This is a genomic window from Janthinobacterium leeuwenhoeki (genome assembly GCF_051380795.1).
GTDB lineage: Bacteria > Pseudomonadota > Gammaproteobacteria > Burkholderiales > Burkholderiaceae_D > Janthinobacterium.
The window spans coordinates 1-56092 of sequence record NZ_JBNYXT010000027.1; the positions used below are offsets into that span (position 1 = coordinate 1).

The 56092-nt window shown below is 63.5% G+C and carries 53 protein-coding genes; 27 read left to right on the forward strand and 26 right to left on the reverse strand.

Translation table 11 applies throughout. The annotated features are described in order from the left end of the window. Positions 1-222 precede the first annotated feature (222 nt). The gene (locus tag ACQ4WS_RS18795) at positions 223-1377 is read left to right on the forward strand and encodes a patatin-like phospholipase family protein (RefSeq protein WP_436478653.1); all 1155 of its coding nucleotides are present in this window, start codon (positions 223-225) and stop codon (positions 1375-1377) included. 159 nt (positions 1378-1536) lie between these two features. Here the strand turns inward: ACQ4WS_RS18795 and ACQ4WS_RS18800 are convergent, their stop codons facing one another. From ACQ4WS_RS18800 to ACQ4WS_RS18810, 3 genes are all read right to left on the reverse strand, one after another. Next, positions 1537-1839 (reverse strand): hypothetical protein, encoded by a 303-nt coding sequence (locus ACQ4WS_RS18800; protein ID WP_436478597.1) that lies wholly within the window; start codon positions 1837-1839, stop codon positions 1537-1539. Between the two features lie 44 nt (positions 1840-1883). Beyond that, positions 1884-2036 (reverse strand): DUF3309 family protein, encoded by a 153-nt coding sequence (locus tag ACQ4WS_RS18805; protein ID WP_092800820.1) that lies wholly within the window; start codon positions 2034-2036, stop codon positions 1884-1886. 67 nt (positions 2037-2103) lie between these two features. Then, the gene (locus tag ACQ4WS_RS18810) at positions 2104-2550 is read right to left on the reverse strand and encodes an outer membrane lipoprotein (RefSeq protein WP_436478598.1); all 447 of its coding nucleotides are present in this window, start codon (positions 2548-2550) and stop codon (positions 2104-2106) included. Positions 2551-2819: 269 nt separating this feature from the next. Here ACQ4WS_RS18810 and ACQ4WS_RS18815 point away from each other — a divergent pair, with 269 nt between their 5' ends. The 3 genes from ACQ4WS_RS18815 to ACQ4WS_RS18825 all read left to right on the forward strand — a co-directional run bounded on the left by ACQ4WS_RS18815 (position 2820) and on the right by ACQ4WS_RS18825 (position 5040). Then, on the forward strand, positions 2820-3374 hold the full coding sequence (locus ACQ4WS_RS18815) for a hypothetical protein (protein WP_436478599.1): 555 nt from the start codon (positions 2820-2822) through the stop codon (positions 3372-3374). An 82-nt stretch (positions 3375-3456) separates the two neighbouring features. Further along, on the forward strand, positions 3457-3768 hold the full coding sequence (locus ACQ4WS_RS18820) for a BON domain-containing protein (protein WP_034786324.1): 312 nt from the start codon (positions 3457-3459) through the stop codon (positions 3766-3768). A 72-nt stretch (positions 3769-3840) separates the two neighbouring features. Beyond that, a complete protein-coding gene (locus ACQ4WS_RS18825) occupies positions 3841-5040 on the forward strand; it encodes an AI-2E family transporter (RefSeq protein ID WP_436478600.1) in 1200 nt (399 codons plus the stop codon). 55 nt (positions 5041-5095) lie between these two features. Here ACQ4WS_RS18825 and ACQ4WS_RS18830 read toward each other — a convergent pair whose 3' ends face one another. From ACQ4WS_RS18830 to ACQ4WS_RS18840, 3 genes are all read right to left on the reverse strand, one after another. Continuing rightward, a complete protein-coding gene (locus ACQ4WS_RS18830; RefSeq protein WP_436478601.1) occupies positions 5096-6043 on the reverse strand; it encodes a YihY/virulence factor BrkB family protein in 948 nt (315 codons plus the stop codon). Positions 6044-6113: 70 nt separating this feature from the next. Continuing rightward, complete coding sequence (locus tag ACQ4WS_RS18835) at positions 6114-7139, reverse strand: OmpA family protein (protein WP_436478602.1); 1026 nt, start codon at positions 7137-7139, stop codon at positions 6114-6116. Positions 7140-7328: 189 nt separating this feature from the next. Beyond that, complete coding sequence (locus ACQ4WS_RS18840) at positions 7329-7589, reverse strand: hypothetical protein (RefSeq protein WP_436478603.1); 261 nt, start codon at positions 7587-7589, stop codon at positions 7329-7331. A 20-nt stretch (positions 7590-7609) separates the two neighbouring features. Here ACQ4WS_RS18840 and ACQ4WS_RS18845 point away from each other — a divergent pair, with 20 nt between their 5' ends. The 3 genes from ACQ4WS_RS18845 to ACQ4WS_RS18855 all read left to right on the forward strand — a co-directional run bounded on the left by ACQ4WS_RS18845 (position 7610) and on the right by ACQ4WS_RS18855 (position 16319). Continuing rightward, positions 7610-13363 carry an alpha-2-macroglobulin family protein gene (locus ACQ4WS_RS18845; protein ID WP_436478604.1) on the forward strand — a complete coding sequence of 1918 codons (5754 nt, stop codon included), beginning with the start codon at positions 7610-7612 and terminating at the stop codon, positions 13361-13363. Positions 13364-13380: 17 nt separating this feature from the next. After that, positions 13381-15465, forward strand: coding sequence for a penicillin-binding protein 1C (gene pbpC / locus ACQ4WS_RS18850; protein ID WP_436478654.1), 2085 nt, complete (start codon positions 13381-13383; stop codon positions 15463-15465). A gap of 341 nt (positions 15466-15806) precedes the next feature. Beyond that, positions 15807-16319 (forward strand): hypothetical protein, encoded by a 513-nt coding sequence (locus ACQ4WS_RS18855; RefSeq protein WP_436478605.1) that lies wholly within the window; start codon positions 15807-15809, stop codon positions 16317-16319. Between the two features lie 18 nt (positions 16320-16337). Here ACQ4WS_RS18855 and ACQ4WS_RS18860 read toward each other — a convergent pair whose 3' ends face one another. The 9 genes from ACQ4WS_RS18860 to ACQ4WS_RS18900 form a co-directional block, all read right to left on the reverse strand. Then, positions 16338-16571: a hypothetical protein gene (locus ACQ4WS_RS18860; protein ID WP_436478606.1), complete on the reverse strand. Its 234-nt coding sequence runs from the start codon at positions 16569-16571 to the stop codon at positions 16338-16340. Positions 16572-16627: 56 nt separating this feature from the next. Next, entirely contained in the window at positions 16628-17302 is a 675-nt protein-coding gene (locus tag ACQ4WS_RS18865; protein WP_436478607.1) for a hypothetical protein, read from the reverse strand. A 76-nt stretch (positions 17303-17378) separates the two neighbouring features. Beyond that, entirely contained in the window at positions 17379-17687 is a 309-nt protein-coding gene (locus ACQ4WS_RS18870) for a hypothetical protein (protein WP_436478608.1), read from the reverse strand. 105 nt (positions 17688-17792) lie between these two features. Beyond that, positions 17793-19139: a sigma-54-dependent transcriptional regulator gene (locus ACQ4WS_RS18875; RefSeq protein WP_436478609.1), complete on the reverse strand. Its 1347-nt coding sequence runs from the start codon at positions 19137-19139 to the stop codon at positions 17793-17795. Beyond that, a complete protein-coding gene (locus ACQ4WS_RS18880; RefSeq protein ID WP_436478610.1) occupies positions 19126-21042 on the reverse strand; it encodes a sensor histidine kinase in 1917 nt (638 codons plus the stop codon). Before ACQ4WS_RS18880 ends, ACQ4WS_RS18875 begins: the two co-directional genes overlap by 14 nt. A gap of 122 nt (positions 21043-21164) precedes the next feature. After that, a complete protein-coding gene (locus ACQ4WS_RS18885; protein WP_035826298.1) occupies positions 21165-21956 on the reverse strand; it encodes an ABC transporter ATP-binding protein in 792 nt (263 codons plus the stop codon). 11 nt (positions 21957-21967) lie between these two features. Continuing rightward, positions 21968-22777, reverse strand: a complete 810-nt coding sequence (locus ACQ4WS_RS18890; protein ID WP_436478611.1) for an ABC transporter permease — start codon at positions 22775-22777, stop codon at positions 21968-21970. Positions 22778-22819: 42 nt separating this feature from the next. After that, positions 22820-23809 carry an ABC transporter substrate-binding protein gene (locus ACQ4WS_RS18895; RefSeq protein ID WP_436478612.1) on the reverse strand — a complete coding sequence of 330 codons (990 nt, stop codon included), beginning with the start codon at positions 23807-23809 and terminating at the stop codon, positions 22820-22822. 394 nt (positions 23810-24203) lie between these two features. Next, positions 24204-24440 (reverse strand): hypothetical protein, encoded by a 237-nt coding sequence (locus tag ACQ4WS_RS18900; RefSeq protein WP_436478613.1) that lies wholly within the window; start codon positions 24438-24440, stop codon positions 24204-24206. Between the two features lie 487 nt (positions 24441-24927). Here ACQ4WS_RS18900 and ACQ4WS_RS18905 point away from each other — a divergent pair, with 487 nt between their 5' ends. Together ACQ4WS_RS18905 and ACQ4WS_RS18910 are read left to right on the forward strand one after the other, a co-directional pair. Beyond that, the gene (locus ACQ4WS_RS18905) at positions 24928-25428 is read left to right on the forward strand and encodes a winged helix-turn-helix domain-containing protein (protein ID WP_010396453.1); all 501 of its coding nucleotides are present in this window, start codon (positions 24928-24930) and stop codon (positions 25426-25428) included. Between the two features lie 272 nt (positions 25429-25700). Further along, positions 25701-26573, forward strand: coding sequence for a M90 family metallopeptidase (locus tag ACQ4WS_RS18910; protein ID WP_436478614.1), 873 nt, complete (start codon positions 25701-25703; stop codon positions 26571-26573). Positions 26574-26582: 9 nt separating this feature from the next. On the opposite strand, the gene ACQ4WS_RS18915 is transcribed toward ACQ4WS_RS18910, so the two are convergent. Both ACQ4WS_RS18915 and ACQ4WS_RS18920 read right to left on the reverse strand, forming a co-directional pair. After that, positions 26583-27272 carry a LytR/AlgR family response regulator transcription factor gene (locus tag ACQ4WS_RS18915; protein ID WP_436478615.1) on the reverse strand — a complete coding sequence of 230 codons (690 nt, stop codon included), beginning with the start codon at positions 27270-27272 and terminating at the stop codon, positions 26583-26585. Then, on the reverse strand, positions 27269-28927 hold the full coding sequence (locus ACQ4WS_RS18920; protein WP_436478616.1) for a histidine kinase: 1659 nt from the start codon (positions 28925-28927) through the stop codon (positions 27269-27271). The genes ACQ4WS_RS18915 and ACQ4WS_RS18920 overlap by 4 nt, the downstream gene beginning before the upstream one ends. A gap of 153 nt (positions 28928-29080) precedes the next feature. On the opposite strand from ACQ4WS_RS18920, the gene ACQ4WS_RS18925 reads away from it, so the two are divergent. From ACQ4WS_RS18925 to ACQ4WS_RS18935, 3 genes are all read left to right on the forward strand, one after another. Then, entirely contained in the window at positions 29081-31183 is a 2103-nt protein-coding gene (locus ACQ4WS_RS18925; RefSeq protein ID WP_436478617.1) for a serine hydrolase domain-containing protein, read from the forward strand. Positions 31184-31352: 169 nt separating this feature from the next. After that, positions 31353-31919: a hypothetical protein gene (locus ACQ4WS_RS18930; RefSeq protein WP_436478618.1), complete on the forward strand. Its 567-nt coding sequence runs from the start codon at positions 31353-31355 to the stop codon at positions 31917-31919. 196 nt (positions 31920-32115) lie between these two features. Continuing rightward, entirely contained in the window at positions 32116-32475 is a 360-nt protein-coding gene (locus ACQ4WS_RS18935) for a hypothetical protein (RefSeq protein ID WP_436478619.1), read from the forward strand. Positions 32476-32495: 20 nt separating this feature from the next. Here ACQ4WS_RS18935 and ACQ4WS_RS18940 read toward each other — a convergent pair whose 3' ends face one another. Then, entirely contained in the window at positions 32496-33362 is an 867-nt protein-coding gene (locus ACQ4WS_RS18940; protein ID WP_436478620.1) for a universal stress protein, read from the reverse strand. A gap of 169 nt (positions 33363-33531) precedes the next feature. On the opposite strand from ACQ4WS_RS18940, the gene phbB reads away from it, so the two are divergent. After that, on the forward strand, positions 33532-34278 hold the full coding sequence (phbB, locus tag ACQ4WS_RS18945; protein WP_436478621.1) for an acetoacetyl-CoA reductase: 747 nt from the start codon (positions 33532-33534) through the stop codon (positions 34276-34278). Positions 34279-34438: 160 nt separating this feature from the next. On the opposite strand, the gene ACQ4WS_RS18950 is transcribed toward phbB, so the two are convergent. The 6 genes from ACQ4WS_RS18950 to ACQ4WS_RS18975 all read right to left on the reverse strand — a co-directional run bounded on the left by ACQ4WS_RS18950 (position 34439) and on the right by ACQ4WS_RS18975 (position 39051). Beyond that, on the reverse strand, positions 34439-34810 hold the full coding sequence (locus tag ACQ4WS_RS18950; RefSeq protein ID WP_436478622.1) for a TraR/DksA family transcriptional regulator: 372 nt from the start codon (positions 34808-34810) through the stop codon (positions 34439-34441). 109 nt (positions 34811-34919) lie between these two features. Then, positions 34920-35339, reverse strand: coding sequence for a VOC family protein (locus ACQ4WS_RS18955; protein ID WP_436478623.1), 420 nt, complete (start codon positions 35337-35339; stop codon positions 34920-34922). A gap of 83 nt (positions 35340-35422) precedes the next feature. After that, positions 35423-35890 carry a hypothetical protein gene (locus ACQ4WS_RS18960; RefSeq protein WP_436478624.1) on the reverse strand — a complete coding sequence of 156 codons (468 nt, stop codon included), beginning with the start codon at positions 35888-35890 and terminating at the stop codon, positions 35423-35425. Further along, a complete protein-coding gene (locus ACQ4WS_RS18965; RefSeq protein ID WP_436478625.1) occupies positions 35875-36666 on the reverse strand; it encodes a hypothetical protein in 792 nt (263 codons plus the stop codon). The genes ACQ4WS_RS18960 and ACQ4WS_RS18965 overlap by 16 nt, the downstream gene beginning before the upstream one ends. An 88-nt stretch (positions 36667-36754) precedes the next feature. Next, complete coding sequence (gene otnI, locus ACQ4WS_RS18970) at positions 36755-37546, reverse strand: 2-oxo-tetronate isomerase (protein ID WP_436478626.1); 792 nt, start codon at positions 37544-37546, stop codon at positions 36755-36757. A gap of 134 nt (positions 37547-37680) precedes the next feature. Further along, the gene (locus tag ACQ4WS_RS18975) at positions 37681-39051 is read right to left on the reverse strand and encodes a DEAD/DEAH box helicase (protein ID WP_436478627.1); all 1371 of its coding nucleotides are present in this window, start codon (positions 39049-39051) and stop codon (positions 37681-37683) included. Between the two features lie 289 nt (positions 39052-39340). Here ACQ4WS_RS18975 and ACQ4WS_RS18980 point away from each other — a divergent pair, with 289 nt between their 5' ends. The 4 genes from ACQ4WS_RS18980 to ACQ4WS_RS18995 all read left to right on the forward strand — a co-directional run bounded on the left by ACQ4WS_RS18980 (position 39341) and on the right by ACQ4WS_RS18995 (position 45214). Beyond that, positions 39341-41062 (forward strand): methyl-accepting chemotaxis protein, encoded by a 1722-nt coding sequence (locus ACQ4WS_RS18980; protein ID WP_436478628.1) that lies wholly within the window; start codon positions 39341-39343, stop codon positions 41060-41062. Positions 41063-41162: 100 nt separating this feature from the next. Beyond that, the gene (locus ACQ4WS_RS18985) at positions 41163-41540 is read left to right on the forward strand and encodes a BlaI/MecI/CopY family transcriptional regulator (protein WP_230541739.1); all 378 of its coding nucleotides are present in this window, start codon (positions 41163-41165) and stop codon (positions 41538-41540) included. A 3-nt stretch (positions 41541-41543) separates the two neighbouring features. Beyond that, positions 41544-42983: a M56 family metallopeptidase gene (locus ACQ4WS_RS18990; RefSeq protein ID WP_436478629.1), complete on the forward strand. Its 1440-nt coding sequence runs from the start codon at positions 41544-41546 to the stop codon at positions 42981-42983. A gap of 86 nt (positions 42984-43069) precedes the next feature. Further along, positions 43070-45214 carry a TonB-dependent receptor plug domain-containing protein gene (locus ACQ4WS_RS18995; protein ID WP_436478630.1) on the forward strand — a complete coding sequence of 715 codons (2145 nt, stop codon included), beginning with the start codon at positions 43070-43072 and terminating at the stop codon, positions 45212-45214. A 4-nt stretch (positions 45215-45218) separates the two neighbouring features. Here ACQ4WS_RS18995 and ACQ4WS_RS19000 read toward each other — a convergent pair whose 3' ends face one another. Further along, positions 45219-45473: a hypothetical protein gene (locus ACQ4WS_RS19000; RefSeq protein WP_436478631.1), complete on the reverse strand. Its 255-nt coding sequence runs from the start codon at positions 45471-45473 to the stop codon at positions 45219-45221. 217 nt (positions 45474-45690) lie between these two features. Between ACQ4WS_RS19000 and ACQ4WS_RS19005 the strand changes: the two genes are divergently transcribed. The 4 genes from ACQ4WS_RS19005 (at position 45691) to ACQ4WS_RS19020 (ending at position 48626) form a co-directional block, all read left to right on the forward strand. Continuing rightward, positions 45691-46344 carry a hydrolase gene (locus tag ACQ4WS_RS19005; RefSeq protein WP_436478632.1) on the forward strand — a complete coding sequence of 218 codons (654 nt, stop codon included), beginning with the start codon at positions 45691-45693 and terminating at the stop codon, positions 46342-46344. A gap of 69 nt (positions 46345-46413) precedes the next feature. Next, entirely contained in the window at positions 46414-48270 is a 1857-nt protein-coding gene (locus tag ACQ4WS_RS19010) for an amidohydrolase (protein WP_436478633.1), read from the forward strand. A gap of 6 nt (positions 48271-48276) precedes the next feature. Next, positions 48277-48471, forward strand: a complete 195-nt coding sequence (locus ACQ4WS_RS19015; protein ID WP_436478634.1) for a DUF1427 family protein — start codon at positions 48277-48279, stop codon at positions 48469-48471. Next, entirely contained in the window at positions 48468-48626 is a 159-nt protein-coding gene (locus ACQ4WS_RS19020) for a XapX domain-containing protein (RefSeq protein ID WP_436478635.1), read from the forward strand. The genes ACQ4WS_RS19015 and ACQ4WS_RS19020 overlap by 4 nt, the downstream gene beginning before the upstream one ends. A 64-nt stretch (positions 48627-48690) precedes the next feature. Here ACQ4WS_RS19020 and ACQ4WS_RS19025 read toward each other — a convergent pair whose 3' ends face one another. Further along, entirely contained in the window at positions 48691-49473 is a 783-nt protein-coding gene (locus ACQ4WS_RS19025) for an inositol monophosphatase family protein (RefSeq protein WP_035826389.1), read from the reverse strand. A gap of 195 nt (positions 49474-49668) precedes the next feature. Between ACQ4WS_RS19025 and ACQ4WS_RS19030 the strand changes: the two genes are divergently transcribed. From ACQ4WS_RS19030 to ACQ4WS_RS19055, 6 genes are all read left to right on the forward strand, one after another. Then, a complete protein-coding gene (locus ACQ4WS_RS19030) occupies positions 49669-50433 on the forward strand; it encodes an RNA methyltransferase (RefSeq protein ID WP_436478636.1) in 765 nt (254 codons plus the stop codon). Further along, positions 50430-51332 carry a LysR substrate-binding domain-containing protein gene (locus ACQ4WS_RS19035; protein WP_436478637.1) on the forward strand — a complete coding sequence of 301 codons (903 nt, stop codon included), beginning with the start codon at positions 50430-50432 and terminating at the stop codon, positions 51330-51332. The genes ACQ4WS_RS19030 and ACQ4WS_RS19035 overlap by 4 nt, the downstream gene beginning before the upstream one ends. A gap of 90 nt (positions 51333-51422) precedes the next feature. Next, the gene (locus tag ACQ4WS_RS19040; protein ID WP_436478638.1) at positions 51423-52616 is read left to right on the forward strand and encodes an MFS transporter; all 1194 of its coding nucleotides are present in this window, start codon (positions 51423-51425) and stop codon (positions 52614-52616) included. 77 nt (positions 52617-52693) lie between these two features. Next, positions 52694-53218 (forward strand): hypothetical protein, encoded by a 525-nt coding sequence (locus ACQ4WS_RS19045; RefSeq protein ID WP_436478639.1) that lies wholly within the window; start codon positions 52694-52696, stop codon positions 53216-53218. Between the two features lie 7 nt (positions 53219-53225). Further along, entirely contained in the window at positions 53226-54860 is a 1635-nt protein-coding gene (locus tag ACQ4WS_RS19050) for a GMC family oxidoreductase (RefSeq protein WP_436478640.1), read from the forward strand. Then, positions 54857-55816 (forward strand): esterase/lipase family protein, encoded by a 960-nt coding sequence (locus ACQ4WS_RS19055; RefSeq protein WP_436478641.1) that lies wholly within the window; start codon positions 54857-54859, stop codon positions 55814-55816. Before ACQ4WS_RS19050 ends, ACQ4WS_RS19055 begins: the two co-directional genes overlap by 4 nt. Positions 55817-56092 lie beyond the last annotated feature (276 nt).

Consider the following 56092-nt stretch of genomic DNA (forward strand, 5'->3'; position numbering starts at 1 on the left):
AGCTGATCCATTCGGCTGGCTGCATGATCTGCTCCCTCTGTGGTGAGTATGCAGAGTCAGACAGCACAGCCAAGGGAAGATTCCGGCATTTCCCCTACTTACTGAGGACAGAGCCTTTTTTTGCCCGTACCCTGCGTGCGGCACGTGCCGGCGCAAGCGCGGACACAATCCCTTACAATGATACCCGCCGCATTCCGCGCGGCGGACAGAGGGGCCATCTTGATGACGAATTCGACGACACCGATCAATCAGTTAAATCCTTCGGGCCTGCGCATCGTGCTGGTGCTGCAAGGCGGTGGCGCACTGGGCGCCTATCAGGCCGGCGTCTACCACGCGCTGCACGAACATGGCCTGGCGCCCGACTGGGTAGTGGGCACCTCGATCGGCGCCATCAATGCCGCCATTCTGGCGGGCAACAAGCACGAAGACAGGCTCGTGCGTCTGAAACAATTCTGGCAGCGCGTGGCGCACCGCGACAGCATCGACATGAACCTGGTATCGGACCAGCAGCGCCGCTCGAACATCTGGCTGGCCACGCTCGATACGCTGCTGCGCGGCGTACCCGGCTTCTTCAAGCCGCGCGCCTTCAGCCTGTTTCCCGCCGGAATCGCCGTCAAGCCGGAAGAGGCCAGTTTTTATGACACCAGCGAGCTGGTCAGCACCCTCGAGGAGCTGGTCGATTTCGATTACCTGAACCAGCCTGGCGGCATGCGCCTGACGGTCAACGCCCTGCGCGTCAAATGCGGCAGCCTCACCAGTTTCGACAGCCAGCAGCAGCCCCTGACGGCGGAGCATATCCGCGCCAGCGGCGCCTTGCCGCCCGGCTTTGCCGGCGTACGCGTCGATGGCGATTTATATTGGGATGGCGGCCTGTACTCGAACACGCCGCTGGAAACCGTGCTCGACGATACGCCCCACGTCGATACCCTGGTCTTCATGGTGGACTTGTGGAGCTCGGAAGGGCCGGAACCTACCACCCTCGATGAAGTGCAGACGCGGCAAAAAGACGTGACATTCGCGTCGCGCTCGAAGCGGCATATCGCCGATTATGTCAATACGCATACCTTGCAGCGCAAATTGCGCGAACTGTATGCCGGTCTGCCCGACACACAGCACAACCGCCAGCAGACGGACGAGTTGGTAGCGCTCGGTTGCGACAGCACCATGCACATCGTGCGCCTGCCGTATGCGGGACGCGACTGGCACATGGCGGCCAAGGACATCAATTTTTCCAGGGGCTCCATCGAGTGGCGCTGGGAACAGGGCTACCAGGATGGCTTGCGCGCGATCAAGGCGGCCGGCTGGCTGGCCTTTGTCACGGAAGACACGCCGCTCGTGGTGCACGAGCTACCGCCCTACGAACGCGACGCCGCTTAGTGACGCCTGTCAAAACCTGCTGCGCGTCGGTACAGGCGGCCTGCGATGCTCACCGTACTACAAGTACGGTTGCGCTTCTTGGCCGCCTCTCCCTTCCGCTCGCGACGGTTTTGTCAGGCGTTGCAAGAGTAAAGAGTATGAGTGCGGCGCATCACCGCATCACTGCGGATGGGCCGCTTTGCGCAGTTTTTCCGCGTTTGCCATGTCTAGCCGGTAAGTGTCTTGCGCGTCCTTCATGCAGGTGGCGCGCGCGGCGGACGGTTCCGACCGGCAGGCTTTTTTGGCCTCGGCCAGGGCGGCGGCGATTTCCTTGCGCAGGGTGCGCAGCTGGGCTTGCGCCGTGCTGTCTTCCTGGTACCAGCGTTGCGGGTCGCCCGGCTGCGGCGTGGCCGTCTGGGCCAGTGCCAGTGGCGCCAGGCTGCAGGCGAACAGGGTGGCCAGGAGTGTGTTCTGGAGAGTCATGATATTTCCTCTTTGAAATAAAAAAGGCGCCGCGGCGCCTTTTTTTACAACCTGCCTGTCAGTAATAGCAGGATCAGTATCACGACGACCAGGCCGGCGACGCCGCTGGGGCCGTAACCCCAGTTGCGGCTATGCGGCCAGGTAGGCAGGACGCCGACCAGGGCCAGGATCAAGATAATCAGAATGATGGTGCCCATGGCAACTCCTTGTTATCGTACGATGCATGCGGGATGGCGGATGCCTGCTGGCAAGCTCCGCCGAAAATTAATAGCGGTAGACGCGGCCGTCAACGACGCGCACGCGGTTGCCCGGGCGCAAATCATTCGCGTTGTCCTGCACCACGGTGCGGTACTCGCCGTTGTCGAGGCGCACGCTGATCTGGTAGGCCTGCGCCTGCTGTTTGCGGCCTTCCACCTGGTTGCCCACGACGCCGCCGGCAACGGCGCCCGCCACGGTGGCGGCCGTGCGTCCGCCGCCCGAGCCGATGGTGTTGCCCAGCAGGGCGCCGGCGATACCGCCGACCACGGCGCCGGCGCCGCTGGTTTGTCCGCCACCCTGGACGATCTGGATGGAGTCGACGGTGCCGTACATGGCCGATTCAGGCTGGTTGGCCGGGTAATACTGTTGTGACTGGGAAGGGCCTGTGGCGCAACCGCTCAGTACGGCGGTGGCGGCGAGCATCAGTGCAGCCAAGGTGGCGTTGGTTTTCATTTTATTCTCCTGACGAGGTGAGGGTGTAGTGCCATCTTAGTCATGCCCCTGACCCCGGTCTGTACGCTGCCGCACGTACTTATTTGCGGTCGAAAATGGTATTGTTGGCTGGGGCGAGACAGCAAAACGTTGTTATTTCTCCCAATCGGCCTTCCACTTTCAAAATAAATTACTTGTGTACGGCAGCGTACAGAAGAGCGGCGACTATCCACGTAAAACGGTAGTCATGCCAAGCAGACATGCTTGTCACCACCAGGGAGAAATACAATATGAACAAGAATAAGCTTTTCACCGCCATCGTCGTCAGCCTGGCATGCGCCGCCTGGGGCGGTCAGGCAGTTGCCGCCACGCCGGAAGCGAAAGCAGCTTACAAGGCGGCTAATGAACAGGCGGGCCTGAATTACAAGCTGGCGCATGCCGAGTGCGAAAAAATTACGGGCAACCCGAAGGATGTCTGCGTCGCCGAAGCGAAGGCCGTGCGCACCTACGATGAAGCAGTTGCTCAGGCGCAATACACGAATACCCTGCGTGCCTACACCAAGGCGCGCATCAAGATTGCCGATGCCAACTACGACGTCGACCTGGCGCGCTGCGATGCGTTGACGGGCAACGACAAGGATGTTTGCGTCAAGCTGGCCAAGTCCACCAAGGTGGCGGCACTGGCCGACGCCAAGGCCGACAAGAAAGTCATCGAAGCACGCAGCGATGCGCGTGAAGCAAAAAGAAAAGCCGAGTACAAGGTCGCGACAGAAAAATGCGATGCATTAGCCGGCGCAGCCAAGGATGACTGTATCAAGGCTGCAAAAACCCAGTTCGGTTACTGAGCTCCATCCGGCGCGCAGTCACCACACTGGTATAAGAAGCTCATTGTGAGCACATTGATTGACCACTCCTAAGGAAAAAACCATGAAATTCACTAAATCTATCGCTACTGGCCTTTTCGTCGCTTCCCTGTTCGCCGTCGCAGGTTGCGCTTCGACCCCAACCAAGGAAGGCACGGGCGAGTACATCGACGACGCGGCCATCACCACCAAAGTGAAAGCCAGCATCTTCAATGAGCCGACCCTGAAATCGACGGAAATCAACGTTGAAACCTTCAAGGGCGTGGTTCAGCTGAGCGGCTTCGTTGCCCAGCCAGCCGATGCCGCCAAAGCGGGCGAAATTACCCGTGGCGTCAAGGGCGTGAAGTCGGTGAAAAACGACATCCGCGTCAAGTAATGGCCTGACCTGCCGCAGCGGCCAGCCCCACGGCTGGCCCTGCGGCCCTCCACCGACCGTCGCGGGAATCGCATGCATATCCAGCCTACAGATATCCCGCCCGAGCCGGTGGCGGCTGTCTCCACCGAGCCTGCCGGGCCACCTCCGGGTGCGCCAGTGGAGCACCCGGACGCATCCTTGCGTTTGCCGCTGCATGTCAATGCGCGCGGCTTGGCGCTGGGCATTATCGCCACCGTCAGCTTCATCTTTGCGCTGCAATGGGCGCAGAAATTCCTCATTCCCGTCCTTTTTGGCATTTTCATTGCCTATACCCTCAATCCCGTCGTCGCCTGGCTGGAAAAGTTGCGCCTGCCGCGCGCCATCGGCACCAGCGTGGTGACGGCCCTGATCCTGTTCGGCTCCGTCGTCGTGATCGAGCGCGTGCAGGGCGAATTCGAAGCCATCGTTGAAGAGTTGCCGGCCGCCACCCATAAACTGTCGCGCCTGATCGCCGAGAATACGGGTGGCAAGAACAGCACCTTCCAGAAGATGCAGGCCGTGGCCAGTGCCATCGAGCAAGTGGCCGCTGGCGCCGAGGCGCGCCGCAACATCCGCCGCGCCGCCGCCGCGCCGGATGCGCCGAATTTCAAGATCATGGACTGGGTCTGGGCCGGCTCGCTGGGCCTGGTGGGTTTCCTCAGCCAGGCCGCCATGGTCATCTTCCTGGTGTTTTTCCTGCTGCTGTCGGGCAATACCTTCAAGCGCAAGCTCGTCAAGCTGACGGGCCCCTCGTTGAGCCGCAAGAAGGTCACCGTGCACATCCTGGAAGACATCAATACCTCGATCCAGAACTATATGTTCATGCTGCTTGTCACGAATGGCTTGCTGGCGCTGCTGATGTGGATCGCCCTGAGCGTGATCGGCCTGGAAAACGCGGGTGCCTGGGCCATCGTAGCCGGCTTGCTGCATATCATGCCGTATTTCGGTCCCTTGCTGATCACCATCGCCACGGGGCTGGTCGCCTTTTTGCAGTTCGAATCGCTGGAAATGGTCGTGCTGGTGACGGGCACGTCGATGGCCATCGCCACCCTGGTCGGCACCTTTGTCACCACCTGGATGACGGGCCGCATTGCCCGCATGAATCCTACGGCCGTGTTCGTCAGCCTGCTGTTCTGGGGCTGGTTGTGGGGCGTCTGGGGCTTGCTGCTGGGCGTGCCCATCATCGTCATCGTGAAAGTGGTGGCTGAGCGCGTGCAAGGCATGGAAGCGGTGGCCGAGCTGCTGGGCGAATAGCTTGCGGCAACGCAAACGGCGCCCGCGGGCGCCATTTTGCCATCTTGCAGCCGGTTCAGGATTGGTGGCGTTTGAGTATCTTTATTTGCACATCGCCATCATCGTTCTTCGGCATATTCTTCATGCTGCCCAGTTGCAGCGCGAACTGGCGCGTGAATTCGGCCCCCAGGAAGAAGATTTGCGCCGAGTAATACACCCACAGCAGCAGGGCCACCAGCGAACCGGCCGCGCCATAGCTGCTGGCCACGCCGCTATTGCCGATATACACGCCAATTGCATATTTTCCCAGTGAAAACATGAAGGCCGTACCGATGGCGCCGATCAGCACGTCGTGCCAGGACAGGCGCACGCGCGGCAGCATTTTATAGATGACGGCAAACAGGCTGGCGATGACGGCAAAGCCGATCAGGTTCGACAGGATGGTAAACAGCACGGCCGTGTCCTTCCACACGCCTTCCCAGAAGTTGGCGAGGATGGCCATGGCGGCATTGACCACCAGCGACACCATCAGCAGGAAGGCCAGCACCAGCACCAGGCCGAAGGACAGCAAGCGCGTGCGCAGCATGTCCCAGGCACCCGCTTCCTTCAGCGGCGGCACTTGCCAGATCTCATCGAGACTGGCTTTCAGTTCGGCAAATACGCTGGTGGCGCCAAACAGCAACAGGGCGCTGGCGAGGAGGGTGGCGATGCGCCCCTGATCATGGTTCTTCGCGCCGGCCAGCACCAGCTGGATGGCTTCGGCGCCTTGCGTGCCCAGCAAACCCTGCAATTGACCCATCAGTTCGCCGCGCGCGGCGGCCGGGCCATAGAAAAAGCCGGCGATGGCGATCACCAGCACGAGGATGGGGGCGATGGAAAACAGGGTGTAATAGGCGAGGGCGGCGCCCTTGCTCGAGGCGCGGTGTTCCAGCCATTCGGTGACGGAACAGACGATGACACTGCGCATCTGCTTGCCGAACGGTGCCAGGCCGGCCAGTTTGGGATAGCGGGTAGAAAAATTCATGGTGGCTTTCAATGCAAAAAAGGGGCGCGAGCCCCTTTTTTTATTCACAAGTGGCGTACCACTGTTTGGCTTATTGCACGCGGCGTTCGATGGTGATCTGTTCCACTTCAACGCGGCGGTTTGGTTCCAGGCACTTGATCAGGTCGGCACGCTTCTTGTTATCGCAGGTGACGACAGGACTGGTGGAACCCTTGCCTTCGGCCGACAGGCGGTTGGCGGCGACACCGTGGGCGACCAGGTATTCCTTGACTGCATCAGCGCGCTGCTGCGACAGTTTCAGGTTGTACTTGGCCGTACCGATACGGTCGGCATAACCACTGACGACGACGTTGTTGACGTCCGGCGCTGCGTTCAGCACGCGGGCGATTTCGTCGAGCTTGGTCTGTGTCGGGCCCAGCTTGGCGCTATCGAACGCGAACAGTTCCGTAGCCGCCATCGTCACTTTTTCAAAGCGTGCTGGCGGTGGTGGCGGAGGTGGCGGCACGACCACGACGACTTCTTCACGCACTGGCGGCGGCGGTGGCGGCGGCGCTGCCGGTGTCGGTGGTTTGTCGAATGCGTAGTTCAGGCCCACATTGACATACCAGTTGCTGGACTTGCTTTGATCAAACGTATTGCCGCGCAGGAAGCCATGCACATTGCGCACGTCGACCTGGGTCGACCATTGATCGCTGAGTTTGCTTTGGAACCCCAGGCCGAGGTTGACATACGGCGAGCTCTTGCTGCGTTCGCCCAGGGGACCCGTATCCTTGTCGCGCTGCATGCCTGCGCCAACCAGCACGAAGGGGCTGAACGACGGGCCGCGGTTAAACATGTACAGGCCATCTACGCCCAGCGTGTTTTGCTGGTAGCGGCGGCCACCATCCTTGGAGCGGGCGTAGGTGGTGCCCAGCTGGATATCCCAGTCCGGCGAAACTGGCTTACCAAAACGCAAGCCAGCGCCATAGCCGGTTTTATCGGTGGAAAAATCCGAGTCTGGCTTCATAGCATTGATGCTAGGTTGAATATACCAGGAGGGATTGATTTCCTGGGCCTGTGCGCCGAGGGCGGAGCACAGTACTGCGGCGGCGACGGCGATTTTTTTTAGATTATTCACAAGTAACTCCCAACGTTGATAAGAGATTTTCTCTACTGCATCAATGCGACAACTGCCAGACATGCTATTGCTAGAGATAGACAACCATTCCAGGTGCGCTTTCTTGCGATAAATGCACTGCTGTTGGACTAAGAATACGATTCCAGGTTCGAGAGGTCGGTGCGTTAGCGCACAAAGCATTGTTGTATATCAATGGTGTTGCAGATTCACGACAAATACTGCGGTGTTGAAAAAAACTAATTCGCTTCCTTGAATTTTTGCAATCACGGCCACTTCCTGGCGCCGCAACGGCAGGCAATCGTACGACTTATTACTGGCATGCCACTGTATATTAGCAACAATGATGAGCTTGATAACTACTATTACATTAATGTTGTATTCCTGCCGCGTTCTGTTGCCTTGCCGGGCTTCTCCCGGGCAACTATCGTGCGCCGCAGCCAGCTCCGCCACTTTTCATCAAGGAGTCACCCGTGCCTGACCACCCCCGTGCTGTTTCTTCCCCGCTGTCTGGCAAACTGGCCCCGCTGGGCCTGCTGACTGTGCTGCTGTCGCTGGGCATGGCTATGCCGGCCTTGGCCGATAGCGGCGTGTCCCTGTTTTCACCGAGCGGCACGGTCAAGGCCGTGCGCCAGGTGCGGGCCCAGTTCGCCACGCCGATGGTGCCGTTCGGCGACATGGGCTTGCCCGCGCCGTTCGCCATCGATTGCGGCAAGGCCGAGCCTGGCGTCGTGGCGGGCGCGGGGCGCTGGGCTGACGAGCGCAACTGGAACTACGATTTCGAGCGCGACTTGCCGGCCGGCGTGGCCTGCAGCTTTACCTTGAAAGCGGGGCTGAAGGACCAGGCAGGCAAACCCTTGCAAGCAACGGCGTCCTACCGCTTCTCCACGGGCGGGCCGGCCATCGTCGAGGCCGTGCCATATGACGGCCAGCCGTATATCGATGAAAACCAGATATTCGTGCTGGGCCTCGACGCCGCGCCGAACGCAGCCAGCGTGGCCGCCAACGCGTATTGCCGCGCCGACGGCATCAATGAAAAAATTCCCGTGCGGCAGCTTGTGGGTAAGGAGCTGGAGCAGGTATTGACCTTGCGCAAGAGCTTTCTCGACCGCTACCTGAGCGTGTATTTCAAGAAGCGGGGCACGCTGTGGAAAGTGGGCATGCCCGTCGCCAGCAAGGGCGCGCCGCCGCTGCCTGTCACCGTGCTGCAATGCAAGCGCAGCTTCCCCGCCAACGCCAAGGTGTCGCTGGTGTGGGGCGAGGGCATCGCCAGCACCAGCGGCATCGCCACGGACAAGGCGCAAACGCTGCAGTTCAAGACGCGCCCCGATTTCACGGCCAAGTTCAGCTGTGAGCGCAGCAATCCGAAGGAACAGTGCATCCCGTTCCTGCCCATGCGCGTGCAGTTTTCCGCGCCTGTGAGTGCGGCGCAGGTGCGCGCCATGAGCCTGAAGGGCGACGGCAAGACGTATGCGCCGACGATTTCAAAAGAGGAAGAAAAGGCGGAATTTCTGTATGGCGCCACGTTCAACGGCCCCTTCCCCGTGCAAGCCAGTTTCGTGCTGAATCTGCCGCCGAAGCTGACGGATGACGCGGGCCGCGCCTTGCTCAACCGCGCGCGCTTCCCCATGACGGTGCGCACGGGCGAACAGCCGCCGCTGCTGAAGTTCCCGGCGCCGTTCGGCATCATCGAAGCCAAGGGCGACGGCTTGCTGCCCGTGACGGTGCGCAATATCGAGCCTGTGCTGTCCGGCAAGGAAGTGGCCCAGCCATCCGCTGCCGCCACGGGCGCCACCTTGCGCGTGCCCGACAATGATGACAAGTTTATCATCGAGTGGATGCAGCGCCTGGCCGGCAATGGCAACGGGGGCGAATACTGGCAGCCGTACGCGCAATATGCGGACAATATGAGCAAATCCGTGCTGGCCGGCGCGGCTGGCACGCGGCCCATCAGCATGCCCCGTCCGGATGGCAAGAAAACTTTTGAAGTGATCGGCATTCCTTTGCTGAAACCGGGCTTCTATGTGGTCGAGCTGGCCAGCCCCATCCTCGGCAAAGTGCTGCTGGGCAAACCGACCACGGCGTATATTCGCACCGCCGCGCTGGTGACCAACCTGGCGGCCCACTTCAAGCATGGCGCGCAATCGTCGCTCGTGTGGGTGACGTCGCTGGACAAGGGCGCGCCTGTTGCGAAAGCGCAAGTGGCCGTGCGCGACTGCGCCGGCAAGCTGCTGTGGCAAGGCGCCACGGGCGCCGATGGCGTGGCGCACATCCCCGGCGAGCTGGCCAATTCCAGCTGCAAGAACAATGGCCGTTACTATATTAGTGCGCGCAGCGGCGGCGACATGACGTTCACCCTGTCGGACTGGGTGGGCGGCATCGAAGCCTGGCGCTTCAACTTGCCCACGGACGACACGCGCGCCGACAACACCCTGCTGGCCACGGTATTCGACCGCACCTTGCTGCGCGCCGGCGAAACTGTGCACATGAAGCATTTCATTCGCCAGCACACGGGTGAGGGCATGCGCCTGGTCGACAAGAACAACGGCCCCGGCAGCGCCACCTCCATCGTCATCACGCACCAGGGCAGCGACCAGAACTACCAGCTGCCCCTGCGCTGGTCCGCCAGCGGCACGGCGGAAAGCGACTGGCTCATTCCCGCCGACGCCAAGCAGGGCGAATACAGCGTGACGATGGCGGGCCGTCCGTCCGGCAGTTTCCGCGTCGAAGCGTTCCGCGTGCCGAGCATGAAAGCCGTGCTGCAGGGCCCGAAAGCGCCCGCCGTGCAGGCGAAACAGCTGGCCCTGGATGCGCAAATCACGTATCTGGCCGGCGGCGCCGCCACCAACGCGCCCGTCAAGCTGCGCACGGTGCTGCAGGACAAGAGCGTGAGCTTTGCCGACTATCCTGACTATAGCTTCAGCAATGGCGACGTGAAGGAAGGCCTCGTCAAGCAGGGCACTGGTTACGACGACGATGAAGGCGAGTGGCAGGACGAAGGCCATGGCGGACGCGCCGGCCCCGGCGCGACGGCAGCGCGCACGCAAAGCTTGACCTTGGACAAGGCGGGCGGCGCGCGCATCGTCATCGACCAGCTGCCGCAGCTGTCCACGCCGCGCGACCTGGTGGCGGAAATGGCTTTCCAGGATGCGAATGGCGAGACGGCATCGGTGGCCACGCGCGTGCCGCTGTGGCCATCGAATGTCGTGATCGGCATCAAGCCTGACGCCTGGGCCTTGAGCAAGGAAGCCTTCAAGTTTACGGTCGCCGTGCTGGGCACCAATGGCAAGCCCGTGGCGCATGCCCCGGTCGCCGTCGACTTCTTCCAGCGCAATAGCTATTCGCATCGCCGGCGTTTGATCGGTGGCTTCTATGCGTATGAAAACAGCAGCGAAGTCGTCAAGCTGGGTCCGGCCTGCACTGGCAAGACGGACAACAAAGGCTTGCTGGTCTGCGACGTGAAGGCGCCCGCCAGCGGCAACTTGATTCTGCGCGCCCGCACGCAAGATAGTGCGGGCAATGCGGCTGTCGCCAACCGCGAAACCTGGGTGGCCGGCAGCGGCGAGTGGTGGTTCAACGCCAGCGACAATGACCGTATCGACGTCTTGCCTGAAAAGAAACGCTATGAACCGGGCCAGGAAGCGAGCTTGCAGGTGCGCATGCCGTTCCGCTCGGGTACGGCGCTGATCACGGTCGAGCGCGAAGGCATCCTCGACACCTATGTGCGCCAGCTCAATGGCCGGGAACCAGTGGTCAATATCCCGGTCAAACCGAACTATGCGCCGAATGTGTATGTGTCCGTGTTTGTCGTGCGGGGCAGGGTCGATGGCGTGCAGCCGACGGCCCTGGTCGACCTGGGCAAGCCGGCTTACAAGATGGGCATCGCGCCCCTGAACGTGGGGTGGCAGGCGCATGAGCTGAACGTCATGGTGGTGTCCGACAAGGAGGTGTACAAGACGCGCGACAAGGCGGAGGTGTCCGTGCGCGTGCGCCGCGCCGATGGCAAGCCCTTGCCGGCTGGCGCCGAAGTGGCGCTGGCGGCCGTCGATACGGGGCTGTTGGAACTGATGCCCAACGATAGCTGGAAGCTGTTAGATACCATGATGGCGCAGCGCAGCCTGCAGGTGGAAACGGCGACGGCGCAGATGCAGGTGATCGGCAAGCGCCACTTTGGCCGCAAGGCATTCCCGGCCGGCGGTGGTGGCGGCAAGGGCGCCAGCCGCGAACTGTTCGACACCCTGCTGTTCTGGAAGGGCAGCGTCAAGCTCGACGCCAAGGGCGAAGCGACCGTGCAAGTGCCGCTGAACGATTCGCTGACGGCATTTCGCATCGTCGCCATCGCCAGCGCCGGTAAGGAATTGTTTGGCACGGGCAGCACGGATATCCGCAGCTCGCAAGACTTGATCCTGATGTCGGGCTTGCCAACCCTGGTGCGCGAAGGCGACCAGTTGCGCGCAGGATTCACCGTGCGTAACACCTCGGCCGCCTCCTTGAGCGTGGACCTCAATGCCAGCGCAGCCGGCAAGGCCTTGCCGCGCCAAAGCTTGACCTTGGCGGCGGGCGAAGCGCGCGAAGCGGGCTGGGATTACCAGGTACCGCTGGGTGCGGCAAGCATCGTGTGGGATATCAGCGCGAAGGCGGGCAGCCATAGCGATAAGCTCAAGATCACGCAAAAGGTAGGCCAGGCCACGCCCGTGCGCACATATCAAGCCACCTTGCAGCAGATCGACAAGCCCATCAATATGGCCGTGCAAATGCCGGCCGGCGCCTTGCCGGGCCGGGGCGGCGTCCAGACCAGCTTTGCAGCCAAACTCGGCGGCGAGCTGCCCGGCGTGCGCGAGTACATGGCCGCCTACCCCTACACCTGCTTCGAGCAAAACACGTCGAAAGCCATCGCCCTGCAAGACCAGGAGGCTTGGAACAAGCTGGCCGCCAGCTTGCCCGCCTACCTGGACAGCGACGGCATGCTGAAATATTTCCCCATCATGGAGCAAGGCAGCGACAGCCTGACGGCGTATGTGTTGTCGGCCACCCGGGAAGCGGGCTATGCGATTCCCGAGCAGACGAAAAACCGCATGGAAGCAGCCTTGACGGCCTTCGTGCAGGGCAAGATCGTGCGCCGTTCCGCGCTGGACACGAGCGACCTGGCCGTGCGCAAGCTGGCCGCGCTGGAAGCGCTGTCGCGTTCGAACAAGGTGCCGCCCGATGCGCTGGAGAGCATCAGCATCAGCCCGAACCTGTGGCCCACTTCCGCCGTCATCGACTGGAGCTTGTTGCTGCAACGCACGCCAAGCCTGGCGCGCCGCGATGCGCTGCTGGCGGAGGCGCAGCAGATTCTGCGTTCGCGCCTGAACTTCCAGGGCACGACCATGGGCTTTTCCACCGAGCGCAAGGATAACTGGTGGTGGCTGATGGTGTCCGGCGACGTCAATGCCAACCGGCTGCTGCTGGCCGTGATGGACAATCCGGCGTGGAAGGATGACATCGGCCGCCTGGTGCGCGGCAGCATGGGCCGCCAGAAGAAGGGCCGCTGGGATACCACGGTGGCCAACGCCTGGGGCACCCTGGCCATCAATAAGTTCTCGGCCAAGTTCGAGTCCACCCCCGTGACGGGCGCCAGCGCCGTCAAGCTGGGCGGCGATACGCAAGCGCTCGTGTGGAATGGCGCGGCGAAAGTGGGCCCCGTGTTGCAAGCGTGGCCGAAGGGCACGGATACCCTGGGCTTGGCGCACAGTGGCACCGGTCAACCTTGGGCCACCGTGCAAAGCCTGGCGGCCATCCCGCTCAAGGCGCCTCTGTCCAGCGGTTACACGATCAAGAAAACCATTACGCCCGTGGAACAGAAAACGACAGGCCAGTGGTCGCGTGGCGATGTCTACCGCGTGCGCCTGGACTTGTCCGCGCAGGCGGACATGAGCTGGGTGGTGGTCGACGACCCGATTCCCGCCAGCGCCACGGTGCTGGGCAATGGCCTGGGCCGCGATTCGCAGCTGCTGACGGCGGGCGAAAAATCTACGGGCTGGGTCTGGCCCACCTTCGAGGAGCGGGCCTTCGACGCCTTCCGCGCCTACTATGCCTTCGTGCCGAAGGGTAGCTGGAGTGTGGAATACACGGTGCGCCTGAACAATGCCGGGGATTTCAGCCTGCCGGCCACGCGCATCGAAGCCATGTATTCGCCCGAGATGTTTGGCGAGTCGCCGAACGCGAATGTGAAGGTGGGGCAGTGAAAGGGTTTGTTTTACTGATGGGCGGCCTGCTGGCCGGCCCAGTCTTCGCTGAAGCGATATTGACGCCGGCCCAGGTGCAGGCCGCCTACCGCAGTTCGGAAGCGCAATTGCTGGACCGCAGCGGCGCACCGCTGCAATCGTTGCGCGTGGACATGAAAGTGCGGCGTTTGCCGTGGGTGCCGCTGGCCGACATCTCCCCCGCCGTGCAGCAGGCCGTGCTGCTGGCGGAAGACCAGCGCTTCATGCGCCATGGCGGCGTGGATGTATCCGCGCTGGCCACGGCCGCCTGGGACAATCTGTTTTCCAAGAAAGCCCGGGGCGCCTCGACCATCACCATGCAGCTGGCGGGCCAGCTGGACGCGGACTTGCAGGCGTCCTCGGGTGGACGCAGCCTGCGCCAGAAATGGGACCAGATGCGCGCCGCCCAAGCCATCGAGGACAGCTGGAGCAAGGCGCAGATTTTCGAAGCCTATTTGAACCTGGTGTCGTTCCGCGGCGAGCTGCAAGGCATCGCCTCCGCCTCGTACAGCCTGTTCGGCAAGGCGCCGTCCGGCCTGAACCAGACGGATGCCATCATCCTGGCCAGCCTGGTGCGCTCGCCGAACGCGCCGCCGGCCACCGTCACGCGCCGCGCCTGCGCGCTGGCGAAGGAGTGGCGCATGGACAGCAGCTGCCAGTTGATCGGCCAGCGCGTGCAGACGGCCTTGCAGCGCAACGCGCTGGTCGCGGAGCTGGCTCCGGCGCCGCAAGTGGCGCAGCAACTGCTGAAACAACCGGGCGCGCAGGTGGCCAGCACGCTCGACGGCCCCTTGCAGCGTTTTGCGCAGGAAAATCTGCGCCAGCAGCTGGCGTCCTTGCGCGAGCGCAATGTCAACGATGGCGCCATCATTGTGCTCGACAACCGCAGCGGAGAAGTCCTTGCTTATGTCGGCAACGCGGGCGGCAGCCACGTCGATGGCGTGGCGGCCTTGCGCCAGGCCGGTTCCACTCTGAAACCATTTTTATATGAACTGGCCATCGAGCGCCGGCTGATGACGGCCGCCTCCGTCATGGACGACTCGCCGCTCGACGTCGCCACGGCGTCGGGCATGTATGCGCCACAAAACTACGACCGCAATTTCAAGGGTTACGTCAGCGCCCGCACCAGCCTGGCCAGTTCCCTCAACATTCCCGCCGTGCGCACGGTGTTGCTGACGGGACAGGACGGCTTTTATAACCGTCTGAAGGAAGTGGGCCTGTCCAGCCTGACGGAAGCGGCCGAATATTACGGCCCTTCGCTGGCGCTGGGCTCGTCGGAAGTGACCCTGCTGGAACTGGCCAACGCCTACCGCGCGCTGGCCAATGGCGGGCTGTACAGCACGGCCAGCTTGCAGCCGGGGCAGGCGGGCAAGGACAGGCGCCGCGTGATGGAAGCGGGCGCCGCCTTCATCGTCGGCGATATCCTGGCAGACCGCGCCGCGCGCAGCATGACCTTTGGCTTGCGCAACGAGCTGGGAACGAATTTCTGGAGCGCCGTCAAGACGGGCACCAGCAAGGACATGCGCGACAACTGGTGCATGGGTTACTCGGCGCGCTACACGGTGGGCGTGTGGGTAGGCAATTTCGACGGCAAGCCCATGTGGGACGTCTCGGGCGTGACGGGCGCCGCGCCCGTGTGGCGCGACGTGATGGATTATCTGCACAAGAACGTGCCCAGCCACGCGCCGAAAGCGCCGCCCGGCGTGCTGCAGCAGATGGTGGCGTACCAGCCCGCGCTGGAAGCGCCGCGCCGCGAATGGTTCATCGCTGGAACGGAAAGCCCCGTCATCGCTGTGCTAGGCGACACAGTGAAGCCAGCCGCCATCGTGTATCCGGCCGAGGACAGCATCCTCGCCATCGATCCCGACATCCCGCCAGCCCTGCAGCGCGTCTTCTTCCAGGCCCAGGGCAGCCATGCCTTGCGCTGGGTACTCGACGGCAAGGATATGGGCGCGGCTCTTGACAGCATCAGCTGGCGCCCCGTGCCGGGCAAGCACGCACTGGCTCTTGTCGACGACCTTGGCAAAACGGTGGCGCAGGTGGCGTTCCAGGTGCGGGGGAATGCGCTGGCGCAGAGGCATTAGTTCTGACGGTATTGCGGCTGCCATTCGCCTGTCCTGCTGTTTGAATCATAGCCGTTGACTCATTGATCAGAAAAGTGTGGTGCTGTGCCTGTCATGGATGCTGTCTCTGTTGGAATAGTGTGTGGAATATCACAGTGGAAATATCGGCAAAAATGTGTAGATGAAAAGCTCCAAAAAAAGCGGGAAAAAATAGATACATTTCAATAGGGGGGGGAGTATATTCTTGCTGTCTTCTGCTGTAAGATCGCTAGCGGCTGGTGTATGGCAAAAGAGGATGTGGAACAACCTAGCCTTATTTTTATGTTGAAAATAAATTTCAGAAATATTTTGCGGTAATTAAGATGCGGAACTTCTATTTTCTTGTTATTTTTTTGGGGTTTGGAATAATGCTGCCACCAGGGCAGGCTACAGAGAGAGTAGTAGCTGCTGAGGAAAAAACTGTCAATGTCAGAGCATTGGATTTTAGCTTTATGAAAGAGCCACCTAATCGGAAGATAAAAAACAGGGTGGATCTTTCTGCAATCAAGACTGCCGAAGATTTGGCTGTGGTGAAAGATGCTATTAATCCTGTGATGGACTTTTTCCAGGTTTATAGCCAAGTTCGAGCAACCCCATCATCATTTTCCGCGCTTGCTTCCAGTAACGGGATCAAGCAGATGCGATTTCCTCCGAAAATAGATCACCTAAATTATTACATATCGAAAAAAATATGGAATTGGGTGGTGCACGATCCCCAGACTATTTTCTTGACCGGGGATTTTCGGGGCATGCCGCCCGACACCGGCGTTCATCGCGATACTTTTGTATTTGTGAAAAGGGATGGCGTATGGCTGTTTGATCGCCATGATCTCTAGCTGCGGCGGGGGACGGCCCTATGGTTGGGCCAGTTTTTTGACTGCCAGGCCAGGCGCCAGCCATAGCAGCAATATCCAGAGTAGAAAAGAAAGGCTACGCTGCAGCGGCACGCAGCACAGGCTGAAAATAGTGATCCAGGCCAAAGAAAACGTGCGTGGTACTTGCGCGCAATCGAGCAGCCACAGCGTGGTGCCCATGGCGAGAAACATGACTGGCATGGCAAACCACCATTTGCGTTCGATCGGCGACATGATTTCCTGATAAGAGAAGTATGTGTCCCCGATTCTAACGTAAAAGTTGTCAAAAATTACGGCGCGCTGATGATTTTCGTCAATGCGATACGGTACGCCGGCTGCACATCGCCATCCTTGTCCAGCTTGTCCGTCATGATCACGCCGTAGCCTTGCGCGTACCACACGTATTCGCCGCCTTTGCTTTTTCCACCGACGTCACGCAGTTCGAACTTGCAGGCGTCGGGGAAGCGGCGCCCGCCCAGTTCCAGGCGTTCCCAGCCCAGGAAGGTGATGGAGAAATCGCGTTTGTCGGTGCGCGTGGAGGTGGTGATCTTGTCGGACAGGCCGGCCAGCGGGTAGTGGGTGCTCGTTCGCGTGTCCGTGAACTGCACGCGCACTTCCTGGCCGGGGCGCATCTTGGCGGGGATGGCGGACTGTGGCGTGTAGACGTTCTTGCTGCGCACGCTGCCGTCTTCGTTGTAATGGACCGCGCCTGTCAGGAATACCTGGCCGTCGCGAATGTCCTGGTAGGACGTGGCCAGCAGCACGCCGCCGTCGAGGATCAGCTGCGTGCCCTTGAGTTTCTTGCCCTCGAAGCTATCCTCGACATTGACTTGCGCGTCGCCATTGTTCTTGCTGAACTTGATGCCCGTCGTCAGTTCCATGCACTCGCCCACCGTGGGCGCCGCCTGTACACTCGCGGTGGCCAGTACGCCTGCCGCTACCATCGTTTGCCATGCTGCTTTCATTGTTTTCCTGGCTATTTTGCAAAGGCGAGATGATAGCGTGCCTGGAAGCAACGTGGCGCAGCGCTGGAAGTGGGACTTAGCGGGCCGGTGCTACCGGTGTCGCTGGCGGCGAGATGGCCGGTCCGCTGGCGGCCGGGGTGTCCGGCGTGGCGACGGGCTTGCCGCGCCGCGTGCGCTTGTCCGTGCGCGTTTTGCCGGGCTTGGCGTCGTGCACCAGCTTGCCTTTGTTGTCGAGCTTGTCGGACTGGTCCGATTTCTGACCCGGATCATTCGGATTGTTGGTGTGGTTGCCCGTCTGGTTGACATTTGTCGTCGACTGGGCTTGCACCCAGGCGCCGCCCACGGTCATCAGGGTGGCGGCCAGCAAGAGAGCGGCGGTTTTCATGGCAGTGTCCTGTGCAGAAATGAGTAAGAGCTTGCATTCTCACACAGGAGTCCGCCGGCACGGGTAGGACGCCGCCTCATGGCTGTGTCGGCCATTTGCTTCAGATCAACGGAATTGTTCCGTCGAGATATCGAAGCGCTTGAGCTTGTCGTACAGGGTTTTCTTCGGGATGTTCAGCGCGGCGGCCGCGTCGATGACGTTGCCATTGTGGCGGCGCAAGGCTTCCTCAATGATGGAAATCTCGAAGGTGTCCACCTGCTCGGCCAGGGAGGCTTCGCGGCAGCCGGCCGGGCTCAGGGTGTCGTCGAGCAAGCCCAGCACGAAGCGGTCGGCTACATTGTGCAGCTCGCGCACATTGCCAGCCCAGCGCTGCGCCATCAGGGACGCGATCAGTTCGCCGCTCACGAGGGCGGCCGGCTGGCCATAGCGCAGCGCCGCCTGCAGCACGAAGAATTCGAACAGCAGGGGGATATCCTCGCGCCGGTTGCGCAGCGCCGGCAGGGTCAGGCTGGCCACGTTCAGGCGGTAATACAGGTCGGGGCGGAACTTGCCCTGTTCCGCCAGCACATTCAAGTCTTCCTTGGCGGCGGCAATCACGCGGAAATTGACGGAAATGAGCTTGTTGGAACCGAGCCGTTCCACCTGCCGTTCCTGCAGCACGCGCAGCAGTTTCACTTGCAGGGCCAGCGGCATGCTTTCGATTTCGTCCAAGAACAGGGTGCCGCCGTTGGCGTATTCGATCTTGCCGATGCGCTGGCGCTGCGCGCCCGTAAATGCTCCTTCCTCGTGGCCGAACAATTCCGATTCAAAGATCGATTCGGGCAGGGCGCCGCAGTTGATGGCCACGAAAGGGTGGTCGCGCCGCTCGCTGAAGTCGTGCAGGCAGCGTGCGATCAGTTCCTTGCCGGTACCCGTTTCGCCCAGGATGATGATGTCGGCCGACTTCGGCGCCAGGTTCAGCACCAGCTGGCGCACCTTGGCCATGGCCGCGCTGCGGCCCACGATGCGCGCCTCGATGCCGACCCGCTGCGCGAGTTGGCGGCGCAAGTTCATGTTTTCCAGTACCAAATGGCGCTTGTCGAGTGCGCGGCGGCACACTTCCACCAGCAAGTCGGCGGAAAACGGCTTTTCGATGAAGTCGTAGGCGCCACGGCGCATGGCGCCCACGGCCATCGATACGTCGCCATGTCCCGTGACGAGGATGACGGGCAGGCTGGCATCCTGCGCCACGGCGATATCGAGCAGTTTCAAGCCATCCATGCCAGGCAGCTTGATATCGCTCAATAAAATGCCGGCAAATTCCGGCACCAGATAGGGCAGCGCTTCTTCGGCCGTGGCCACGGCCGTCACTTGCAAGCCCGCCAGTTCCAGCGATTGCCGGGCGCCCTTGCGCACGACGGCATCGTCTTCCACCAGCAGCACTTGCATGCCTTCAAAATTATTCTCGTGCATTTGGTGTTCCCTCTGTCTCTGTATTCTTTTCCCCCGGGTCGCAGCTCAGGGTGATGGTAAATTGCGCGCCGCCCCCTTCCTGCGCGCTGCGGTTGCGCACGGCCAGTGCGCTGCCGGCCGCGCGCAGTATGCCTGCACTGATCGACAATCCCAAGCCCAGCCCGTGTTCCTTGGTGGTATAGAAGGGGTCGAAGATCTTGTCGAGCGAGGCCAGCGGGATGCCGGGGCCATTATCGGTGATATGCAGCACGGCGAGCTCGCCTTCGCGGCGCACCTGGAACCAGATCTGCACGGGCTCGCTTTCCGGCACGGCATCCATGGCGTTGGTGATCAGGTTGGTAAACACCTGTTCCAGGCCGATGGCGTTGCACAGCACGATGATGTCGCCGTCAGGCCAGCTTTCATGCAGGCTCAAGCGCTGCGAATGCTTGCGCGTGCGAATTTGCAGCATGGTTTGCGCAAACGCCTGGCGCACGCTGACGGGCTTGCGCGCATCGTCGCTGCGCCGCGCAAAGCCTTTCAGTTGCGAGGTGACATAGCCGAGCCGCTTGACGAGGTCGGAAATGGTCGACAGATTGTCCAGCGCATCGTCGATGCGACCGCGTGCCAAAAAGACTTTGGCATTGTCGGAAAAGGTTTGCAGGGCGGCCAGCGGCTGGTTCAGCTCGTGCGTGACGCCGGCCGCCATCTGGCCGATGGCCGCCAGCTTGCCGCTTTGCACCAGTTCCGCCTGGGCATAGCGCAGGGTCTGTTCGGCCCGCTCGCGTTCGGCTACTTCCGCCTGCAGGCGGCCATTCGCATGCACCAGATCGGCCGTGCGCTGCTCGACCTTGATTTCCAGCTGTTCATAGGCGCGCGCCAGGGTCTGTTGCGCATTGAGCTTGTCGGCGATGCGGCGCCGGCGCTGGCGCGCATACATCAGGGCCAGCAGCAGCAAGGCCCAGCCCAGCGCGGCGGCGATGGCCGCGTTGCGCGCCGCCTCATCGACCTGGTCGAGCTCGGCCAGCACGGTGATTTGCCATTGCAGCGGGCCCAGCGCGCGGTTCACGGCCAGGTAGTTCACCTTGTCGGCGCTGCCGGACAGGGCCGGCGTGTCGCCAGCCTGCGGGCGCTCCAGGGTCATCACGCTGGCGCCATCGGTGAACTGGCGCTGCACCTGGTGCGGCAGGATGGGCAGATTTTCTTGCAGGAACTGGCGCTGCGCGCTGATATCGTTCTTCGCGGCCGGCGACAGCGGGGCCAGGGTCTTGAATTTGAAGGCTTGAGTGGTGGCCAGGATGATCACGCCATTCGCATCCTTGACCCAGATCTGCTCGCCCGCGCCGGGCGTGCGCCACGATTGCTCGATCCAGTCCAGGTTGACCTTGGCGGCGACGATGCCGATGATGCGCCCGTTGCGCTGCACGGGCTGCGAAATGAAATAGCCGGCCTCGAAGGTGGAGAAGCCGATGCCGTAAAAGCGGCCGATGCCGCCTGCGAACGCATCCTTGAAGTAGGGCCGGAAACCGTAGTTGACGCCCACATACGAGCTGCGGTCTTGCCAGTTGCTCGATGCCAGGGTCGTGCCCTTGTCGTCGAGCACGTAGACGGCAAAGGCGCCCGCGCGGCGGTTCATGTCGACCAGGTAGGCGTTAATCTGCGTGACTTTGTCGGCGCTGGGCTGTTCCAGCAGTTGCGCCACAGCATCGCTCTGAGCCACGGCCAGGGGCAGGAATTCATACTTGTTGAGGGCGCCGCCTATGGACGCCGCATACAGCTCCGCGCGCGAATCGAGAGTGCGGTGCAATTCATCGAGCTGGCGCTGCTGGACCCAGGCATACGAAGCCCATGTCAGCAGGACCAGCGAGCCCATGGCTAGCAGGGGGCCGAGCGCGGGTCTCAGGGGCCATTTGCCGAATGCCATGGTGCTCCGTGTGTCGGGTTAAATACGGCGGTATTGTAAAGCTGAAACCCGCAAGTCGAAGACTGGGGTCAGACCTTAAGGTCCGACCCCGGCACTTGCTTTGGGGTATGGTCGCACGACGACTAATCTGCCGTACTCGCCATCGTTTCTGCATTATGGTGCCTTTGCTGCTCTTCCATCACCATCTCGCCCAGCATGCGTTTCAGACGGTTGAACTCCGGGTCGCTCGGGTCGCGCGGGCGGGGCAGGTCGATGGCCACGTCGCGCTTGATGGTGCCGGGACGGTAGGTCATGACGATGGTGCGGTCGGCCAGGTAGATCGATTCCTCGATCGAGTGCGTGACGAAGACGATGGTGGTGCCGAAGACTTTCCAGATTTTCAGCAATTCATCTTGCAGGTTGCGCCGCGTCAAGGCATCCAGCGCGCCGAATGGCTCGTCCATCAGCATGATCGGCGAATCGAGGGCCAGCACGCGGGCGATGGCCACGCGCTGGCGCATGCCGCCCGACAAGTCTTTCGGGTAGCGGGCACGGAATTCCGTCAAGCCCAGCATGCTCAGCAGCATGTCGACCCGCTCCTTGATCTCCGCCGGCGTCTTGCCGGCGATTTCCAGGCCGAAGGCGATATTGCTCTCGATGCTCATCCATGGGAACAGCGCGTATTCCTGGAACACCATGCCGCGGTCGGGGCCGGGTTCGGTGATCAGCTTGCCGCCGGCCAGGATCTGGCCCGACGTCGGCTGCGAGAACCCGGCGATGGCGTTCAACAGGGTCGACTTGCCGCAGCCGGATGGCCCCAGCAGGCAGATGAACTCGCCGCTGGCGATTTCCAGGTTGATATCCTTCAGGGCGATGACGTCCGCGCCGCCCGTGGTGAAGATTTTATTGACTGCATTGATATTGATCGTGGTCATGGCCGTTCCTCTCAGTGTTCCAGGCCGCGGTGCCACTGCAGCAAATGATTATTCAGGGCATTCATGGCGATATCGATGGCCAGGCCGAACAGGCCGATGGTGAACATGCCGGCGATAATCTTGTCAGACCAGAAGTACTCGCGCGCTTCCAGGATGCGGAAACCGAGGCCGCTGTTGACGGCGATCATTTCTGCCACGATCACGACGATGAAGGCCGTGCCCATGCCAATGCGCGCGCCGGCCAAAATATACGGCGTGGCGGCCGGCAGGATGACGCGGCGGAACATGGTCATCTGGCTGGCGCCCAGGTTGCGCGCGGCGCGGATGTAAATGCCGTCGACCTGGCGCACGCCAGCGATGGTATTCATCAGCACGGGGAAGAAGGAACCGATGCTGATCAGGAAGAAGGCGGGCGGGTTGCCCAGGCCGAACCACAAAATTGCCAGCGGAATGTAGGCGATCGGCGGAATCGGGCGCAGCACCTGCACCAGCGGGTCGAACAGTTTATAGATGGTCTTGTTGGTGCCCATCAGCAAGCCCAGCGGCAAGGCCAGGCCGGCGCCGATGGCAAAGCCGCCCAGCACGCGCGACAGGCTGGCCCAGGCGTCGTGCGGCAATTCGCCGGAGAACATCCACACCAGGTAATTACCCGCTTCGGGTGTGTACGCTTGCATGGGAATCAGGTACTCATACCATTTCACCACCACGGCCACGGGCGAGGGCAGGATTTGCGGGTTGATCCAGCCGAACGTGGACAGCGCCTGCCAGAACAGCAGCACGGCGACGGGCACGGCGGCACCGTGCGCGAAGCGTTTCATCATTTGAATATTCATCGTGATACTTTCAGATTGGCGTGGTCTTGGTTAGCGTGGAGCATAGGATTTCTTGGCTTTTTCCAGCAGATCCAGCTTGACCCAATCCTTGGCGGCAGGCGGTTTGGCCATGCGGCCCACGCCGAATTTCACCATATAGTCGGTGGTCAGCTGCACGTGGCTTTGCGTGATGTCTTCCGTGAAGATGGCATTGTCGATGGCGTCGCGGTAATCCTCGGAGGTGATCTGGTTCTTGAACATCGATTCGCGCACGTATTTTTCCGCCAGTTTCGGGTCGGCCAAAAACGCCCGCGTGGCAGCGACGAAGCAATCCATGAAGCGCTGGGCCACGGCTGGCTTTTCCTTGTACATCTTTTCCGTCATCACGAGCGCGCGCACGGGCTCGCCCAGCGGCGTGTCATACGGCTTGATGATGGCCGCGCCGTATTTCTTGTGGATCGCCTGGGTCGAGTACGGTTCGGACTGGCTCATGACGTCGATGTCGCGGGTCAAGAGCGCCTGGTTCAGGTCAGGGTAGCCCATGTACAGTATTTGCACGTCCTTGCCCGGCTTGTCGGACCAGGTCAGCTTGGCCTTGGTGAGTTCGGCAAACAGCAGGATTTCCTGCGGGCCGCCGCGCGTGACACCGACTTTCTTGCCTTTCAGGTCGGCGATGCCCTTGATATTCAGGTCGGGGCGCCCGACGATCTGCACGCCGCCCTTGGCGAAGCCGCCCACCAGGTACACGGGCAAGCCCGTGGCGCGGCCCGTGATGGCCGCTTCCAGCGCGCTGGCGGACACGTCGATTTCGCCGGCGATCATGGCTGGCACGATGTCGAGACCCTTGGCGAAGATGCGCTCTTCAATTTTCAAGTCGTATTTCGGCGCGATTTCCTTCATGTAGGCGACGGCGCCGTAATGGGCGAATTTCAGGTTGCCCAGGCGAACCAGGTCGGCAGCATGGGCTGCCAGGGGGAATTGCGCGGCCAGTGCGACGGCCATAGCCAGTGCCTTGGTGTTCATGCGGAAGGTGCGTGCCATGCTGTTGTCTCCAAAAGGTAGATGGTTTTATATAGTGGGTCAGGCTACCGCTCTGATGGCGGTTATGAAAATATAAAAGCATCTTCCGTGCCAGTGGAGCGCATTTTGACGTTTATTGCAAGTGATTGTTTATAAAGGTTTAATTTGAATCTATTGAAAATGGGAAATGGCGAGATTCCGTCTTTCCGCACGGCGAGGGGAAAGGCTGTGCGGATCGCCGCATTTTCGCTGGCCGCTACGATGTAGGCTTGCGGGGCCACATGCCGTTGAACCTTCAGGGCGTGGCCGACTCCAATCGTAAAAAAACGCGTTGCAAACAAGCTGGCAACGCGTAACTCCCCCGTGGAGTAGGGATGGCGCCGCGCGGGCGCCGGTCTGAGGCCGTGCGCCGGCTTTACTTTGGCGCGGTGGCGGGCGGCAGGGCGGGCGCGGTGGCGGGATCGGTCAGCGGCGCAGGCGGCGTTGTGCTGCCAGGACCCGCTTCCGGCATGGCTGGCGTGACGGGGGGCGGCATCACTTGTGGGGCGGACGTGGGGTTGGGGGCCGTTTCGGGCAGGGGCGCTTCGGCCGGTTTTTTACACGCGGACAGGGTGACGAGCAAGGCGGCGGCCAACAGGGCAGGCATTTTCATGATGTTTCCTTTGCAAGAGTCCAAGAGTCGAAATATCGCGATGCGGGCGACGGGCGCCGCGTACGAAGCTTGAATTTATTGCAATGGCGCTTCCGCTTCTGTTCGCTATTTCACTTTGCGCCATGAATGGGAGTACAGAGCGGGAGTACAGCGTTTTTAGATGCTTTTTTTAGATGTCATGAGAGAAAGAATTCAGTAGGGCAATATTTTTCACTTTCTTGCTTCTAATGTTCGTTAACGCACAGACCGCAGCCGCCGGTACAGGCATTCTGTGTCCAGACGCTCAGGATTCGTGGTGTTCTGGTATAAAAATTGCCAAGAACTTAACAATCCGGGCTACCGGCAATCGTTTAAAAGGAGTATTCAAATGCATGCAATGACTCAGTCTCACGTGAAGAGCGAATTAAAGGCAGCGCACCAGGAACTTCGTAGCCCCGAAAAAGGCTCGCAAATGGTAGAACGCGCAGCACCCATCCCCCCGGAACGCATGAATCCCATTTCCATGGCACCGATCGAGCGCGTGCGTTCGACGTCGGCCACCCTGCGCCGCATCGAAAACATGCAAAAGCTGATCGGCGAATTGTCGCTGCACGAAATGCTGGCCGACGAAATCGCCTGGTTCCTCAAGTTTTCGCCATCGGGCGCCCGCAAATACATCCGCGACCTGCGCGAAGCGGGCGTGATCGAACTGGCCCGCTACATCGAAGGCACAGCCACCTACCTGGGCAAGGCAGTGTACCAGCTGACGCCAGACCCTGAGCGCGTGCGCGCCTTCCTGGCCGCCATCGTCCAGCCGAAACGCGAAGGCGCGCCACCGCGCAAGGACCGTCCCGGCCTGCGCGAGCAAAGCATGGCAGGCAGCGGCCGTCACTTCCACATCCTGGCCGATGACACGCATTACGCCATCCGCGTCAACCGCGGTCCCGTGACGCGCGATCCGCTGGTGGCCGCCCTGTTTGGTGCGCCTCAGCAGAAGGCTGCGGAGTAAACAATATTGCGCCTGAGTGGCCGCGTGGCGGCTGGCGGGCGTAATGCTTGTGGTTTTGATTCGCAGATGCATGTTGAAAGCCGGGTGATGCCCCGGCTTTTGGCGTTCAGGAAGGCCGTTTCACGTAGTCTGATTGAAAAGACTGCAAGCATCCCCATGTGGGCTGGACTGTTACCCGCAACGCGCGGGTTCACTTGAAGGAGCTTGTCCTTGTCTGCCTATGCCATGTTTTCCTGCCCCATTGCTCTCCTTGTCCTGAAGCGGGTCGCCGCATGAACCCGCTGCTGTGGATCGCCCTTGTCACGGCCGCCATCGTGCTGTCGCTGTGGTTTCCCCGCTGGCGCTTGAAGCGGGTCCTGGCGCAACCCTTGCCGGCCGAAGGCTTGGTCGTGCTGGAAAGCAATATTCCCGTCTACCGGCATATGCCGGCGCCGCTGCAGGAGCAGTTGCGCCGTCTGGTCGTGCAATTTCTGTATCAAAAGAAATTTGTCGGCTGTGGTGGCCTGGAAATCACGGACGAGATGCGCTATACCATCGCCGGTCAGGCTTGTTTACTACTGCTGAATCGCCAGACGCAGGTGTATCCCGAGCTCGACACCATCCTCGTGTATCCCAACGAATTCATCGTCACGCGCGATGAAGTGGGGCCGGGCGGCGTGGTGACGCCATCGGCCAACGGCTTGCTGGGCGAATCCTGGGGCGATGGCCGCGTGGTGCTGGCGTGGGACCACGTGCAGCGCGGGGCGGCCGACTGGAGCGATGGTCACAATGTCGTGCTGCATGAATTTGCCCACCAGCTCGACAGCGAATCGGGCGCCGCGAATGGCGCGCCCTACCTGCCCAGTGTGTCGAGCTACCGCAGCTGGGCCACCGTGCTGTCGCGCGATTTCGATAATTTGCGCCACGACGCCATGGTTCAGCAGCAAAGCGTGATGGATCATTACGGCGCCACGAATCCCGCCGAATTCTTCGCCGTGGCGACAGAAACCTTCTTTGAAAAGCCGTATCAGATGGCCGAGCACCATGAAGAACTGTACGCGCAATTCTTGCAGTACTACAAGGTCGACCCGCGCGACTGGATGGCGCCGCCAGTGGAAGCCGAACACATGGCTTCGCCATTTCCCAACTTTGCCCAGCACTGGTAAGCGGGCACTTCAGCCCAGCAGCCGCTGTTTCAATGCGGGATAGCTGTTGCGCGAGACGGGGATGCCCGTGCTGGTCTGCGTGTCGAGCGCGTATTTGCCGCCCGCCGCGATCTGCAGCCGCTTGAAACCCAGGCTGTTGACGATGTAGGAGCGGTGCACGCGCAGGAAGTGGGGTGGCAGCAAGGCCATGAGCTTGTCGATAGGCAAGTCATGAAAGCACTGTTCGCCGCTGCGCAGCACGATATTGCTGTAGTGGCCATCGGCTTGCACGTGGTCGATCTCGGCCATGGCGATCCATTCCAGCGCGCCCCGTTTCTTGACAGCCAGCGAGGCCGCTTGCATATGCCGTTCCGTATAGCGTTGCAGCGCCTTGTGCAGGCGTTCGCGGCTGAAAGGTTTGGCAACGAAGTCGAGCACGCCAAACTCGAAGGCCGTGATCGAGCGTTCCGCGTGGGCCGAGACGATGATGGTCTGGAACGGGGCTTTTTTGGCCAGACGCAGCAAGTCATAGCCGTCGGCGCCGTGCAGGTGCAAGTCCAGCAGCAGCAAGTCGAACTGTTCCTGCGCCAGGGCGGCCAGGGCTTGCGGCACATTGTCATGCAGCACGAGATTGCGGAGGCGCGTGCCAAAATGCGCGCGCACCTCGCGTTCGAGGCCTAGCGCGATCAGCGGTTCATCTTCCAGTATCAACACATTCATGGCGCCGCCGGCAAGGTAAAGGTGAGGCGCCAGCCTGCCTGCTGCTGTTCGCTGGCATAGCGGGCCGCATCGCCAAACACGGCGTGCAGGCTGGCGCGGATGTACTGTTCTCCCACGCCGCTGCCCGCGTGCGGGCGTGTCTCGCCTTCCGGCAGGAGCAGGGTGAGCACGTGCGTTTGCGCATGTTTTACGATGCGCAGGATAAAGGCCGCGCCATGGCGGTAGCGGTTGTGGCTGAATGCGTTTTCCAGCGCCGTCAGCAACAGGGCGGGCGGCACGGTGATGCCCGCCGCCTCGCCATCGAGCTGCAAACGGCACGGTTGCTGCAGCCGCGTGCCCATGATGCTCAGGTAATTCTGGCACAGGGCCAGTTCCTGCGTCAGGGCAATGCTGGGTTGTTGGGCAAATTCATTGAGCATGCGCAACTCGGCGCCCAGCGCCTCGATGAAGGTTTCGGCTGACTGCGGCGATTGCGCATTGAGTTCGCTGATCAGGCTCAAGGAATTCATCAGGAAATGCGGTTGCATGCTTTTGCGCAAGAGCTCGTTTTCCAGCTGCTGGGCGCGCGCCGCCTTGCTGCGTACACGCAGCAGCTGCGCCAGCAATTGCGCGCACAGGGGCAGCAGCAAAAAGCACACGACGAGGGCGAAGCCGCCTTCGGCAAACTGGCTGCCCGTCAGCAGGAACAGGGCGCACGAAGCGAGCGCGATCAGCGCGCCGCCACGGCTGCCCGGCAGGCGTCGCCACAGGGCGCCCAGGTTGAGCGCCAGGCTCGCTGCCAGGCCTGTCAAAAACATCAGCCAGCAGCGCGTGTCGAAATGCGCGGGCAGCGCGCCGGCCAGTGCAATGCCCGCCAGCAATATTGCCGCCGCCAGCGGCCAGCGCGGCAGGCGGTAGGCCGTATAAAAATACAGGGGCAGCAAGGCGGAAAACAGCCAGGTCAGGGCGCTGACGGCATACAGGCGCGGCATGTGCATGGGGTAGGCATAGCCGGCAAAGCTGCGCCAGAGTTCCGCCATCAGCAGCAGCGCCGCCACCAGACACAGCGCGGCAAACATGGCCCAGTGCCGCTGCCGTTGGTACAGCGCCGTCAAGGTGAGGAACAGCAGGGAGACGGCACCCAGCGCCCCGGCCAGCAGCAGTGGCGGCAGCCGGTACCAGGCCAGGCCTGCGCGGTAGTCTTGCCGGTCGACCAGGTACAGCGCATAAAATGGCGAGGCCAGGTGCGCCGGCACCTGCTGCGTCGACAACAGCAGGCGCAGGTGGTGCTTGCCCACGGTCAACTGTTGGGGCGTCAGGTGGATGGCGAAATCGATGTCGCCCGCGCGTTCCCCGCTGGCCTGGCGGGCCGGTTGGCCATTGCTGCCGATCAGTGCGCCATCGAGCCACAGCTCGGTCGAAGCCAGCGCCGACAGCACCAGCAGCTGCGTCGACGAGGGCGTGGCAGCCAGGGTGAGGTCGCGCTCAACGCACAGCAACTGGCCTGGTTGAACCAGCTGCTGCAGCGAGGCGGGCGCAGACGGCGTGTTGCCGCAGGCGCGCCAGCCTTCGTCCAGCCAGAGCGGATGCATGGCGCAGGCGAAGGTGGGCAAGGCCAGGCAGCAAACGAGGCAGTACCGCAGCAGGTAGTGGAAGAAGGAGGGCATGGCGGGCATTGTAGCTGCTCCTTTGCAACATTTTCATCCACTTCGGTGCCGTTCGTGCCGGCCACGTGCATTTCGTGCACGGCCCGACTATGCTGTGTGAAAGACACTTACCATGCATCAGCGCCGTGCTGTGCACACGGCCCTCACCATGGAATCATGACTATGCAAAGCAGCAAATACTCCGCTTACGCCGGCGCGCTGGCGCTGTTCTGCGGCGTGGCGCAAGCCGCCTCCGCTCCCTCCGCTGCGCTGGCCGCGCGCCTGGCAGACTTCGACGGCTGGGCGGCGCAGCGCATGGGCGCGGCGCGCATCCCTGGCGTCACCGTCGGTTTCAGCCAGGGCGACGTGGAATGGATAAAAGGCTATGGCTATGCGGACCTGGAAAACCGCGTGCCGGCCACGGCCCGCTCCAGCTACCGGCTGGCGTCCGTCACCAAGCCCATGACGGCGGTGGCCATTTTGCAACTGGTGGAACAGGGCAAGGTCGACCTGGATGCGCCCGTGCAAACCTATGTGCCGTACTTCCCCGTCAAAGCGTTTCCCGTGACGGTGCGCCAGTTGCTGGGCCACCTGGGCGGCATCGACGCCTACCGCGACAGCAAGGCGGAGCAGCATTTCAAGGAGCACAAGGATACGCGCCAGTCCATCGCTGTCTTCGAGCAGTTCGACCTGATCGCCGAGCCGGGCACGCGCTTCCGCTACACCAGCTATGGCTACAATTTGCTGGGCGCCGTCATCGAGGGCGCCTCGGGCGAAAGCTATGGCGGCTACATGCGGCGCCATGTGTGGGGGCCGCTGGGCATGGATGCCACCGTGCTGGATGATCCGGACGCCGTGATCGCCCATCGCGTGCGCGGCTACCGGCTGGCCGGCAAGGAGTTGAAAAATTCGGAGTTCGTTGACATCAGCAGCCGCTTTTCGGCCGGCGGCACGCGTGCCAGCGTGCCCGATATGCTCGCTTTCGGCAGGGGCGTGCATGCAGGCAAGATCCTGTCGGCGGCCAGCCTGGCCGCCATGGTGCAGCCGATGGCCACGCGCGCGGGCCGCTTGACGCACTATGGCATGGGCTGGGAACTCTTGCCGACGGGCGGGCGCTACGCCATCGCCCACAGCGGCCAGCAGCCGGAAACCGTCACTTATCTGTATAGCTTTCCCTCGCGCAAGCTGACCATAGCCGTCGCCGCCAATCTGGAGCGCGTCAATCCCGAGGCCTTCGTGCAGCGCCTGTTCGAAGTGGTCACGGGCGAACCGTGGCAGCTGAAGACATATATCGCCGATGCGGGCGCGCAGCGCGCTTACCAGGTGGCGCAAGGCTTGTTCGAGGAGGGACGGTCCTATGCCGAGCGCACGAATGAACCCTATGCCGATGCGCCCGCCACACGCGAGGCATTTACACAAATCAACCGCCAGGCACTGGCGCCAGACGCCCCGGCGGCGCGCGCCTACATTGAAGCGGCCCGCCATCCCGCCGGCGGCCGTGTGTTTCTCACGGCCGGCGCCAGCATGGCCAGGCAGCTGCGCGAGGCGGGCATCGACCTGAATAAATACGCGCGCGGCGGCGCGCTGGCATTTGCGCGCGACTATATCCTGTTGTCGCAAGGAACAAAGGCCGGTGCCTTGCCCCGCTTCGATGCCGCCTTCGAGCAAGCCATCGTGACCCTGGCCGCCAGCTGGGACCGCACGGCCGCCATCGCCTGGCCGGCCGCCTCCGCCTCCATCGCCGCACTCGATGGCCAGCTGCGCGCGGCCTTCCGCGGCCAGCGCGCCTATCCCGATTTCGTGCCCGAACTGCTGGAACTGGCGCAGGCGTCGGCCGCGCGCGGCGAGACAGATGCAGCACTGGCGGCCAGCCGCCTGGCCGTGGCACTGTATCCGCTCAGCGACCGCGCGCATGCGCTGCAAGGCTTGACCTTGCTGCGCGCCGGCAAGACCGAACCCGCCGTTGCCGCCCTGCGCCTGGCGCTGGAGCGCGATCCGCTGGGCGCGGCCAGCCCGGCGGCGCTGAACCTGGAAGCCTATCGCTTGAAAGGCAGCGGCGCCGTGGCGCAAGGCATGGCCGTGCTGCAGGCGGCCGTCAGCCTGCATCCGCGCGACGCGAATCTGCAGGACAGCCTGGCCGAGTTTTATGTGGAGCAAGGCTTGCGCCCGCAGGCTGTCGAGGCTTATCGGCAGGCGCTGCAGCTTGATCCCCGCTATCCGGGCGCCGTGGGAGCAAAAGCGGCGATCCTCCGCCTCGGCGGTGCCGCACAGGCGCTGACGCCTTAGATGAATGCTTCATTTCTCTGCTGCTGGTGATTTTCTGGGCGTCTTTCTTCCTGCCCGGAAGACATGATTGAGCGGCTGTGTGCGTAAGCGAACGGTATCTTGACGTCGCCCGGCGCACGCTATCGAGGTGGCGCATGGTGCGCCCGCAGCCGACCAGGAGGGCCGTATCATGTCACGCATCATCGCAGGTCATTTTCAGTTGCAGGAACAGGTCGACGCCGCGCGCGCCGCCCTGAACCAGGCGGGCTTTGCCGATAGCCGCATCAGCGCCTTCTTTGTCAACCAGCCGGGCCAGCATGACTTGCATGCGCTGGGCGGCGACCGCGACATGTCGCCCGGCGCCAAAGAGACGCCGGAGGGCGTGGTGGAGGGCGTGGCTGTCGGCGCCGCCGTCGGTGCGGGCATCGGCGCCGCCGCCACCCTGGCGACGGGGCCGCTGGGTCCCGTAGTGGGGGCGCTGGTGGGCGCTCACGTGGGTTCGCTCTACAGTTTGAATAAAATGAAGGAGGCGGGCGAGCCCGAGAAGCATGGCGAAAACAACGGCGAAAACCGCCGCCAGCCACGCCATCCGGGCATGCTGATCGCCGTCGCTCTGGGCGGCCTCGACGAGCGCGAACGGGCGCTCGAGGCGCTGCACCGGCTGGGCGCCGAGCATATCGAAGAAGCGGAAGGCACGATTGCCAATGGCGACTGGCATGATTTCGACCCGCTCAGCATTCCCGTGCTGGTGGCCTGAATCAGCGCATCGGTGGCGCAAACTGCATAAATTCCGCGCCGCATGAAATTTAGGTATGATCCTTGTTAGCATTGCTGATTATTGGTAAACAATGCCGACAGGGATAGTTTCCGCGCGCCCGAAGTGACACTGGACCAAGGTGACTGCCCGTAGTACTTGCCTCGCATGCTAACGAGTATGGATAGGAGGGCGCGTCATGACACAGGCATGGTTCATTCTGACACGGGCCGATGGGCGCGACATCTGCGCGCCCTCGCCGGCACAGCTGGCCGATGCGCTGGCCGAGGTCTACCGTGGCGGCGCCGTCACGCCGGACGGCAGCCCGGCCGCCGTCCTGTTGCGCTTCGGTTACGACGATGGCTTGATGTATCAGGTCGAGGTCGCTAGCGGAGGCGAAGTCACTTTCGAAGAATGGTCGGACCGCGATTGCGAAATCGCCCTGGCCAGTCCGCGTCACATGTCGGCCCTGCCGCAGGGCGACGCGTTGCAGCTGTGGCAGTGGCTGGCGCAGCGCCAGGTGGCGAAGATCCGCAGCCAGCCCTGGCAGGGCGGTTAGCCCGCCGCTTTCAATGCGCCTTAGTGCGCCATCAGCACGGGGATTGTCATGCTTTGTAGAATCGTGCGCGTGACGCCACCGAGGATGGTTTCGCGCAGGCGCGAATGGCCATACGCTCCCATCACCAGCAAGTCGGCCGACAGGTCGGCCGCCTGCGACAGCAGCGCTTCGCCGATATCGCCGCGCCGCACGCCACCGCCATCGAGCAAATGCAGCCGCGCTTCCACGCCGTGGCGCGCCAGGTAGTGTGTCAGTTCGGCGCCCGGCAGTTCGCCGTGCTCGGTGGCATGCACCTGGGCGTCGAAGATGGCCACGTGGACTTGCCCGGCGCGCTGCAGCAGGGGCAGGGCGGCGCTTACGGCGCGGCTCGCTTCCTTGCTGGCATTCCAGGAAATGAGCACATTGCGCGCTGCTGCCGGCGGCGCCAGCAGGGGCAGCGGCGCCGCATACGGCACGATCAGCACGGGACGGCCCGAATGCAGCAGCACATAGGCGGGAAAGTCGCGCATCACGGACGGCGATTTATCCTTGGCATTGTATTGGCTGATGACGACCAGGTCCGCATAGCGGGCCAGCAGGCTGATGCCGCCGGCTGCCTCGTCATCGAGCACGCGCTGTTCGAACGAGGCGACGCCGGCCGCGCGCACCTGCGCCTCGAAACCGTCGAGGGCGCGCGTCGCGCGTTCCCGCAGGAAATTCAGGTGCAAGCTCAGATTCGGGTCGGCATCGAGGTCGGGCTGGTTCTGGTACAGCAGGCGCGACACGCCCGTCAGGGCCACGCCCGTCAGGTGGCCGCCGCAAGCCTGGGCGATGCTGGCGGCCGCTTCGATGCGGGCGGCGCGCCCTGCGCTGTCGTCGATGTGCAGCAGCACGGTTTTGTAGGTCATGGCGTAGCCTCTCGCTGTGGAGTGAATCTCATTCTGGCACAGACCGGGGCGTCGGCCGCGCACGACTGCATCAGGCTGAGCACTTGATCTGGCGCAAAGCTGGCAATAAAAACTGCTCCTACACTTGATGCCACGCAGAACAACCATCGCAAGCGGGGGAGAGACAGCAATGAATGAGCAAAAGGTAGCGCTGGTCACGGGCGGCATGGGTGGCCTGGGCACGGCCTTGTGCCGCCGCCTGCATGCGGCGGGCTTTGGCGTCGTGGCGGCGCATACGCCGGGCAATGCCAGGGTGGAAAGCTGGCTCGGCGAACAGCAGGCGCAGCAGTATTATTTTCATCCGCTGGCCGTCGACGTGAGCGACTTCACCGCCTGCAGCGACGCCGTGGCACGCGTGCTGGCGCAGTTCGGCCGCATCGACGTACTCGTCAACAACGCCGGCATCACGCGCGACCAGAGCATGCGCAAGATGGAATTGCCGCACTGGGCCGAGGTCATGCGCACCAATCTCGACAGCCTGTTCAACATGAGCAAGCAGGTGCTCGAACCCATGCTGGCTAACCGCTGGGGCCGCATCATCAATATCTCGTCCGTGAGTGGCCAGAAGGGCGCGTTTGGCCAGTGCAACTACGCGGCCGCAAAGGCGGGCGCGCACGGCTTCAGCAAGGCGCTGGCGCTGGAAGTGGCGCGCCATGGCATCACCGTCAACACGGTCTCGCCCGGCTACCTGCGCACGCAGATGGTGACGGCCGTGCCGGCCGATATCCTGGAAACGAAGATCCTGCCGCAGATTCCCCTGGGCCGCCTGGGCGAGCCGGACGAGGTGGCGGCCCTGGTGGCTTACCTGGCGTCCGACGAGGCGGCATTCGTCACGGGCGCGAATATCGCCATCAATGGCGGACAGCATATGAGTTAAGCAAGCGTAGAGCTTGCAGTAGGGCAATGACAGTAGAGGAGACCCGTCCAACCCAGCCGGCGCACAGACGCTGGCGGCGGACGCATGGCAGTCGCTGGACAACAAAGGGCAGGGCAGCGATGCCTTGCCCTTAGTCGTGTGGCGTGGTTGCAAGGAGAGTTCAGCGCTGGGCTTTTTCCTGCCGTGTCTGGCAATCGATGCACAGGCGCGCTTCGGGGCGCGCGTTCAGGCGCGACAGGCCGATGGCTTCGCCGCAGTTGTCGCACAGGCCGTAGCTGCCATCGGCACACCTGGCCAGTGCGTGCTTGATGGTGGCCAACTGTGCCAGGTTGTGCTCGGCCGCTTCGCTGACGAGGGCGTTCAAGGTGTGCACGCTGGCATTGTCAGCCGGCGAGGCTTCGATTTCATTGAGCAGCGAGGCGCGCGCATCTGCCTCGGCCGCTTCGTTCTCTATCTGTTCCAGCAACGCCAGCTTGCGTTGCTCCAGCACGCCCTGCAGGCGCTGCAGCTGGTCTTGCGGCAATCCATTCATGGCTGTCCCCGATAGGCGTCTGTCCTAGATGGTAGTCCAGGATGGGCGGCTCTGCTTGCGCTGCCAGCCTGCGCCGCGTTTGACGCGGCGCAGGCTGGCAGCGGTCGTTCTATGCTGGTTCCTTGAGGCAGTTGATCATCCAGGCGACGCCGAACTGGTCTTTCAGCATGCCGAAGCGTTTGGCCCAGAACGTTTCTTCCAGCGGCATCTGGATGCTGCCGTCACGCGCCAGTGCGGCGAAGACCCGTGCCGCCTCTTCCGGCGTATCGACGCTCAGGCAGATCGCGCTGCCGCGCATGCCCTTGGCGCCATCTCCGGCGCAGCCGCCGTCCGAGCCCATCAGCATGGTCGGCCCCAGCTGCACCGAGCCGTGCATGATCTTGTCATACCAGTCTACCCTGACTTGCTCCTGGCCTGGCGAGCCGCGATACGGCATCAGGCACAGGTCCGTGCCATGCAGGTGCTGGCGGTAGTATTCCAGCGCTTGCGCGCAGTTTCCATCGAATTGCAAATACGGTTCGATACGCATATTGGTCTCCTCTGGTCATCGTCCCGCCAGCACAATTGCCAGGCGGGGACGTCCCAGTATAGGCGCTGGCCGGCCGATTTCAATCAGTCCGGCGTCATCTCTTGCAGCCGCTCACGCACCTTGCCCAGGGTGCTGAGGATGCGCTCGGGATTGCCGGCGAGGACGGCGCTACCCAGGTGCAACAAGCTTGTCGCCAGGCTGATCCAGTGCCGCACATCGTCGTTGCGGGCGATGCGCAGGCGTACCGTGTCGAGCAGGCCGCTGAGCTGGCGCTGCGCCGTTTCCAGGCCGTCCACCGTGTGCCCGGCCGCATCGGCATACAGCTGGTTGGCTTGCTGGCGCAAGGCCACTTCCAGGGCGAAGACGGCTTGCGCCTGGCTGTGGCTGATGCCGTTGGCGCCCTGGCTGGCGCGCTTGCGGATGGCGCGCATGACGGCGCCGTGCAAGGTGACGGCCGCCTGCGACAGGCTGTCAGCCAGTTGCTCGACGCGCATGGCGCTGCTGAGAGCCTCTTCGCGGCGTTCGCTGCTGCTGCCTACCGATTCGTCCATCTTGCCTCCGTGGTGGTGAGGGCGGCAGCGAGCTGGGCGTGTTCGCGCGCCAGTGCCGCCAGTTGCCGGCGCGCCAGGGTATGGCGCAAGCCAAGCAGGCGGTATTCCTCTGTTTTGCTTTGCTGCATGTTTTTCGCCAGCACGGCCAGCAGGCGCTGCTGCGGCGCGTCGGCATACGCGATTTCCACATCGAGCAAGCCGAGCACCATGTCGCGCTCGTTGTCACCGCTTTTGTCGTACAGCGCCAGCAAGCTGTCGAGCGCGGCCAGCAGCGCTTGCAGCGGCGCGTCGCCCTCGTGCAGCACTTGCGCCAGATGCGCCTGCTGGCTGGCCGCGCCGCCCAGGCGCGACAGTTGCTGCAGCAGCAAGGTGTAGGCGCGGACATGGCGGTCGTCGATGCCGCTGCCGGGCCAGGCGCGGATGGCGGCGCCGGCGCTGGCCAGTTCTGGCTGCACGTCATACGCCTCGGCATCGGCCAGCCGGCCCAATGCCTGCAGGTACAGGCGCACGGCCTGCGCCAGGCGTGCGACGTCCGCCTGCGCGGCGCGGCGTTGCGCATCGAGCAGGCGTTCGCGCGCGTCTTCGGCCGGCGACAGATAGGGGCGGGCGCGCTGGTAAGTGTCCACGTGGCGCTGCGACAGTTCGCTGAAGGCGGTCAGGGCGCCGGCGCCGGCGGCTAGGGCGCGCACTTGCTCCAGGTCGGTGCGCGGACTGGCGCAGCCGCACAGCAGAATAGCCAGGCAAAGGGCGCGGCGATGGCGGAGCAGGGCAGACACGTCACCTCTCGACAGAAAATACTGTATGGAAAGGTATTGTCGTGCCGGTCTGCGCCGTCCGCCTTGTGCGGGCGCAAGCGCGCTGCGATCAGGCGCCCCTGATGTCAGTCAATTGCTCGCGCCAGCCCAGTCCAGCCAAGGTGTCGCTGACGGGACGGTATTCGCAGCCGACCCAGCCGGCGTAGCCGACCTGGTCGAGCAGCTTGAACACATGGCGGTAATTGATTTCGCCCGTGCCCGGTTCGTGGCGGCCCGGCGTGTCGGCGATCTGGATGTGGCGGATCAGGGGCAGCAGGGCGCGGATGGTGTTGCTCAGTTCGCCCTCCATGCGTTGCATGTGATAAATGTCGTACTGCAGGAAGATATTACTGCGCTGGCAGTCGGCGATGATGTCGGCCGCCTGCTGGCTATGGTTCAGAAAGTAAGCGGGCATGTCGTAGTGGTTGATCGGCTCGATCAGCACGTTGATGCCATGCGGACGGCAGGCGTCGGCCGCATATTGCAGGTTGCCGATCAGGCTTTGCCGCGCCCGCTCCAGGCTCATGCTGGGCGGCACGATGCCTGACATGCAGTGCAACTGTTTCGCCCCCAGCGCCAGCGCGTAGTTGAGCGCCAGTTGCACGTTGCTGCGGAATTCCTCGCCCCGGCGCGGATCGCAGGCAATGCCCCGTTCGCCGTGTTCCCAGTCGCCGGGCGGGAAGTTGAAGACGGCCAGCTGCAGATGGTGGCGTTCCAGCCGCATGGCGATCTGGCGCGTCTCGACGGCATAGGGAAACAGGAATTCGACGGCATCGAAGCCCGCCTCCCTGGCGGCGGCAAAGCGGTCCAGGAAGGGCAGTTCGGTAAACATCATGCTGAGGTTGGCAGCGAAGTTCGGCATGGCAGCACGCAGGTGAGGAGGATGGTTTCTATCCTAGCCCAAATCGGCAATCGGTGGTATGCATAAAAAAACCGTTCCAGAAGCAAGTCCTGGAACGGTTTTTTATTGCTGCGATACGCGCTTACCCGCGCGTATTATCGGCCGCGGCCACCAGATCTGTGGTTGGCTGCCGAACGCGGCGCATTGCCGCTGCGGTTGCCGCCGCCACCGCCGCCCGATGGGCCGGCGCTGCGTGGCTTGGCGCCGCTGCCGCCGGTTTTCACGCGCACCACGGCGCCAGCTGGCGCGCGGCTGTTGTTGCGGTGGCCGCCGGTGCCGCTGCGCAATTGCACAGGCTGGGCGCGGGCGTTCAGGTCTGGCTCGAAGCCTTCGATGACTTCGCGCGGCAGGGTTTGCTTGATCAGCTTTTCGATGTCTTTCAACATTTCGTGCTCATCCACGCAGACCAGCGACACGGCTTCGCCCTTGGCGCCGGCACGGCCCGTGCGGCCGATACGGTGCACATAGTCTTCCGGAATGTTCGGCAAGTCGTAGTTGACGACGTGCGGCAACTGGTCGATATCGATACCGCGCGCGGCGATGTCGGTGGCGACCAGCACTTGCAAGGTGCCATCCTTGAACTCGGACAGCGCGCGCGTGCGCGCCGACTGGCTCTTGTTGCCGTGGATGGCCAAAGCGCCGATGCCGTCCGCGCCCAGTTGCTCGACCAGCTTGTTGGCGCCATGCTTGGTGCGCGTAAATACCAGCACTTGCGTCCAGTTGTTCGACTTGATCAGGTAGGACAGCATCGGGTGCTTCTTGTCGCGGTCGACGGGATGGATCTTTTGCTTGATCACTTCCACGGTCGAATTGCGGCGCGCCACTTCGATCATGGCTGGCTTGTTCAGCAAGCCGTCGGCCAGCGCCTTGATCTCTTCCGAGAACGTGGCCGAGAACAGCAGGTTCTGGCGTTTTGGCGGCAGCACGGCCAGCACTTTCTTGATGTCGCGGATGAAGCCCATGTCGAGCATGCGGTCGGCTTCGTCGAGAATCAGGATTTCCACTTTCGACAGGTCAACCGTGCCCTGGCCCATATGGTCCAGCAGGCGGCCCGGCGTGGCGACGAGCACGTCGACGCCATGTTTGAGCTGCTTGATTTGCGGGTTGATGCCGACGCCGCCGAAGATCACGGTCGAGTTCAGTTTGGTGTATTTGCCGTAGGTGCGCACGCTTTCCTCGACCTGCGCAGCGAGTTCGCGCGTCGGTGCCAGGATCAGGGCGCGGATCGGGCGCGTCGACGTGTTGCTGGTGATGGCCGCGCCATTCGCGTCAGTCGACAAGCGGTGCAGCAAGGGCAGGGTGAAGCCGGCCGTCTTGCCGGTACCGGTTTGTGCTCCGGCCAGCAAGTCGCCGCCAGCCAGCACGGCGGGAATCGCCTGCGTCTGGATGGGGGTCGGCACGGTGTAGCCGTGTTCGGTAACGGCACGTACGATAGCGTCGGACAATCCGAGGGAGGAAAAGGACATGGTAACTTTATTGTGAGATCGGCCTGTCGCCATCGGGGGGCGCCAGTCGCAGGCAATCAGATTAGGGGTCGAAAGACAGCGGCAAGGGGACTGGTCATATGTGCCGCACACGCGAAGTATAACAGCATGGCAAAAACGCGCCTGTTTTGTTTCAGCTTTGCAATGCCGCAAGTAAAGAAAAGTGAGGCAAGGGCGCGCTCCCTATCGTCATTACTCTCTATGATTGCCTGTAATACTCCATGCGCGGGACTCACCGTGGCGCCGGGGTGTTCATTCCTGGAGGAATATCATGCGTATCGCCGATCTTCGCATCGCCACCCGCCTGTATGGCGGTTTCGGCACCATCGTTCTGTTGCTGACCGCCCTGGTCACCGTCGCCACGCTGAATGTTTCGCGCCTGGCCGACGCCAATGCCATCAATACCCACACGTACCAGGTGCTCGCTGAAAACAGCGCGATGCTGGAAAGCCTGATCAACATGGAAACGGGCCAGCGCGGCTACGTGATCACGGGCGCCGAGGCGTCGCTGGAGCCGTACAAGGCGGGTCAGGCAGGATTTGGCACGCACCTGGCCAAGGCGCGCGCCATGACCGGCGATAACCCGGCCCAGCAGGAGCGCCTGGCGAAGCTCGATGCTGCCAAGCAAGTCTGGCTGGCGGGCGCGCTCGATCCCGTGATCGCCATGCGGCGCGCCGTGGAGCAGGGCACGGCGGCCATCGAGCCCGTGCTGGCGCTGGTGAAGGAGGGTAGGGGCAAACAGGGTATGGATGCCATGCGGACACTGCTGGGCGAGATTGGCCAGGCGGAAACGGCGCTGCTGGCCCAGCGCTCGGAAGCGGCGGCAGCCTTGCAGGCACGCACGCATTGGACTTTGCTGGGTGGTGGCGCGGTGGCGCTGATTCTGGCCGTCATGATCGCCTGGTGGCTGGCGCATAACATCAGCGCGCCGTTGCGCTCGGCGATCGAGGTTGCCAGGCAGGTGGCGCAGGGCGACCTGACGGTGCAGGTGGACGTGCGCTCGAAGGATGAGACGGGCGAGCTGATGCAGGCATTGAAAGACATGACGGCCAGCCTGCTGCGCATCGTGACCGAAGTGCGCGGCGGCACGCAAGCCATCGCCACGGCGTCGCGCCAGATTGCCTCGGGCAATATCGACCTGTCCGCGCGCACGGAACAGCAGGCCAGTTCGCTGGAGGAGACGGCGTCGTCGATGGAGGAACTGACCAGCACGGTACAGCAGAACGCGCAGAATGCCAGTGAGGCCAACGGCCTGGCGGCGTCGGCCTCCGCCGTGGCCGGCAAGGGCGGCAGCGTGGTGGCGCAAGTGGTGGACACCATGGGCTCGATCAACGACTCGTCGCGCAAGATCGTCGACATCATCGGCGTGATCGACGGCATCGCCTTCCAGACGAATATCCTGGCCCTGAACGCGGCCGTTGAGGCGGCCCGGGCGGGCGAGCAGGGGCGCGGCTTTGCTGTCGTCGCCACCGAGGTGCGCAACCTGGCACAACGTTCGGCCGCTGCCGCCAGGGAAATCAAGGCCCTCATCAACGACTCGGTGGCGCAGGTGGAGAACGGCGCGCGCCTGGTCGACGAGGCGGGCCACACGATGCGCGAGATCGTCGACAGCGTGCACAAGGTCAGCAGCATCGTCGGGCATATCTCGGCCGCCAGCGATGAGCAGCGGGCAGGCATCGAGCAAGTCAACCAGGCCATCAGCGAAATGGACCAGGTGACCCAGCAAAACGCCGCGCTGGTGGAAGAGGCTGCTGCAGCGGCGGAATCCATGCAGGAGCAGGCCGCCCGGCTGGCCGATGCGGTGAGCGTGTTCAGAACCGCGCAGGTGGACGCCATTCCGGCGCTCGCGTCCCGGCCTGCCGCGCGCCGTCCGGTGCCGCTCAAGGTGGCGCATGCTCCTGCCCGTCTGAGTGGCAAGCCGGTAGTGGGCCATGCGCAGCAAGTTCCGGCCGGCAAACAGCGCTCGGGGAAAGATGAGTGGGAAGAGTTTTAAGACGGGTATTTTAGCGCATGCGACAGATGTCGCAAATAGTGCTTGCGTGCGTGTGACTGTCGTCGCATAATTGTGTCAACAGTCACTAAAAGGAATCTCCATGAGCACGCCCTCCGTCACCGAACTGTCGTTATTGAAAGCCTTGTGGAAAGACCACCCGCTGTCCGCGCGTGAATTGCATGCCAGGGTGGAAGACGAGCTGGGATGGTCGTTTTCGTCCACGCGCAAGACGGTCGAGCGCATGCTGGACAAGGGCATGCTGCTGCAGCGCAGCGTGCATGGCGTGCTTGTGTATGAGGCGAACGTGGACAAGGTGGCCACCCTGGCCGCGTTTGCCCACGATTTTGGCCGGCGCGTGATGGAAATCGACAGTCCCTTGCCCGTCAGTATGTTTACGGGCAGCAAACTGGTGGACCAGCAGGAGCTGGCGGCGCTGGAGCAACTGCTGCAGGACTGGCCGCTCGAGGGAAAGGAATAAGCGATGCTGCTGTTTTCTCTCACGCTGTTGCAGGCCAGCGCCGCCTGTCTCCTGACCGGTCCGCTGCTGTGGGCAATGCTGAACCTGGCGCAACGGCGCTGGCCCGCGCTGGCGGCGCAGCGCAGCGTGTGGCTGGGCGCCCAGCTGGTGCTGGCCGCCGTGTTTGTGTTGCCGCTGCTGCCTGACACGCGCCAGCTGAGCGTGGTGCCCGAATTGAGCGTGCCCGTTTTCCTGGCCAGCGCGGCGCCCGACGTGCCGATGGCCATGGCGGCGCCAGCTGCCGGGTTGTCATCCGCCGCTTCCTGGCTGGCGCTGGTGCCGTCCGCCTGGGGCCTGATCTATCTGCTGGGCGTCGCTTGCGCAGCCTGGCGCTGGCAACGTGGCCATGCCATGTTGCGCACCTTGCTGCAGCTGGCGCGGCGCCGCCGCCTGCATGGCATGGAGGTGCTGGAAGTGGACGCGCCGATCTCGCCGATGCTGGTGGGCGTGTGGCGGCCGCGTTTGCTGTTGCCGGCGCACCTGGCGCAATTTACGCCGGAACAGCGGCAACTGGTGATCGCCCATGAACTGACCCACGCGCGCCGGCGCGACCCCTTGCTCCTGCTGCTGGCCACCCTGCTGCAGGCGCTGCTGTGGTTCAATCCGGCCGCGCGCTGGCTGGCCGGCCAGCTGGCTTGGGCGCAAGAGCTCGGTTGCGACCGCCAGGTCCTGGCTGGCCGCGCCCCGCGCCAGCGCCAGCAATATGCGGCGGCCCTGGTCAGGCAGCTGGGGCTGCAGACGCAGCCGCTGCCGGGGCTGGCCTTTGGCGGTGGCCGCATGGCCGAGCGCCTGCTGCGCATGCGTGGCGGGCAGGATCGTTTGCCTCCGGTCTTGCGGGTGCTGACGGCGCTGCTGCTGTGCGCGATAGGCGCGGCCAGTCTGGCGCTGCAGCCGGCACTGGCCTGGGCCGTGGCAGCCACGCCCGCAGCCACGCCGGCAGCCATGCGCACTGCGCCGGCGACGGCGCCAGCTATCTGGCGCAATCCCCTGGATAGCATGCGTGTGACCGGCTTCTTTGGCGTGGCGCGCCAGCTGACGCCACAAGGCCATAGCGGTATCGATCTGGGCGCCAGGCGCGGCACGCCCGTGCATGCGGCGGCCGACGGCATCGCCAGCGTCAGTGTCGATGCGCGCCTCGGCAAGGCCGTCCGCATCGACCATGGCGCTGGCGTCGAGTCGCTGTATGCCCATCTCGATCGGGTCACGCTCACGACCGGCATGGCCGTCACGGCAGGGCAGGCCATCGGCACGGTGGGCGCGACCGGCTTGGCGACGGGGCCGCATTTGCATTTCCAGGTCAGCCGGGACGGGCGCTTGCAGGATCCGCAACAGTGGCTGGCCGATCTCGATGCCAACGCCACCGCGCGCGCCCTGCGCCTGCGCAAGGAGCAGTTCGGCCGCTAGCTTTGCCTGGCCGCAGGTCGGATGAGCGCGCGAGCGCACGAACGAAAAAACAAGCCGACACCACCACAGACCTGTCAGGATTCCCCATGCGATTGAGTATTCTATTGTGCAGCCTTGCGCTGCCGTTGACGGCGCACGTCCGTGCCGAAGACGTCCTCCCTTCCGTGACGGTCAATGCCGGCAAAGTGGATCAGCGCCGCAACGACACCGTCGCCGCCATCGTCGTCGGTCACGAGGAATTGATACGCCAGGGCGACCGTCTCTTGTCCGACGCCTTGAAGCGCCTGCCCGGCATTACCCTCGGCGGCGCGGCGTCGGGCACGACTGGCGGACAAATCCAGCTGCGCGGGCTGGGCCAGGGTTATACCCTCGTCATGCTCGACGGCGTGCCCGTGGCACCCGGTTTTTCGCCCGACTCCCTGGACCCGGAGCTGGTCGAGCGCGTGGAAATCATGCGCGCCGCCACGGCGCAATTTTCCGCCCAGGCGATCGCCGGTTCCATCAACATCGTGCTGAAAAAATCGGGCAAGCGGCGCGAGCGCACCTTCAAGCTGGGGGCGTCCGGCAGCCATGGCATGCCCGCCGGCAGCGCCACCGTCCAGTGGGCGGACAAGGACGGCCGCCTGTCTTACGCGCTGGCCGGCACGCTGGCTCACACGGAGCGCCGGGGCTTGCTCGATGAATGGAGTCGCGCATACGATGCGGATGGCAGACCCACGATGGTGCGCCATATGCCGCTGACGGAGCGCGTGACGAGCGATACGTTCGAGCTGGCGCCCCGTTTGCAATGGGCGCTGGCGGGCGAAGACAGCCTGGCCTGGCAAAGCCTGGTCAACTTGCGCCGCGTGGCCAGCCGCCGCCAGGTGGTGGAAACGTCTTACCTGGGCGGCCATACCGACTATCCGGACAATGACGCCGCCTTCAGGCAGGACAGCGGCAGCGTGCGCAGCGATCTGCACTGGCTGCGCAAGCTCGGACAGGGGGCCAGCCTCGATATGAAACTGGGCCTTGATGTTAGCCACCGCGCCAGCGATTATCTGTTCCAGGGTGTCGGCGCCGCGCCCAGGCCGGCGAATGTGCGCCGGGTCGATGCGGGCGTGGACGAGGTGGGCGTGCAGACCAGTGGCACCTATCGCCGGACGCTGGGCGAGGGCCACGCACTGGCGGCGGGCTGGGATGCGGGGCACCGGCGGCGCGCGGAGTTTCGCCGCGAGCGCCAGTTGTCGCCGGGCGGGCCGCCTGTGCTGCCGGACGCAGACTATGCGACCACGCTGCGGCGCCTGGCCCTGTTCGCGCAGGATGAATGGGAAGTCTCCGCGCGCTGGTCGCTGTATCTGGGGCTGCGCTGGGAAAGCTGGCGTACGGCCAGCGCCACCGGTGGCGCTGGCCCCGTCGACGTGCGCGCGCAAGTGTGGAGCCCCGTGCTGCAAAGCCTGTGGAAGCTGGCCGGCAAGGATCAGCTGCGCCTGGCCGTCACGCGCACCTACAAGGCGCCGCAGATTTTCCAGCTAATCCCGCGCCCCTACCTCAACGACAACGGCAATAGCCCCGCGAATCCCGACAACCAGGGCAACCCGGCGTTGCGCCCGGAGCTGGCGTGGGGGCTCGATGCGGCCTATGCGTACTACCTGGGAGGTGGGGCAGAGGGCGCCATGCTGGGCGCCAGCGCCTCGCTGCGGCGCATCGACGACGTGATGCTGGACCGGCTGTATCAGGACAACGGACGCTGGGTGGCCACGCCCGTCAACCATGGCAGGGCGCAGGTGCGCGGCATCGAACTGGAAGCGAAGCTGCCGTTGACGGCGCTGTTGGCTGGCGCCCCCGCGCTGGACTTGCGGGCGAACGTGGCGCGCAACTGGTCGACGGTGGACGCCGTCGCCGGCCCGGACAACCGCCTCGATAGCCAGCTGCCATGGAGCGCCAATCTGGGCGCGGATTACCGGCTGGCCAGCAAGCCGTTGACCCTGGGCGGCAATCTGCATTACCAGGGCGGTGGACTGTCGCGCGAGTCAAACCAGCTGCTGGCCTGGCAGGGCGCCCGGCGCGAACTGGATCTGTACGCGTTGTGGAAGTTCAGCGACCAGCTGCGCCTGCGCCTGTCGGGCGCCAATCTGCTGCGGCAGCTTGAGCGCACGCGCGGCCTGTATGCGGATGGCGCCGGCAGCTTGCTGCGCACGGTCGATACGCGCAGCTACCGCACGCTGCGCGTCATGCTTGAAGGCTCCCTGTAGGTTCTTAGTCGTCGATTTCCGCGACGACGTAATCCACGCCCTGCGCATCGAGCCAGGCGCGCAGGGCGTCCAGGCCGTGCCACGGGTCCGGGCGCAGGTGCTGGCAGATGTACAGGCCGGCGTCCGTCAGCCTGGCCTCGGTGTCGGGCATGGCGCTGGCGGGCGGCTGCGGCGCTGGCGCCGCCAACTCTGGCAGCTGCGCAATGTGCTGGCGCTGTTCCTGCGTCAGGCTGGCCGTGATTCTGAATTCAAATCCCATGTTTTCTCCTTGATGTGCGGGTTGCTGTTGCGGCTATTCTGTATCATCGAAAAAATTGCATATAGCTTGGCATTCTTTCCGTTTTTCTTTTCAAAGTATCGCGTTCATACTGCATGGCACTGGCCCGGAACACACGAATTAAGCCAGGCCAATAGTAAAAGCGCCGTACAGGAACCCCCTTTTTTCATATTCAATTATTTTCACTAAGGAATGCATTATGCCTATCGCTACCGCCCAAGCCGCACAAAAATTGCTCACTCCGAACGATCATACCCTGATCATGATCGATCACCAGTCGCAGATGGCATTCGCCACCCGTTCCATCGACCTGGCCCTGCTGCGCAACAATGCGGCCCTGGTGGCCAAGGCCGCGTTTGAATTCAAGGTGCCGACGATTTTGACGACGGTGGCCGCCACATCGTTCTCCGGCCCTATTTTTGACGAAATCCAGTCCGTCTTCCCGGACCAGGCGCCGATCGACCGCAGCAGCATGAACACCTGGGAAGATGCGCGCATCGCCGACAAGGTGAATGGCTACGGCAAGGGCAAGATCGTGCTGGCCGGCCTGTGGACCTCCGTCTGCATCGTCGGCCCCGCGCTGTCGGCGCTGGAGCAGGGTTTTGAGGTGTACGTGATTGCCGACGCCAGCGGCGACGTCTCCGATGAAGCGCATGCGATGGCCATGCAGCGCATGCTGCAGGCAGGCGCACAGCCGATGACGTCCGTGCAATACTTGCTGGAACTGCAGCGCGACTGGGCCCGTGGCGAGACCTACAACGAGACGGTGGCAACGGCCGTGGCGCACGGCGGCGGCTATGGCCTGGGTTTGATCTACGCCAAATCCATGTTCAATGCCAGCGAAGGCCATTGATTGTTCGTCGATGTATCGTCCCCGCCAGCTGGCGGGGCATCGTCCAGCACCTGATTCCGGAGAAGCAGCATGAACGCAAGCACCATTTTACTCAATGGCCGTTTCCACACGGTCGACAGGATGCAGCCGCTGGCGTCCGCCGTCGCCATCGCCGATGGCAAATTCCTCGCCGTGGGCGACGCTGAAGACGTGATGCGCCATCGCGGCCCCGCCACGCAGGTGATCGATCTGGATGGCCGCACGGTGATTCCCGGCCTGAACGACTCGCATTTGCACCTGATCCGCGGCGGCTTGAACTACAACCTCGAATTGCGCTGGGAAGGCGTGCCCTCGCTGGCCGACGCCTTGCGCATGTTGAAAGAACAGGCGCTGCGCACGCCCAATCCGCAATGGGTGCGCGTGGTGGGTGGCTGGACGGAGTTCCAGTTCGCGGAAAAACGCATGCCCACGCTCGATGAAATCAACGCCGCCGCGCCCGATACGCCCGTCTTCATCCTGCACTTGTATGACCGAGCGCTGCTGAACCGCGCCGCCCTGCGCGCCGTTGGCTACGATAAAAATACGCCGAATCCGCCGGGCGGCGAAATTGTGCGCGACGCCGCGGGCAATCCGACCGGCTTGCTGATCGCCCGTCCGAACGCCATGATTTTATATGCGACCCTGGCCAGGGGCCCGAAGCTGCCGCTCGACTTGCAAGTCAATTCGACGCGCCAGTTCATGCGCGAATTGAACCGTCTCGGCATCACCAGCGCCATTGACGCGGGCGGCGGCTTCCAGAATTATCCCGAGGATTACGCCGTCATCGACGAGCTGGCGCAAAAGGAGCAGCTGACCATCCGCATCGCCTACAACCTGTTCACGCAAAACAAGGGCGCGGAATTGCAGGACTTCCAGAAGTGGACCGGCATGGTGAAGCCCGGCGACGGCACGGATTTCTATCGCCACAACGGCGCCGGCGAAATGCTGGTGTTTTCCGCCGCCGATTTCGAGGATTTCCTCGAGCCGCGCCCGGAGCTGGCGGCTGGCATGGAAGACGAGCTGGAAAAGGTCGTGCGTCATCTGGTCGAGCAGCGCTGGCCGTTCCGCCTGCACGCCACCTATGACGAATCGATCAGCCGCATGCTCGATGTGTTCGAAAAGGTCAACCGCGATACGCCGTTCGGCGGCCTGCACTGGTTATTTGACCATGCGGAGACCATCAGCCCGAAAAATATCGACAGGGTCAGGGCGCTTGGTGGCGGCCTGGCGATCCAGCACCGCATGGCCTTCCAGGGCGAGTACTTTGTCGAGCGTTATGGCGCTGAAGCGGCGAAGGCGACGCCGCCCGTGCAGCGCATGCTGGACGCCGGCGTGCCCGTCGGCGGCGGCACGGACGCCACCAGGGTCGCCAGCTACAACCCGTGGACGGCGCTGTACTGGCTGGTATCGGGGCGCACCGTGGGCGGCCTGGCCCTGACGGATGCGGCGGGCAGATTGTCGCGCGACACGGCGCTGGAACTGTGGACGGCGGGCAGCGCCTGGTTCTCCAGCGAGCAAGACAAGAAGGGACGTATCCGCGAGGGCATGCTGGCCGACCTTGCCGTGCTGTCGGCCGATTATTTCACGCTGCCGGAGGAGGCGATCAAGTCCATCGAATCGGTGCTGACCATGGTGGGCGGCAAGGTGGTCTACGGCCAGGGGCAATTTTCCTCGCTGGCGCCGCCTTTGATTCCCGTGCTGCCCGAGTGGTCGCCCGTGCGCACGGTACCCGGCCATTACCGGCCCGTGGCCAGGCTGGCGCAAACGCAAGCCATGCTGCCGCACCAGTGCGCGGGCGCCTGCGGCGTGCATGCGCATGCCCACGACCGGGCGCGCAAGTCGGCCGTGCCGGTTGCCGACTTTTCCGGCTTCTGGGGCACGCTGGGCTGCAGCTGCTTCGCCTTCTAGGAGACGATGATGCGCTACAAGAAAGTGATGTTGGGTCTGTTGCTGTCCTTCGTCGTGGGTTTCGTCTGCCAGCTGGCGCATATCCCCGTGCCGGCCCCACCCGTGCTGGGCGCTGCGCTGCTGGTGTTCCTGACCAGCTGCGGCTACTGGCTGACTGGCCGGTACCTGCAGCGCCGTGAATTGCAGCGGGAGGCGCCATGAATGTGATGCTGGCCGGCTCCGTGCTCGGCGTGCTGGTGGGCGTGGCCTGCCGCTGGTTCGACCTGCCATCGCCCACGCCACCTACGCCGACAGGCGCGGCGATGGTGGTGGCCATGACCCTGGGTTTCGTCGTGGCGGGGCACGTCAGCCTCTGAACGCAAAAAAACCGGCCAGGCCGGTTTTTTCAGGATGCCGCGTGCGCAGCAGTGATGCGTCAGCTTATGCGAATGGCGTCAGCAGGGTAATCATCTGGCCAAAGATCTTCGGGCTGGCGGCGATGACGTCGCCCTTGTACAGGTAGTCCGATTCGCCGGAAAATTCACCGACGATGCCGCCCGATTCCGTGATCATCAGGGCGCCGGCGGCGATATCCCAAGGCTTCAAGCCTTTTTCGTAGAAGCCGTCCAGGCGGCCGCAAGCGACGTAGGCCAGGTCCAGCGCGGCCGAGCCGGCGCGGCGCACGCCCTGGCTGCGTTCACCCATGATCGCGTACATTTTCAGGTATTCGTCCAGCGCGCGGGCGCTGCCGGCCACATAGCCGGTGCCCAGCAGGGCGTTCGAGATACGGTCCAGCTTGGTGACGCGGATGCGCTTTTCGTTCAGGTAGGCGCCGGCGCCCTTGGTGGCCGTGAACAAGTCGTTGCGGACCGGGTCGTAGATGACGGCTTGCGTGACGACGCCGCGATGCGCGAGGGCGATCGAGATGCAGTATTGCGGGAAGCCGTGGATAAAGTTGGTGGTGCCATCGATCGGGTCGATGATCCACTGATATTCATTCTCGTCGTGCGAGTTGGCGGAAGCTCCCGATTCCTCAGCCAGGAACGCGTGGTCCGGGTAGGCTTTGGACAGCACCTCGATGATGGCTTGTTCGGCCGCCTGGTCGACGTCGGTGACGAAATCGTTATGTTGTTTTTCCGTGACGACGACGCGGTCGAGGTCAAATGAGGCGCGATTGATGACGGCGGCGCCGCGGCGGGCGGCTTTGATCGCCGTGTTGAGCATTGGGTGCATGTGAGCTTCCGTTAAAAGCACGCGACCGCCCATGGCCGCCTTGCGGCGCCGGTACGATAGAGTGCAAGAATGAATTAAAGAGCGGAGCGGTGCCGAAGTGGTTAAAATCCCGGCCTGGAGTCAGCCTTTTGTGACTCCGTTTCCCGAAATTTCCTGTATCGATACCGCGCAATAGCGCTATTTTAAATGAATCTGCCCGAAATCAACACGTCTCTTTTCAAACGCCTGCGATTTATTCTTGTCGAAACTAGTCGTCCTGGCAACATTGGCGGCGTCGCGCGCGCCATGAAAACGATGGGTTTTTCCGATCTGGTGCTGGTCAATCCCCGCTTTCCCGATGCCTTGACGGACGCGGAAGCGGTGGCCTTCGCCAGCGGCGCGCAGGATATTTTGTCTGGCGCGCGCATCGTCGGCTCGATCGCCGAGGCGCTCGAAGGCTGCAATTACGCGGCCGCCGTGTCGGCCAGATTGCGCGAATTTTCGCCGCCCGTCACCGCGCCGCGCGCCATCGCGGCCCAGCTGGCCGCCAGCGCAGACTTGCACGCGGCCGTCATCTTCGGCAACGAGCGCTTCGGCTTGCCCAACGAGATCGTCGAACAGTGCAATGTGCTGATCAACATTCCCGCCAATCCCGAGTATTCCTCGCTGAACCTGTCGCAGGCGGCGCAGGTCGTCGCCTATGAGTGCCGCGTGGCGGCCCTCGGCGATGAACAAGTCGCCAGCGCGGTCGGTTTCCATGGCGACGCGGCCAGCCTGGCGCAGGTCGACGGCATGTATGCGCATCTGGAGCAGGCGCTGGTGGCCATCGATTTCCTCGACGCCGACAACCCGAAAAAGCTGATGCCCCGTCTGAAACGCCTGTTTTCGCGCACGGGGCTGGAAACGGAAGAAGTCAATATCCTGCGCGGCATCGCGCGCCATATCTTGGCGGTGGCGAAAAAGGCGCCATGATAGAAACCCGGCTGCTGCGCCAGTTCATTGCCGTCGCCGAGGAACTCAATTTCCGCCGCGCGGCCGAACGGCTGCACATGGCGCAGCCGCCGCTGTCGCAGGCCATCCTGCGGCTGGAAGAGGCGCTCGGCTACCCCGTATTCGAGCGCACCAACCGCAAGGTCAGTTTGACCCCGGCCGGCAGCACTTTTCTGGCCACGGCGCGCCAGGTGCTGGCCAGCCTGGAAGAGGGCGTGGCGGCCACGCGCCGCGTGGCGCAGGGCATCGAGGGCCACCTGCGCCTGAGTTTCATCCACATCACGCCATATGCCCACGTACTGACTGCCTTGCGCGCGTTTCGCGCCGCCTCGCCTGCCGTGCAATTCACCTTGCGCGAAGCGTCGACGCAGCAGCAGGTCGAGTGGCTGGAGCGGGGCGAGGTCGATATCGCCCTGCTGCGCGCGCCGGGATGCAGCACGCCGGGCCTGCGCTTCGAGCGCCTGTCCGGTGAAGACATCGTCGTTGCGCTGCCGTTGAACCACCGCTGCGCGGCTCAGACGCGCGTGGATCTGGCGGACCTGGCCGATGACGATTTCGTCGCCTCGCCGCGCGCGCTGGGCCAGGGTTTCCACGACCAGCTGGCCAGCCTGTGCCTGCATGCGGGCTTCGTGCCGAATGTGGTGCAGCAGGTGCGCCGCTTGCAAACGGTGCTGGGGCTGGTGGCGGCCGGTTTCGGCGTGGCCCTGCTGCCGGCCAGCCTGGCGACCTCGGCGCCGCTGGGCGTGCTCATGCTGCCGCTGGCAAGCAGCGCGCCCGAGGCCTTGCGCCAGCTCGACCTGTACATGGCGTGGGATCCGCAGCGCACATCCCCCGTGCGCGAGCGGCTGCTGGCGCAACTGCGGTTGTCTGCTGCTCAGTGAGACTTTGAGCGTCTCGTTTCAAGATAAATAAGATATTTTACAGATGGCGGCCCAGGGGCCAGCATGGCGCTTTGATTATCAGGAATGGCCATGTCCAACGTTTCGTCGCGCAGCCGCGCGCTGCCGCCCTCTATTTATTGGCTGTCGCTGTGCAGCTTTGCCTTCGGCTTGTGCGAATTCATCGCCGCCGGCCTGTTGAGCCCTATGGCGCGCGACTTGCACGCCAGCGTGGCGGCCGCCGGCGGCGCCATTGCCGCCTATGCGCTGGGGGCGGCCATCGGCGCGCCCATCCTGACGGCCATGCTGGCGCGCCGGCCCACGCGCCAGGTGCTGGTGGCCACCATGCTCGTGCTGGCGGCCGGCAGCGTCGCCATGGCGCAAGCGCCGGCACTGGGCGCGCTGCTGGGTGTGCGCTTTGCCGTCGGTCTCGCGCATGGCGTGTTCATGGCCGTCGCTTCACATGCGGCCACCAGCCTGGTCGATCCGTCCCGTGCGGGAAGGGCGTTGTCCATCGTCTGGCTGGGCCTGACCCTGGCGCTGGCCGGCGGCGTGCCGCTGGGGACGTGGCTGGGCGCCGTCTCGTCGTGGCGCTGGGTATTCGCCGCCATCGGCGTGCTGGCCCTGTGCGGCAGCGCCGGCTTGCGCTGCGCCATGCCGGCCGTGCGCCAGCAGGCTGTTGCCGCAGCACCGCTGGCCAGCCTGCGCGCCATCTTGCAAGCGCCCCTGCTGCTGGCGGCCGGCGTGGCGGCGCTGGTCAGCGTGGCCACCTTCAGTTTTTTTACGTACATCTCTCCCTTCCTGCTGCAACTGGGCGGGCTCGATGCAGGCTGGCTCAGTGCCGCCATGCTGTGCTTTGGCGTGTGCGCCATCGGCGGCAACCTGCTGGGCGGCTGGTGCGCGGATCGCCCGTCCGCATTGAGATCCACCATGCTGGCCCTGGTCGCGCTGGCGTGCAACCTCCTGGGGCTGTATGTGCTGCGCGCCCAGCCCCTGGCCATGCTGGCCCTGTGCGGCACTTTGGGCTTGCTGTTCTTTGCCCTCGTGACCTTGTCCACCATGCGGCAGCTAGCCCTGGCGCAGCGGCATTGCCCGGGCAGCGACGCCGTGGCGGCGGGCCTGAATATCGCCGCCTTCAATGCGGGCACGGCCTTGGGGGGCGCGCTGGGCGGTGCGCTGATCGTCGCCTTTGGCTTGCCCGGTATCCCCATTGGCGGCGCGCTGGCGGCGCTGCTGGCCATGCTGCTGCTGTGGTTTCAGTCGCAAAAACTAGATGTGCCGCTCTAGTTTTTGCGTTCAAACGCCCATTGCCTTTGGCGTACACTGGCCTGCAAAAGGCGGCATAAAACAAAGGGATAGGGGATATGCAACGCAGATCGTTTCTGAAACTGGGCGTGCTCGGCGCCTGTGCGCTGGCCGCCGGTGGCGCCGCGTACCGCCTGGTGCGCGGGCCGGCGTCGCCTGGCCGCTTCATGCTCGATGGCGCGGCGCGTGCGGCGCTGGCGGCCATCGTGCCGGCCATGCTGGGCAGCGCGCTGCCGCCGCCGCAAGCGGCTGCGCGGGCCGCAGCGCTCGATGGCGCCATCGCCGGCGTGGACACGGCCATCCGTGGCTTGCCGCTGGCGGCGCAGCAGGAGGTGCAGGATTTGTTTGGTCTGCTGGCGCTGGCGCCCGCGCGGCGCTTCGTCGCCGGCGTGCACGGTGGCTGGCGCGAAGCCGATCCGGCCCAGGTGGCGGCCTTTTTGCAGTCGTGGCGCACGCACCGCCTGGCGACACTGCAGACGGCCTACCTGGCCCTGCACGATCTGATCCTCGGCGCCTGGTATGCCGATGCCGCCCATTGGGCCGCCATCGGCTATCCGGGACCGCTGCCCGAACTGAGCGCATAAGGCTACCATGAGCACCTCCCCCATACCCGACCCCATCGCCATCGGTCTTGCCGCCGGCTGGAACGTCACCGACGCCAGCACCCTGGCCGCCGACCGCACCCTGGAGGCCGATGTCGTCGTCATCGGCAGCGGCGCCGGCGGCGGCGTGACGGCGGAAATCCTCGCGCTGGCCGGCCTGAAAGTGCTGATTGTCGAAGAGGGCGGCTTGAAGTCCTCGCAAGACTTCAAGATGCGCGAAGCGGACGCCTATCCCGCGCTGTACCAGGAATCGGCCGCGCGCAAGACGCGCGACAAGGCGATCAATATCCTGCAGGGGCGTACCGTCGGCGGTTCGACCACCGTCAACTGGACCTCGAGCTTTCGCACGCCGCCCGGCACCCTGGAATACTGGCGCCAGCATTTTGGTTTGTCCGGCTACTCGGTGGACGCCATGGCGCCGTGGTTCGCCATGATGGAAAAACGCCTGCACGTGAGCGACTGGGCCGCGCCGCCCAACGAAAACAACGACTTGTTGCGCCGCGGCGCTGCGGCGCTGGGCATTCCCACGGCAGCCATCCGGCGCAACGTGAACGGCTGCTGGAACCTCGGCTACTGCGGCATGGGCTGCCCGACGAATGCCAAGCAGTCGATGCTGGTGACGACGATCCCCTCGGCGCTGGCGCTGGGCGCGGGCCTGCTTGTGCATGCGCGCGCCGAGCGTTTCCTTTTCAAGGGCGAGCGCATCGACAGCTTGCAGGTGACGGCGCTGGACGCCGCCGGGCAGGCGCTCACGGGCGTACGCCTCACCTTGCGCGCCAAACACTTTGTACTGGCCGGCGGCGCCATCAACTCGCCGGCCCTGTTGCTGCGCTCGCAGGTGCCCGATCCGCATGGCTTGCTGGGGCGGCGCACCTTTTTGCATCCGACGGTGATCTCGGCTGGCCTGTTCCCCCAGCGCGTCGACGCCTACGCGGGCGCGCCGCAAACGATCTATTCCGACCATTTCCTGCACACGGCGCCCATCGATGGCCCCATCGGCTACAAGCTCGAAGCGCCGCCTTTGCACCCGCTGCTGATGGCCACCACCATGGGCGGCTTCGGTGACGAACATGCGCGCACCATGCGCCAATTCCCCCATGCACATGGCTTGCTGGCGCTGCTGCGCGACGGCTTTCACCACGAGGCGGTGGGCGGCACGGTATCCATCGACAGCTTCGGCGCGCCCGTGCTCGACTATCCGCTCACGCCATTTATCTGGGATGGCGTGCGGCGCGCGTTGCTGTCGATGGCGGAAATCCAGTTCGCCGCCGGCGCGAAAAGCGTCTATCCCGTGCATGAAATGGCCAGCCACTATACGAGTTGGGCGCAGGCGAAGCAGGCCATCGGCGATTTGCCGATGAAGGCGCTGCTGGCCCGCGTGGTGTCGGCCCACGTGATGGGCGGCTGCGCCATGTCGGACGATGCGCGCCTGGGCGTGACGGCGAGCGATGGCCGCTATCACGGCGTGCGCAACCTGTCCGTGCACGACGGCTCGCTGTTGCCCACCTCGATAGGCGCCAATCCGCAATTGACGCTATATGCCCTGGCCGCGCGCCTGGCCAGCGGCCTGGCGCAAGCGGTGACGGGCAAGCCGGCGCCCGTGCCCGTTCCAGCGACAGCATGATCGCGCGCATTCTCAAGTGGCTGATGCTGCTGCAAGTGCTGGCCGTGCTGGGGTTGGCGTACCTGGCCATGCAGGCCTGGGGCGTCGCTTCGCCCGCCATGGCCTTGCTGCTGGCGGTTGCCATGCTGCTGGCCGTGCGCGCGCTGATCGTGGCGCGCAATTTCTGGCAGAGCCGGCGTTTGGGTAGCCCCGTGCCACAGGACTATCAATTGGGTCTCGGGGGCGCCGCGCGCCTGTTTTTCGGCGAACTGCGCGCCACCCTGTGGGCGTCGTCGTGGGGCATGCTGCGGCCGCGCCTGCATGCGGCCGACTGCATCACGCCTGGCCAGGGCTTGCCGGTGCTGCTGGTGCACGGCTATGTGTGCAACGGCGGCTATTGGACAAAGCTGAGCCGGCAACTGGCGCAGGCGGGCATCGTGCACAAGGCGATCGACCTGGAGCCGATCGATGCCAACATCGATGGTTACGTGACGCAAGTGGAGCAGGCGCTGCAGGTGTTGTGCACGCTCACGGGCAAGCCGCAAGCCATCATCGTCGCCCACAGCATGGGCGGCCTGGTGGCGCGCGCCTGGCTGCGCCACTACGGCGCAGCCCGCGTGGCGCGCATCATCACCATCGGCACGCCGCACCACGGCACGGCGCTGGCCAACCTGGCGGCGGGGACGAATGCGCGGCAGATGAGCCGTATCCATGGCGCGCCGAGCGTCTGGCTGGCGCAACTGGCTGCCAGCGAGACGCCGGAAGCGCGCGCTCTGATCACCTCGATGTATTCGCATCACGATAATATCGTCGCGCCGCAATCGTCCGCGCAGCTGCCCGGCGCGCGCAATCTGGCCTTTGGCGGCATCGGCCATGTGGCGCTGGCCAGCGATGCGTGCGTGCTGCGCCAGCTGCTGGAAGAAATCACTATCAAGCACGAAGCCGCCCGGCCACCTTCCGCCACCCATTTCGCGTGAGTCCTGTTGTGTTTTGTCTGCATGGCAAGGCTGTCTGTTTTGACTCTGCTGTTGCCCGTGTTTAACAGCGCAAGGGGCAGAAAATGCTGTTTTCCACCGGCGTACTGTATTAAGCTAACGCCAGAAGATAGCTGGCGGAAATTTTCCCATAAGGCCGCTTGCGCCGTTCCGCAGGCATCCAGCGGGCAGCTATTTCTCAGGAAGTATGGCAAGATGTTGTAGTATTGTTATGTGGTCCGCACAATCGGAAAGATGAACGCAGGCAGAAAATGAGTC

Bases quoted from the DNA above. Each gene is read 5' to 3' on its own strand.
- ACQ4WS_RS19000 (WP_436478631.1), bottom strand. From the start codon at position 45,473: ATGGGATTTGAATTCAGAATCACGGCCAGCCTGACGCAGGAACAGCGC.
- ACQ4WS_RS18810 (WP_436478598.1), bottom strand. From the start codon at position 2,550: ATGAAAACCAACGCCACCTTGGCTGCACTGATGCTCGCCGCCACCGCC.
- ACQ4WS_RS19015 (WP_436478634.1), top strand. From the start codon at position 48,277: ATGATGCGCTACAAGAAAGTGATGTTGGGTCTGTTGCTGTCCTTCGTC.
- ACQ4WS_RS18980 (WP_436478628.1), top strand. From the start codon at position 39,341: ATGCGTATCGCCGATCTTCGCATCGCCACCCGCCTGTATGGCGGTTTC.
- ACQ4WS_RS18995 (WP_436478630.1), top strand. From the start codon at position 43,070: ATGCGATTGAGTATTCTATTGTGCAGCCTTGCGCTGCCGTTGACGGCG.
- ACQ4WS_RS18975 (WP_436478627.1), bottom strand. From the start codon at position 39,051: ATGTCCTTTTCCTCCCTCGGATTGTCCGACGCTATCGTACGTGCCGTT.
- ACQ4WS_RS18880 (WP_436478610.1), bottom strand. From the start codon at position 21,042: ATGGCATTCGGCAAATGGCCCCTGAGACCCGCGCTCGGCCCCCTGCTA.
- ACQ4WS_RS18795 (WP_436478653.1), top strand. From the start codon at position 223: ATGACGAATTCGACGACACCGATCAATCAGTTAAATCCTTCGGGCCTG.
- ACQ4WS_RS18895 (WP_436478612.1), bottom strand. From the start codon at position 23,809: ATGGCACGCACCTTCCGCATGAACACCAAGGCACTGGCTATGGCCGTC.
- ACQ4WS_RS18930 (WP_436478618.1), top strand. From the start codon at position 31,353: ATGTCACGCATCATCGCAGGTCATTTTCAGTTGCAGGAACAGGTCGAC.
- ACQ4WS_RS19025 (WP_035826389.1), bottom strand. From the start codon at position 49,473: ATGCTCAACACGGCGATCAAAGCCGCCCGCCGCGGCGCCGCCGTCATC.
- ACQ4WS_RS18860 (WP_436478606.1), bottom strand. From the start codon at position 16,571: ATGTCGCCGATCGAACGCAAATGGTGGTTTGCCATGCCAGTCATGTTT.
- ACQ4WS_RS19040 (WP_436478638.1), top strand. From the start codon at position 51,423: ATGTCCAACGTTTCGTCGCGCAGCCGCGCGCTGCCGCCCTCTATTTAT.
- ACQ4WS_RS19050 (WP_436478640.1), top strand. From the start codon at position 53,226: ATGAGCACCTCCCCCATACCCGACCCCATCGCCATCGGTCTTGCCGCC.
- ACQ4WS_RS18825 (WP_436478600.1), top strand. From the start codon at position 3,841: ATGCATATCCAGCCTACAGATATCCCGCCCGAGCCGGTGGCGGCTGTC.
- ACQ4WS_RS18855 (WP_436478605.1), top strand. From the start codon at position 15,807: ATGCGGAACTTCTATTTTCTTGTTATTTTTTTGGGGTTTGGAATAATG.
- ACQ4WS_RS18815 (WP_436478599.1), top strand. From the start codon at position 2,820: ATGAACAAGAATAAGCTTTTCACCGCCATCGTCGTCAGCCTGGCATGC.
- ACQ4WS_RS18900 (WP_436478613.1), bottom strand. From the start codon at position 24,440: ATGAAAATGCCTGCCCTGTTGGCCGCCGCCTTGCTCGTCACCCTGTCC.
- ACQ4WS_RS18985 (WP_230541739.1), top strand. From the start codon at position 41,163: ATGAGCACGCCCTCCGTCACCGAACTGTCGTTATTGAAAGCCTTGTGG.
- ACQ4WS_RS18935 (WP_436478619.1), top strand. From the start codon at position 32,116: ATGACACAGGCATGGTTCATTCTGACACGGGCCGATGGGCGCGACATC.
- ACQ4WS_RS19035 (WP_436478637.1), top strand. From the start codon at position 50,430: ATGATAGAAACCCGGCTGCTGCGCCAGTTCATTGCCGTCGCCGAGGAA.
- ACQ4WS_RS19055 (WP_436478641.1), top strand. From the start codon at position 54,857: ATGATCGCGCGCATTCTCAAGTGGCTGATGCTGCTGCAAGTGCTGGCC.
- ACQ4WS_RS19030 (WP_436478636.1), top strand. From the start codon at position 49,669: ATGAATCTGCCCGAAATCAACACGTCTCTTTTCAAACGCCTGCGATTT.
- ACQ4WS_RS18805 (WP_092800820.1), bottom strand. From the start codon at position 2,036: ATGGGCACCATCATTCTGATTATCTTGATCCTGGCCCTGGTCGGCGTC.
- ACQ4WS_RS19020 (WP_436478635.1), top strand. From the start codon at position 48,468: ATGAATGTGATGCTGGCCGGCTCCGTGCTCGGCGTGCTGGTGGGCGTG.
- ACQ4WS_RS18940 (WP_436478620.1), bottom strand. From the start codon at position 33,362: ATGACCTACAAAACCGTGCTGCTGCACATCGACGACAGCGCAGGGCGC.
- otnI (WP_436478626.1), bottom strand. From the start codon at position 37,546: ATGCCGAACTTCGCTGCCAACCTCAGCATGATGTTTACCGAACTGCCC.
- ACQ4WS_RS18890 (WP_436478611.1), bottom strand. From the start codon at position 22,777: ATGATGAAACGCTTCGCGCACGGTGCCGCCGTGCCCGTCGCCGTGCTG.
- ACQ4WS_RS18830 (WP_436478601.1), bottom strand. From the start codon at position 6,043: ATGAATTTTTCTACCCGCTATCCCAAACTGGCCGGCCTGGCACCGTTC.
- ACQ4WS_RS18865 (WP_436478607.1), bottom strand. From the start codon at position 17,302: ATGAAAGCAGCATGGCAAACGATGGTAGCGGCAGGCGTACTGGCCACC.
- ACQ4WS_RS19045 (WP_436478639.1), top strand. From the start codon at position 52,694: ATGCAACGCAGATCGTTTCTGAAACTGGGCGTGCTCGGCGCCTGTGCG.
- pbpC (WP_436478654.1), top strand. From the start codon at position 13,381: ATGGGCGGCCTGCTGGCCGGCCCAGTCTTCGCTGAAGCGATATTGACG.
- ACQ4WS_RS18885 (WP_035826298.1), bottom strand. From the start codon at position 21,956: ATGACCACGATCAATATCAATGCAGTCAATAAAATCTTCACCACGGGC.
- ACQ4WS_RS18870 (WP_436478608.1), bottom strand. From the start codon at position 17,687: ATGAAAACCGCCGCTCTCTTGCTGGCCGCCACCCTGATGACCGTGGGC.
- ACQ4WS_RS19010 (WP_436478633.1), top strand. From the start codon at position 46,414: ATGAACGCAAGCACCATTTTACTCAATGGCCGTTTCCACACGGTCGAC.
- ACQ4WS_RS18910 (WP_436478614.1), top strand. From the start codon at position 25,701: ATGAACCCGCTGCTGTGGATCGCCCTTGTCACGGCCGCCATCGTGCTG.
- phbB (WP_436478621.1), top strand. From the start codon at position 33,532: ATGAATGAGCAAAAGGTAGCGCTGGTCACGGGCGGCATGGGTGGCCTG.
- ACQ4WS_RS18920 (WP_436478616.1), bottom strand. From the start codon at position 28,927: ATGCCCGCCATGCCCTCCTTCTTCCACTACCTGCTGCGGTACTGCCTC.
- ACQ4WS_RS18925 (WP_436478617.1), top strand. From the start codon at position 29,081: ATGCAAAGCAGCAAATACTCCGCTTACGCCGGCGCGCTGGCGCTGTTC.
- ACQ4WS_RS18955 (WP_436478623.1), bottom strand. From the start codon at position 35,339: ATGCGTATCGAACCGTATTTGCAATTCGATGGAAACTGCGCGCAAGCG.
- ACQ4WS_RS19005 (WP_436478632.1), top strand. From the start codon at position 45,691: ATGCCTATCGCTACCGCCCAAGCCGCACAAAAATTGCTCACTCCGAAC.
- ACQ4WS_RS18800 (WP_436478597.1), bottom strand. From the start codon at position 1,839: ATGACTCTCCAGAACACACTCCTGGCCACCCTGTTCGCCTGCAGCCTG.
- ACQ4WS_RS18905 (WP_010396453.1), top strand. From the start codon at position 24,928: ATGAATCCCATTTCCATGGCACCGATCGAGCGCGTGCGTTCGACGTCG.
- ACQ4WS_RS18990 (WP_436478629.1), top strand. From the start codon at position 41,544: ATGCTGCTGTTTTCTCTCACGCTGTTGCAGGCCAGCGCCGCCTGTCTC.
- ACQ4WS_RS18820 (WP_034786324.1), top strand. From the start codon at position 3,457: ATGAAATTCACTAAATCTATCGCTACTGGCCTTTTCGTCGCTTCCCTG.
- ACQ4WS_RS18875 (WP_436478609.1), bottom strand. From the start codon at position 19,139: ATGCACGAGAATAATTTTGAAGGCATGCAAGTGCTGCTGGTGGAAGAC.
- ACQ4WS_RS18950 (WP_436478622.1), bottom strand. From the start codon at position 34,810: ATGAATGGATTGCCGCAAGACCAGCTGCAGCGCCTGCAGGGCGTGCTG.
- ACQ4WS_RS18960 (WP_436478624.1), bottom strand. From the start codon at position 35,890: ATGGACGAATCGGTAGGCAGCAGCAGCGAACGCCGCGAAGAGGCTCTC.
- ACQ4WS_RS18915 (WP_436478615.1), bottom strand. From the start codon at position 27,272: ATGAATGTGTTGATACTGGAAGATGAACCGCTGATCGCGCTAGGCCTC.